General features: G+C 70.5%; 37 protein-coding genes and 1 tRNA gene (1 of these 38 running past the window's edge). 21 read left to right on the plus strand and 17 right to left on the minus strand.

Features of this window, described 5'->3' with window-relative positions:
* Positions 1-62, plus strand: partial view of a molybdopterin molybdotransferase MoeA gene (locus tag ACX80K_RS14875; RefSeq protein WP_459272667.1) — the end only. It extends 1,204 nt beyond the left edge of the window; 62 of the gene's 1,266 nt are visible here — the last part of the coding sequence; the start codon falls outside the window, past its left edge; its stop codon occupies positions 60-62.
* Positions 63-157: 95 nt separating this feature from the next.
* The gene (gene fdhD, locus ACX80K_RS14880; RefSeq protein ID WP_459272668.1) at positions 158-985 is read left to right on the plus strand and encodes a formate dehydrogenase accessory sulfurtransferase FdhD; all 828 of its coding nucleotides are present in this window, start codon (positions 158-160) and stop codon (positions 983-985) included.
* A gap of 130 nt (positions 986-1,115) precedes the next feature.
* Here the strand turns inward: fdhD and ACX80K_RS14885 are convergent, their stop codons facing one another.
* Genes ACX80K_RS14885 through ACX80K_RS14895 form a run of 3 tightly spaced genes read right to left on the minus strand, consistent with a single transcriptional unit; the run spans position 1,116 to position 3,376 of the window.
* The gene (locus tag ACX80K_RS14885; protein ID WP_459272669.1) at positions 1,116-1,880 is read right to left on the minus strand and encodes an amino acid ABC transporter ATP-binding protein; all 765 of its coding nucleotides are present in this window, start codon (positions 1,878-1,880) and stop codon (positions 1,116-1,118) included.
* Positions 1,867-2,526, minus strand: coding sequence for an amino acid ABC transporter permease (locus ACX80K_RS14890; RefSeq protein WP_459272670.1), 660 nt, complete (start codon positions 2,524-2,526; stop codon positions 1,867-1,869). The genes ACX80K_RS14885 and ACX80K_RS14890 overlap by 14 nt, the downstream gene beginning before the upstream one ends.
* Before the next feature lie 31 nt (positions 2,527-2,557).
* Positions 2,558-3,376, minus strand: a complete 819-nt coding sequence (locus ACX80K_RS14895; RefSeq protein ID WP_459272671.1) for an amino acid ABC transporter substrate-binding protein — start codon at positions 3,374-3,376, stop codon at positions 2,558-2,560.
* Between the two features lie 222 nt (positions 3,377-3,598).
* On the opposite strand from ACX80K_RS14895, the gene ACX80K_RS14900 reads away from it, so the two are divergent.
* Positions 3,599-5,506: an ABC transporter ATP-binding protein gene (locus tag ACX80K_RS14900; RefSeq protein ID WP_459272672.1), complete on the plus strand. Its 1,908-nt coding sequence runs from the start codon at positions 3,599-3,601 to the stop codon at positions 5,504-5,506.
* Here ACX80K_RS14900 and ACX80K_RS14905 read toward each other — a convergent pair.
* The 3 genes from ACX80K_RS14905 to ACX80K_RS14915 form a co-directional block, all read right to left on the minus strand.
* Positions 5,503-5,925, minus strand: coding sequence for an NUDIX hydrolase (locus tag ACX80K_RS14905; RefSeq protein ID WP_459272673.1), 423 nt, complete (start codon positions 5,923-5,925; stop codon positions 5,503-5,505). The genes ACX80K_RS14900 and ACX80K_RS14905 overlap by 4 nt on opposite strands.
* A gap of 123 nt (positions 5,926-6,048) precedes the next feature.
* Positions 6,049-6,122: transfer RNA gene (locus ACX80K_RS14910), tRNA-Arg, on the minus strand.
* Positions 6,123-6,158: 36 nt separating this feature from the next.
* Complete coding sequence (locus ACX80K_RS14915; protein ID WP_459272674.1) at positions 6,159-6,773, minus strand: hypothetical protein; 615 nt, start codon at positions 6,771-6,773, stop codon at positions 6,159-6,161.
* 90 nt (positions 6,774-6,863) lie between these two features.
* Here ACX80K_RS14915 and pcrA point away from each other — a divergent pair, with 90 nt between their 5' ends.
* The 5 genes from pcrA (at position 6,864) to ACX80K_RS14940 (ending at position 13,475) form a co-directional block, all read left to right on the plus strand.
* Complete coding sequence (pcrA, locus tag ACX80K_RS14920) at positions 6,864-9,332, plus strand: DNA helicase PcrA (protein WP_459272704.1); 2,469 nt, start codon at positions 6,864-6,866, stop codon at positions 9,330-9,332.
* A gap of 177 nt (positions 9,333-9,509) precedes the next feature.
* A complete protein-coding gene (sucC, locus tag ACX80K_RS14925) occupies positions 9,510-10,676 on the plus strand; it encodes an ADP-forming succinate--CoA ligase subunit beta (RefSeq protein ID WP_459272675.1) in 1,167 nt (388 codons plus the stop codon).
* A gap of 9 nt (positions 10,677-10,685) precedes the next feature.
* Positions 10,686-11,588, plus strand: a complete 903-nt coding sequence (gene sucD / locus ACX80K_RS14930) for a succinate--CoA ligase subunit alpha (RefSeq protein WP_459272676.1) — start codon at positions 10,686-10,688, stop codon at positions 11,586-11,588.
* Between the two features lie 253 nt (positions 11,589-11,841).
* Positions 11,842-12,897: a zinc-dependent alcohol dehydrogenase family protein gene (locus tag ACX80K_RS14935; protein WP_459272677.1), complete on the plus strand. Its 1,056-nt coding sequence runs from the start codon at positions 11,842-11,844 to the stop codon at positions 12,895-12,897.
* Between the two features lie 116 nt (positions 12,898-13,013).
* Positions 13,014-13,475, plus strand: coding sequence for an SRPBCC family protein (locus tag ACX80K_RS14940; protein WP_459272678.1), 462 nt, complete (start codon positions 13,014-13,016; stop codon positions 13,473-13,475).
* A gap of 48 nt (positions 13,476-13,523) precedes the next feature.
* Here ACX80K_RS14940 and ACX80K_RS14945 read toward each other — a convergent pair whose 3' ends face one another.
* Both ACX80K_RS14945 and ACX80K_RS14950 read right to left on the minus strand, forming a co-directional pair.
* Positions 13,524-14,447, minus strand: a complete 924-nt coding sequence (locus ACX80K_RS14945) for a S1C family serine protease (protein WP_459272679.1) — start codon at positions 14,445-14,447, stop codon at positions 13,524-13,526.
* A 94-nt stretch (positions 14,448-14,541) separates the two neighbouring features.
* Entirely contained in the window at positions 14,542-15,672 is a 1,131-nt protein-coding gene (locus ACX80K_RS14950; protein ID WP_459272680.1) for a VIT1/CCC1 transporter family protein, read from the minus strand.
* A gap of 275 nt (positions 15,673-15,947) precedes the next feature.
* On the opposite strand from ACX80K_RS14950, the gene ACX80K_RS14955 reads away from it, so the two are divergent.
* On the plus strand, positions 15,948-17,678 hold the full coding sequence (locus ACX80K_RS14955; protein ID WP_459272681.1) for a long-chain-fatty-acid--CoA ligase: 1,731 nt from the start codon (positions 15,948-15,950) through the stop codon (positions 17,676-17,678).
* The gene (locus ACX80K_RS14960; protein ID WP_459272682.1) at positions 17,675-19,036 is read left to right on the plus strand and encodes an AI-2E family transporter; all 1,362 of its coding nucleotides are present in this window, start codon (positions 17,675-17,677) and stop codon (positions 19,034-19,036) included. The genes ACX80K_RS14955 and ACX80K_RS14960 overlap by 4 nt, the downstream gene beginning before the upstream one ends.
* Positions 19,037-19,182: 146 nt before the next feature.
* Here the strand turns inward: ACX80K_RS14960 and ACX80K_RS14965 are convergent, their stop codons facing one another.
* Complete coding sequence (locus tag ACX80K_RS14965; RefSeq protein WP_459272683.1) at positions 19,183-20,688, minus strand: sodium:solute symporter family protein; 1,506 nt, start codon at positions 20,686-20,688, stop codon at positions 19,183-19,185.
* Between the two features lie 165 nt (positions 20,689-20,853).
* On the opposite strand from ACX80K_RS14965, the gene ACX80K_RS14970 reads away from it, so the two are divergent.
* Positions 20,854-21,432, plus strand: a complete 579-nt coding sequence (locus tag ACX80K_RS14970) for a cupin domain-containing protein (RefSeq protein WP_459272684.1) — start codon at positions 20,854-20,856, stop codon at positions 21,430-21,432.
* A gap of 9 nt (positions 21,433-21,441) precedes the next feature.
* Here ACX80K_RS14970 and ACX80K_RS14975 read toward each other — a convergent pair whose 3' ends face one another.
* A complete protein-coding gene (locus tag ACX80K_RS14975; protein WP_459272685.1) occupies positions 21,442-23,388 on the minus strand; it encodes an APC family permease in 1,947 nt (648 codons plus the stop codon).
* A gap of 319 nt (positions 23,389-23,707) precedes the next feature.
* Here ACX80K_RS14975 and ACX80K_RS14980 point away from each other — a divergent pair, with 319 nt between their 5' ends.
* From ACX80K_RS14980 to ACX80K_RS14995, 4 genes are all read left to right on the plus strand, one after another.
* The gene (locus ACX80K_RS14980; RefSeq protein ID WP_459272686.1) at positions 23,708-24,604 is read left to right on the plus strand and encodes a hypothetical protein; all 897 of its coding nucleotides are present in this window, start codon (positions 23,708-23,710) and stop codon (positions 24,602-24,604) included.
* An 84-nt stretch (positions 24,605-24,688) separates the two neighbouring features.
* Positions 24,689-25,711, plus strand: coding sequence for an agmatinase (gene speB / locus ACX80K_RS14985; RefSeq protein ID WP_459272687.1), 1,023 nt, complete (start codon positions 24,689-24,691; stop codon positions 25,709-25,711).
* Entirely contained in the window at positions 25,712-27,403 is a 1,692-nt protein-coding gene (locus ACX80K_RS14990) for a thiamine pyrophosphate-binding protein (protein ID WP_459272688.1), read from the plus strand. It abuts the gene before it with no gap.
* A gap of 72 nt (positions 27,404-27,475) precedes the next feature.
* Positions 27,476-27,679, plus strand: coding sequence for a hypervirulence associated TUDOR domain-containing protein (locus tag ACX80K_RS14995; protein WP_459272689.1), 204 nt, complete (start codon positions 27,476-27,478; stop codon positions 27,677-27,679).
* A 64-nt stretch (positions 27,680-27,743) separates the two neighbouring features.
* Here the strand turns inward: ACX80K_RS14995 and ACX80K_RS15000 are convergent, their stop codons facing one another.
* Positions 27,744-28,088, minus strand: a complete 345-nt coding sequence (locus tag ACX80K_RS15000; protein WP_459272690.1) for a DUF3140 domain-containing protein — start codon at positions 28,086-28,088, stop codon at positions 27,744-27,746.
* A 134-nt stretch (positions 28,089-28,222) separates the two neighbouring features.
* Here ACX80K_RS15000 and ACX80K_RS15005 point away from each other — a divergent pair, with 134 nt between their 5' ends.
* A complete protein-coding gene (locus tag ACX80K_RS15005; RefSeq protein WP_459272691.1) occupies positions 28,223-28,762 on the plus strand; it encodes a hypothetical protein in 540 nt (179 codons plus the stop codon).
* Positions 28,763-28,847: 85 nt separating this feature from the next.
* Here the strand turns inward: ACX80K_RS15005 and ACX80K_RS15010 are convergent, their stop codons facing one another.
* The 3 genes from ACX80K_RS15010 to ACX80K_RS15020 are packed head-to-tail and all read right to left on the minus strand — an operon-like array spanning position 28,848 to position 31,973.
* A complete protein-coding gene (locus tag ACX80K_RS15010; RefSeq protein ID WP_459272692.1) occupies positions 28,848-29,984 on the minus strand; it encodes an FAD-dependent oxidoreductase in 1,137 nt (378 codons plus the stop codon).
* Positions 29,977-30,708 carry a class I SAM-dependent methyltransferase gene (locus ACX80K_RS15015; RefSeq protein ID WP_459272693.1) on the minus strand — a complete coding sequence of 244 codons (732 nt, stop codon included), beginning with the start codon at positions 30,706-30,708 and terminating at the stop codon, positions 29,977-29,979. The genes ACX80K_RS15010 and ACX80K_RS15015 overlap by 8 nt, the downstream gene beginning before the upstream one ends.
* Positions 30,705-31,973 carry a type III polyketide synthase gene (locus tag ACX80K_RS15020; RefSeq protein ID WP_459272694.1) on the minus strand — a complete coding sequence of 423 codons (1,269 nt, stop codon included), beginning with the start codon at positions 31,971-31,973 and terminating at the stop codon, positions 30,705-30,707. The genes ACX80K_RS15015 and ACX80K_RS15020 overlap by 4 nt, the downstream gene beginning before the upstream one ends.
* Positions 31,974-32,026: 53 nt before the next feature.
* On the opposite strand from ACX80K_RS15020, the gene ACX80K_RS15025 reads away from it, so the two are divergent.
* Both ACX80K_RS15025 and ACX80K_RS15030 read left to right on the plus strand, forming a co-directional pair.
* Entirely contained in the window at positions 32,027-32,926 is a 900-nt protein-coding gene (locus ACX80K_RS15025; protein ID WP_459272705.1) for an SDR family oxidoreductase, read from the plus strand.
* Between the two features lie 114 nt (positions 32,927-33,040).
* Complete coding sequence (locus ACX80K_RS15030) at positions 33,041-33,724, plus strand: hypothetical protein (RefSeq protein WP_459272695.1); 684 nt, start codon at positions 33,041-33,043, stop codon at positions 33,722-33,724.
* 143 nt (positions 33,725-33,867) lie between these two features.
* Here the strand turns inward: ACX80K_RS15030 and ACX80K_RS15035 are convergent, their stop codons facing one another.
* Positions 33,868-34,584 (minus strand): transglycosylase family protein, encoded by a 717-nt coding sequence (locus ACX80K_RS15035; RefSeq protein ID WP_459272696.1) that lies wholly within the window; start codon positions 34,582-34,584, stop codon positions 33,868-33,870.
* A 389-nt stretch (positions 34,585-34,973) separates the two neighbouring features.
* Positions 34,974-36,197 (minus strand): formaldehyde dehydrogenase, glutathione-independent, encoded by a 1,224-nt coding sequence (gene fdhA, locus ACX80K_RS15040; protein WP_459272697.1) that lies wholly within the window; start codon positions 36,195-36,197, stop codon positions 34,974-34,976.
* Between the two features lie 188 nt (positions 36,198-36,385).
* Between fdhA and ACX80K_RS15045 the strand changes: the two genes are divergently transcribed.
* Complete coding sequence (locus ACX80K_RS15045) at positions 36,386-37,198, plus strand: SDR family NAD(P)-dependent oxidoreductase (RefSeq protein WP_459272698.1); 813 nt, start codon at positions 36,386-36,388, stop codon at positions 37,196-37,198.
* Between the two features lie 59 nt (positions 37,199-37,257).
* Here ACX80K_RS15045 and ACX80K_RS15050 read toward each other — a convergent pair whose 3' ends face one another.
* Complete coding sequence (locus ACX80K_RS15050) at positions 37,258-37,650, minus strand: hypothetical protein (RefSeq protein WP_459272699.1); 393 nt, start codon at positions 37,648-37,650, stop codon at positions 37,258-37,260.
* Positions 37,651-37,863: 213 nt separating this feature from the next.
* On the opposite strand from ACX80K_RS15050, the gene ACX80K_RS15055 reads away from it, so the two are divergent.
* Entirely contained in the window at positions 37,864-38,127 is a 264-nt protein-coding gene (locus ACX80K_RS15055) for a YegP family protein (RefSeq protein WP_459272700.1), read from the plus strand.
* 122 nt (positions 38,128-38,249) lie between these two features.
* Positions 38,250-41,096, plus strand: a complete 2,847-nt coding sequence (gene acnA / locus ACX80K_RS15060) for an aconitate hydratase AcnA (protein WP_459272701.1) — start codon at positions 38,250-38,252, stop codon at positions 41,094-41,096.
* The last annotated feature ends 86 nt before the right edge of the window (positions 41,097-41,182 follow it).

A 41,182-nucleotide genomic window follows, 5' to 3' on the forward strand; every position in this document is an offset into this window, starting at 1 on the left:
GCTGCGAGGCGGGCGACGCCGTACCTGCCCTGACCCTGCCCTGGGTGGTGCCCGCGAGCTGACCGGTGCTGTCCACCCCTCCGTGGTGGTACCGGCGGCCGGAGGACCCCCCCGGGGTCGACTAACCTCGTTCTAGGACCGAGGCAAGGAGCGCAGCATGAACCGGGTCACCCAGCGACGCCGCATCACCAAGTTCCGCGTCGGAGCACAGACGGGACGCCGCGAGGACGTGCTGGCAGGGGAGGAGCCGCTGGAGATCCGCCTCGGCGGCAGCGCCTTCACCGTGACCATGCGGACCCCGGGGGACGACTTCGACCTCGTGGCCGGGTTCCTCGTCTCGGAGGGCATCGTGTGGGAGCCGGGCCAGCTGCCCAGCCTGCGGTACTGCGCAGGCGTCGACGACAACGGCCAGCAGACCTTCAACGTCGTGGAGGCGCAGCTCAGGCCCGGCGTCGAACTCCCCGACACCGCGATGGAACGCCATGTGTACACCTCGAGTTCCTGCGGTATCTGCGGCACGGCATCGATCGACGCGGTGCGGAAGTCCTCGCGGTTCGACCTGCACGACGACCCCGCGCCCGTGGATCTGGGGATCCTGGCCTCGCTGCCCGGCCGCCTCCGGGAGAGCCAGAAGCTGTTCGACCGCACGGGAGGCGTCCACGCGGCCGGTCTCTTCACCGCCGAGGGGGAGCTCCTCTGCCTCCGCGAGGACGTGGGACGCCACAACGCCGTCGACAAGGTGGTGGGCTGGGCACTGCGCGAAGGGATGCTGCCCCTGCGCGGCACCATCCTGCAGGTCTCGGGCCGGGCATCCTTCGAGCTCGTGCAGAAGGCGCAGCTCGCCGGCATCCCCGTGCTCGCCGCCGTCAGCGCGCCGTCATCCCTCGCAGCGGACCTCGCCGACGACGCCGGACTCACGCTCGTCGGCTTCAGCCGCGGAACGACCCTGAACTGCTACTCGCATCCGGACCGCATCGCGGCCTGATGAACGCGGCCTGATGAACGCGGCCTGATGATCGCGGCCGAAGGGCACGCGCCGGCCCCCCGGGCCAGCACTGGGTCACGCCGTACCGTCGTCGTGCCGCACCGCTCGGGGTGGCCCCGGACGGAGACCGCTAGAAGGGGTTGAGCAGGCGCTGGACGAACCGGCGTGTCCGCTCCTCGCGCGGGTTGCGCAGCACCTGGTCGGGATGGCCGTGCTCGACGACGACGCCCCCGTCCATGAAGACCACCTCGTCGGCGACCTCGCGTGCGAAGGCCAGCTCATGGGTCACGATCACCATGGTCCACTTCTCCTCGGCGAGCTCCTTGATGACGGTGAGGACCTCCCCGACGAGTTCGGGGTCGAGGGCCGAGGTCGGCTCGTCGAAGAGCAGCAGGTCGGGCTGCAGGGCCAGCGCACGGACGATCCCGACCCGCTGCTGCTGGCCGCCGGACAGGTTGAACGGGTAGTCGTCCCGCTTCTCGGCGAGCCCCACGCGCCCGAGGAGACGCTCGGCGTCGGCGACGGCGTCCTTCCGCTGCCGCTTCCGCACCCGGACGGGACCCTCGATGATGTTCTCGAGCACCGTCATGTGCGGGAAGAGGTTGTAGTTCTGGAACACCATGGCGCTGCGGTCCCGCAGCGACAGCGCCTCCTTCTTCGTCACCTTCCCGCCGAACTCCACGCTGGGGCCGCCGCTGAAGGCGACGGTCCCGCCGTCGGGCGTCTCGAGGCCGTTCAGGCAGCGGAGCACGGTGGTCTTGCCGGAGCCGGACGGGCCGACGAGCGCGACCACCTGGCCGCTGTCGATCCGCAGGTCGATCGACTTCAGCACCCGGGTGTCACCGAACGACTTCTGCAGGCCGGTAACGGTCAGGAGGGGCTCAGTGGGCGACATAGCGGTCCAACCTCTTCTCGAGCGCGGACTGGCCGCTGGACAGGACGAGGCAGAACACCCAGTAGATGGCGGCGGCCTCGAGGTAGAGCAGCATGAACTGCTGCGAGAACGCGGCGATCTGCTGGGCCTCGCGGAACAGCTCGGTCACGAGGATCAGCGACGCCAGGGACGTGTCCTTGACGAGGCTGATGAACGTGTTGGAGAGCGGCGGCACCGAGACGCGGGCCGCCTGCGGCAGGATGACGCGGCGCAGGGTGAGCGCGCGGGACATGCCGATGGTGTGGCCGGCCTCCCACTGGCCCTTCGGCACGGAGAGGATCGCGGCACGCAGGATCTCCGCCGCGTAGCCCGCGACGTTGAGCGAGAAGGCGATGATCGCGCTCGGCCACGGATCGATGGTCAGCCCGATGGACGGCAGGCCGTAGAAGATGACGAACAGCTGCACCAGCAGGGGGGTGCCGCGGATCACCGACACGTAGAAGCGCGCGATCCCGGAGAGCACCGCCTTGCCGCTGATCCGCATGAGCGCGACGACGAGCGCCAGCGCCAGGCCGATCGCGAAGGAGGCGAGGGAGAGGGGGATGGTGCCCGTGAGGCCCCCGGAGAGCATGGGCCAGAAGGAGGAGCGCAGCAGTTCCCAGTCCATCAGTTCGATCCCCCGGCCCCTCGCGCCGGCATCACTCGCTGACGTCGGAGCCGAAGTACTTCTCGGAGATCTCCGTGAGCGTACCGTCCGCGCGCAGCTCCCCGAGGGCCGTGTTGATGGCGTCCACGAGCTCGGGGCTGCCCTTGCGCACGGCGACGGCGCTCTGGGACGACTCCTCGGTGGTGGCCGCGATCTTGATGCCCTCGTTGTTGTTCGTGTTCTGGTAGTCCAGGTACGTCAGCTCGTCGTTGATGGTCGCGTCCACGCGGCCCTGCTCCAGGAGCGTGACGGACTGGGCCCAGCCCTCGACGGGCTCCACGTTCGCGCCGCTCTCCGTTGCGAGGTCGTACCAGTTGCTGGTCAGCGACTGCGCCGTGGTCTTGCCGGAGAGGTCCTCGAACGAGGTGATGTCGGTGTTGTCCGTCGCGGTGACGATCACGCCGGAGCTGACGGTGTACGGCTCGGAGAAGTCGTAGGTCGCCTTGCGCTCGTCCGTGATCGAGACCTGGTTGGCGATCACGTCGAAGCGGCCCGCCTCGAGGCCCGCGAAGATCGCGTCCCACTGGGTCTCCTCGAACTCGGCCTCGACGCCCATCTTCTCCGCGACGGCGGTGATGACCTCGACGTCGTACCCGGTGAGCTCGCCGCTGCCGTCCTCGTGGTAGCTGAAGGGCTTGTAGGTGCCCTCGGTGCCCACGGTCAGGACGCCCGCATCCTGGATCTCCTGCAGCGACGTCGCCGCCGCGGACTCCGACGAACCACCCTCGCCGGCCGGGGCCGACGACGAGCAGCCGGCGAGCGCGAGTGTGAGGGCTGCAGCGGTTCCGAGGACGGACAGGCGATACTTCATGGGGGGCTTCCTTCGGTTTCGTAGAGGCGGACACGGCCGGTGGCGGAAATAGAAGGCGCCGGGAACGGCTTGAACCCTACGTATCTCCGTCCCGGTCGGGACCGGAGTCGAACACTACTGAGGTGAACACCGGAGCATGCACTTATTGTTCCGAAGTGTTGCGCCGGGGGTCCAGACATCGGCCCTCCCCAGCCGGGACTGGCATCCATGGAAGGAATCGCAATGAGCATGGAAGGCGCGGCCTGGAGCTCGCTGTACAGGATCTCGACGGCGAAGGACACGAAGCACGGGTTCTCCCGGGAGTCGCTGCGCCGGATCCTCACGTTCGCCGTCCCCTACCGGTCGAAGCTCGTGCTGTTCATCCTCCTGTCCGTGGTCGGCGCGTTCCTCGCCGTCGCGACGCCGGTCCTCGCCGGCCAGGTGGTGGACGTGATCGTCGCCGATGGCGAGACGGGCACCGTCGTCCGGCTCGCCGTCGTCATCGCGCTCGTGGCCGTCGCGGACGCCGCGGTGTCCCTCGTGACGCGCTGGTACTCGGCGCGCATCGGCGAGGGCGTGATCCTCGACCTCCGCACGGCCGTCTTCAACCACGTCCAGAAGATGCCGATCGCCTTCTTCACCCGTACCCGCACGGGCGCACTGGTGAGCCGACTGAACAACGACGTCATCGGCGCGCAGCAGGCCTTCAGCGGCACGCTCTCCGGCGTGGTCACCAACCTCGTGGCCCTCATCCTCACGCTCGCGGTCATGCTGAGCACGTCCTGGCTCGTCACGGTGCTCGCCGTCGTCATGCTGCCCGTCTTCCTCGTGCCCGCCCGCCGCATGGGCAGCCGCCTCGCCGCGCTGCGCCGCGAGGCGGCGGACCACAACTCGGCCATGAGCACGCAGATGACCGAGCGCTTCTCCGCTCCCGGCGCCACCCTGGTGAAGCTGTTCGGCAGGCCCGACGAGGAGTCCGAGGAGTTCCGGGTCCGCGCCGCACGCGTGCGGGACATCGGGGTGCGGACGGCGATGCTGCAGTTCGTGTTCTTCACGGCGCTCATGCTCGTCTCCGCACTGGCGCTGGCCCTCGTCTACGGACTCGGCGGCTTCCTCGCGCTCCGGGGACAGCTCGACACCGGCGAGGTCGTCACGCTCGCCCTCCTGCTCACGCGGCTCTACGCACCGCTCACGAGCCTCGCGAACGCGCGCGTGGAGATCATGAGCGCCATCGTCAGCTTCGAGCGCGTCTTCGAGGTGCTCGACCTGCAGCCCCTCATCCAGGAGAAGCCGGACGCCGGACGCGTGCCCGCGGGCCCCGTCTCGGTGGAGTTCGACGACGTCCGGTTCGCGTACCCGTCCGCCGACAAGGTCTCGCTCGCCTCCCTCGAGGAGGTGTCCACGCTGGACACGCGGGGCGGCGAGGAGGTGCTGCACGGTGTGTCCTTCAGGATCGAGGCGGGGCAGACCGTCGCCCTCGTGGGCACCTCGGGTGCCGGGAAGTCGACGATCGCCCAGCTCCTCGCGCGCCTGTACGACGTCGACAGCGGCGCGGTCCGCCTGGGCGGAACCGACGTGCGGGACGTGACCTTCGCGTCGATGCGCGAGACGCTCGGCATGGTCACCCAGGACGGCCACCTGTTCCACGAGACGATCCTCGCCAATCTCCGGCTCGCCCGCCCGGAGGCCACCGAGGACGAGGTGTGGGACGCCGTCCGGCGCGCGCGGCTGGAGCCGCTCGTCCGGTCGCTGCCCGACCAGCTCGACACCATGGTCGGCGAGCGCGGCTACCGGCTCTCCGGCGGTGAACGCCAGCGCATGACCATCGCCCGGCTCCTGCTCGCCCACCCGCGCGTCGTCATCCTCGACGAGGCCACGGCGGCACTCGACTCGACGTCGGAGGCGGCAGTGCAGGCGGCGCTGAGCGAGGCGCTCGCGGGTAGGACGGCGATGGTGATCGCACACCGGCTGTCCACCATCCGCAGCGCCGACATGATCCTCGTGGTCGAGGACGGTGCGATCGTGGAGCGCGGCTCGCACGACCAGCTGCTGGCCCTCGGCGGCCGGTACGAGGAACTGCACCGCACGCAGTTCGCGGTGCAGAAGAACGTGGCGATGGACGAGGAGCCCGAAGCACTCAGCGGCGTCTAAGGGTTCGCCGCCCTCGACCCCAGCAGGACGGGGACCACGTAGTCGGTCAGCAGCGGTGCGAGGTCCCGCCGTCCCGCGGCGTCGCCGAGGTCGAGCCACGCGAGCTCCTCGATCTCCGCGGCCGGCAGCGGTTCAGCCGTCAGGGGGCAGAGGAAGACGGTGGCGACGAGGAGCGTGTCCGCCTCGTTGGCCGCCGGTCCGCGCCAGGTGCCGAGGAGCGTGAGGTCCCCGGGCCGCACGGCCAGGCCCAGCTCCTCGGCCAGCTCCCGGGCCCCGGTCTCCGCGGGCGTCTCGCCCGGTTCCGGCTTGCCGCCGGGCTGCATGAACATGCTCGTCCCGCGCTTCCGCACGAGCAGGAGGCGCCCGCGGCCGTCGACCAGGCACAGGGCGGTGACGGTGATCGTCGGGGCGTCGGCCATGCGGTCCTCCCCCGTCGCGCGACACCCGGATGACCCGTCGGATCGTCGCCCTGGTGTCCGGGCTGCCCCGCAGGCGGAGGGAGGGAGGACGGATGTCCGCCCTCCCTCCCTGATGCTGCCGTGTGCCCCTGGCCGGAATCGAACCGACGACCTTCCCTTTAGGAGAGGGACGCTCTATCCTACTGAGCTACAGAGGCCGGGATCGGGTGGTCCACCGATGCGGCGGTCCCAGCTTACCTGCTCGCCGCCGCGGTTTCCTGCCCGGCCGACGCCCGGAGCCGTGGGGGCAGGAAGACGGCGACCGCACCGGCTCCGAGGCTCAGGGCGAGCAGCACCCAGCGCAGGACGGTCAGCGTCGCGGCGAGGGCCACGGCCCCCGGATCGGCGGTCGCCTGGGCCAGCACGGAGTCGATCGCGACGTTCTCCCAGAGGTCGACGACGACGAACAGGAGGACCGGGGACCACAGGGCCCAGCGCAGCCGGCGCCGTCCTGCGCTGAGCTGTATCAGCAGGAGCCACGCGAACGCGAAGATCAGGGGGAAGAGCGTGCCCGCCGTGCGGTGCAGGTAGCTGAGCTGGCCGCGGGCGTCGTCGTCCATCTCCTCGTGCAGCCGCCGGACGTAGTCGGCGTCGTACCCGCCGACCATCATGTCGGGCATGGTGAGGCCGCCGGAGAGCTGCGTCATCTGGCCGAGCGTGAGCAGGTGGAAGTACCAGAAGAGGAACAGGGACGCGACGGCCGCGGCGATGACCACGAGCGACCCGTTGCCCTGCCTGGCCTGCGGGGAAGGGGACTGCGGTGCGGGCGTCGCGTGCTTGCGTGCGATCTGGGCCCTTGTCTTTGCCACTCCTCCAGTATGGCCGAGGCAGAGGGGCCGGGCCCCGCCCGGGCGGAGGGGAGTGTCGGGGGCACGGCCTAGACTTGATGCACCATGGACATGCTCTTCGATCCCTACGTCTCCCCGCCCACGCCCGCCGAGAAGAAGCGTGCACGCGAGGCGGCGATGGCCGGGACGGCGGGGCAGGCCGAGCCCGCGGACCCCGCCACCGAGCACGTGCCGTCGCGCGTGGGCGTCGACGAGCACCGTGCGCAGGAACTCCTGGAAGGACTGAACCCGCAGCAGGAGGAGGCCGTCAGGCACGGCGGGTCGCCGCTGCTGATCGTCGCGGGGGCAGGCTCCGGCAAGACCCGCGTGCTGAGCCACCGCATCGCGTACCTGCTCGCCACGGGCCGCTCCCACCCGGGCCAGATCCTCGCCATCACCTTCACCAACAAGGCCGCCGCCGAGATGCGCGAGCGCATCGAGGCTCTCATCGGCGACGTCGCGAAGCGCATGTGGATCTCCACGTTCCACTCCTCGTGCGTGCGGATCCTCCGCCGGGAGGCCGCCTCGGTGGGCCTCAACTCGAACTTCTCGATCTACGACTCCGCCGACACGCTGCGCCTCGTGACGCTCGTCGCGAAGGGCCTGGACCTCGACCCGAAGAAGTTCGCCCCCAAGGCCATCCAGCACAGGATCTCGGCGCTCAAGAACGAGCTGATCGACGAGGAGTCCTTCGCCTCCGCCGCCGATCCGTCGGACCCCTTCGAGATGGCCGTCGCCGAGGTCTACACGGGCTACGCCCAGCGCATGCGCCAGGCCAACGCCATGGACTTCGACGACCTGATCGCGCAGACGGTCTTCATGTTCCGGGCCTTCCCCGGGGTGGCCGACTACTACCGGCGACGCTTCCGGCACGTACTCGTCGACGAGTACCAGGACACCAACCACGCGCAGTACGCGCTCGTCCGGGAGATCGTCGGGGTGCCGGGGGAGTCGTCCGAGGACCCGGCGGAACTGACCGTCGTGGGCGACTCGGACCAGTCCATCTATGCCTTCCGCGGTGCGGACGTGCGCAACATCGTCGAGTTCGAGAACGACTACGCGAGCGCCCGCACCATCCTGCTCGAGCAGAACTACCGCTCCACCCAGAACATCCTCAGTGCGGCCAACGCCGTGATCTCGCGGAACCCGAACCGCCCGGAGAAGCGGCTGTGGACCGCCGAGGGCAGCGGCGAGAAGATCGTGGGCTACGTCGGCGAGAACGAGCACGAGGAGGCCCGCTTCATCGCCGAGGAGATCGACCGCCTGCAGGACGAGGACGGCCTCCGTCCCGGCGACGTCGCGATCTTCTACCGCACGAACGCCCAGTCACGGTCCATCGAGGAGATCCTGCTGCGGGTGGGCCTGCCCTACAAGGTGGTCGGCGGCACCCGGTTCTACGAGCGGAAGGAGATCAAGGACGCCCTGGCGTACCTGCGGGTCCTCGTGAACTCCGACGACGTCGTCAACCTGCGCCGGATCCTCAACGAGCCCAAGCGCGGCATCGGCGACCGCGCCGAGTACGCGATCGCCGCGCTGAGCGAGCGCGAGCGGGTCAGCTTCATGGAGGCCCTCCGCCGTGCCGACCAGGCGCCGGGCATGGCGACGCGCTCCGTCAACGCGGTGGCCGGGTTCGTCAAGCTCGTCGACGACCTCGCGGAGGTGGCGAGCGGCTCCGGGGCGTCAGCCGCCCTCGAAGCCGTGCTGGAGCAGACCGGATACCTCGAGCAGCTGCGGACGAGCAACGACCCGCAGGACGAGTCCCGCGTGGAGAACCTCGCGGAGCTCGTCGCCGTCGTGCGTGAGTTCGAGCGGGACAACCCCGAGGGCACGCTGGGCGACTTCCTGGAACAGGTGTCCCTCGTGGCGGACGCCGACCAGATCCCCGACGCACCCGACGGCTCGGCCGCCGACGTCCAGCGGGCGGTCGAGGAGGCACGCCGCCAGGGCGTCGTGACGCTCATGACCCTGCACACCGCGAAGGGCCTCGAGTTCCCCGTGGTGTTCCTGACCGGCATGGAACAGGGCATCTTCCCGCACCAGCGCTCCGCCACCGACCCCAAGGAACTCGCCGAGGAACGGCGGCTGGCGTACGTCGGCCTGACGCGTGCCCGGCAGCGCCTCTACGTCACCCGCTCCGAGGTGCGCAGCATGTGGGGCCAGAGCCAGTACAACCCGGCGAGCCAGTTCGTCAGCGAGATCCCCGAGGACCTCATCCTCTGGAAACGCGAGGGCGCGGCGAAACCCGCGTGGACCACGGGCGGCAGCATCAGCGGTCCGAAGTTCAGCGGGTCCTACTGGGGTGCGAGCGGCGGCGGCTTCAACGGCAGCGGCACGGCGCCGTCGAAGGCCGTGGGACGCGTGCAGCCGCAGAAGGAAGTGGTCTCGGTCGCGGCCGGGGACAAGGTCAACCATGCGAGTTTCGGCAACGGCACCGTCCTGTCCGTCGAGGGCGCCGGCGACAAGACCGTCGCCAAGGTCCGCTTCGACATCGGGGAGAAGCGGCTGCTGCTGCGTTACGCGCCGCTCACCAAGGTGGCCTAAATCCGCGGGAGGGCCGTGGAATCCGGGTGAAAACCCCCAACGAACAGGGCCCGTTTTTCTACGCAGGATAGAACTGTGGCCTTACTCACTAAACCGGTAGTCTGGGGAAGGCCTCAGGCCCGAGGGGCTAAAGTTCCCTCTTGTAAACCTACTTCGACGTAGAAGGACTTTAGCTAAGTGGACCTGTTTGAATATCAGGCGCGCGATCTTTTCGAGGCGCACGGGGTTCCCGTGCTTGCCGGCATCGTGGCGCACACACCAGAAGAAGCTAAGGCAGCAGCCGAGAAGATCGGCGGCGTCGTCGTGGTCAAGGCGCAGGTCAAGGTCGGAGGCCGCGGCAAAGCCGGCGGCGTCAAGGTCGCCAAGACCCCCGACGAGGCCTATTCCTACGCGTCGGACATCCTCGGCATGGACATCAAGGGACACACGGTCCACAAGGTGATGATCGCGCAGGGCGCCGACATCGCCGAGGAGTACTACTTCTCCGTCCTGCTCGACAGGTCCAACCGCAACTACCTGGCCATGTGCTCGGTCGAGGGCGGCATGGAGATCGAGCAGCTCGCCGTCGAGCGCCCCGAGGCCCTGGCACGCATTGCCGTGGACCCGGGAACCGGGATCGACCAGGCCAAGGCCGAGGAGATCGTCGACGCCGCGGGCTTCGCCCCCGAACTCCGCGACGGCGTCGTCGCCACCATCCTCAAGCTCTGGGACGTCTTCGTGAAGGAGGACGCCACGCTCGTCGAGGTCAACCCGCTCGTCAAGACCGGCAGCGGCGACATCGTCGCCCTGGACGGCAAGGTCACCATCGACGAGAACGCCGAGTTCCGCCACACCGAGCACGCCGCGCTCGAGGACAAGGATTCCGCCGATCCCCTCGAGGCCAAGGCCAAGGAGCACGATCTCAACTACGTCAAGCTCGACGGCGAGGTCGGCATCATCGGCAACGGTGCCGGGCTGGTCATGTCCACCCTCGACGTCGTCGCCTACGCCGGCGAGGCCCACGGCAACGTGAAGCCCGCCAACTTCCTGGACATCGGCGGCGGAGCGTCCGCCGAGGTCATGGCAGCCGGTCTCGACGTCATCCTCGGCGACAGCCAGGTCAAGAGCGTCTTCGTGAACGTCTTCGGTGGCATCACCGCCTGCGACGCCGTCGCCAACGGCATCGTCAAGGCCCTCGAGATCCTCGGCGACGAGGCCAACAAGCCCCTCGTGGTGCGCCTCGACGGCAACAACGTCGAGGAGGGCCGCCGCATCCTCGCCGAGGCGAACCACCCGCTGGTCACCCTCGCCGACACCATGGACGAAGGCGCCGACAAGGCCGCCGCGCTGGCCTACGGAAAGTAAGGGTTCCCCATGTCTATCTACCTCACCAAGGACTCCAGGGTCATCGTCCAGGGCATCACGGGCGGTGAGGGCACCAAGCACACCGCCCTCATGCTGAAGGCCGGCACGCAGGTCGTCGGCGGCGTCAACGCCCGCAAGGCCGGTACCACGGTCACCCACGGCGACGTCACACTGCCCGTGTACGGCACCGTCGAGGAAGCCATCCAGGAGACCGGCGCCGACGTGTCGATCGTCTTCGTCCCGCCGGCCTTCACCAAGGACGCCGTCGTGGAGGCCATCGAGGCCGGCATCGGCCTCGTCGTCGTGATCACCGAGGGCGTCCCCGTGCAGGACTCCGCCGCGTTCTGGGCCCTCGCCCAGTCCAAGGTCGACGCCGACGGCCGGCAGGTCACCCGCATCATCGGCCCGAACTGCCCCGGCATCATCACGCCGGGCGAATCCCTCGTCGGCATCACCCCGGCGAACATCACGGGCAAGGGCGGTGTGGGCCTCGTCTCGAAGTCCGGCACCCTGACCTACCAGATGATGTTCGAACTCCGCGACCTCGGGTTCTCCACCGCCATCGGCATCGGCGGCGACCCGGTCATCGGGACCACGCACATCGACGCCCTCGCGGCCTTCGAGGCGGACCCCGAGACCAAGGCCATCGTCATGATCGGTGAGATCGGCGGGGACGCCGAAGAGCGCGCCGCCGAGTTCATCAAGGCGAACGTCACCAAGCCGGTCGTCGGCTACGTGGCAGGCTTCACGGCCCCCGAGGGCAAGACCATGGGCCACGCAGGCGCCATCGTCTCCGGCTCCGCGGGCACCGCGCAGGCCAAGAAGGAGGCCCTCGAGGCCGCGGGCGTCAAGGTCGGGAAGACGCCGTCCGAGACCGCCACGCTGCTCCGCGAGGTCTACGCCACGCTCTGACCGGCACTGCATCGGCAGCCTCCTCCGCGTCCGCGCGGGGGAGGCTGTTCTGTCCCCAGGACAGGACAGGGCTGCCGCGGCGGCTGCCGGCGGACGCCGCGGTGTCACATCCCGGAGGCGCACCGTCGAGGACCTGGAGCACGGATTCAAGCGCGCCACCGGGACCACGCGGCGGTAGGGCCGCAGCCGTGCTGCTTGTAAGGTGGCGACAGGGGACCACCAAGTGCGTCAGGCAACCTTTCTAGGAGATCACATGCGCGCCACCATCATCCACGGACCGGGCGACATCCGCGTCGAGGACCGCGACTACCCGACCGTCCTCCGCTCCACGGACGCGGTCGTGAGGGTCACGGCCTCCTGCGTCTGCGGCTCGGACCTCTGGCCCTACCGGGGCGTCCGGCCCACCAAGGAGCCCAAGGCGATCGGCCACGAGTTCGTCGGTGTCGTGGAATCGGTGGGCGACGACGTGGCGGACATCGCGGTCGGCGACTTCGTGATCGCGCCCTTCGTGGGCAGCTGCGGCGCATGCCCTCAATGCCTCAACGGCGTCACCGTCGCATGCGACCACCTCGTGGGCTGGGGCAGCACCGACGAGCACGGCGACTTCGTGCAGGGTGCGCAGGGCGAGGCCGTGCGCGTGCCGCAGGCGGACGGCACGCTGCGCAAGGTCGAGGGTGTGTCCGAGCCCGACGCCGCCCTCACGGCGAGCCTGCTGACCCTCTCCGACGTCATGTCCACGGGCCACCACGCCGCCGTGTCGGCGCGCGTCGGCCCGGGCAGCACCGTCGTCGTCGTGGGTGACGGCGCCGTGGGTCTGTGCGGTGTCCTGGCCGCCAGGCGCCTCGGGGCGGAGCGCATCATCGCCATGTCCCGCCACGAGGACCGCCAGGCCCTCGCCCGCGAGTTCGGGGCCACCGACATCGTGGCCGAGCGCGGCGACGAGGGTGTGGCGAAGGTCCGCGAACTGCTCGGGGGAGTGCTCGCCGACTCCGTGCTCGAGTGCGTGGGCACCAAGGAATCCATGGACCAGGCCCTGCGGAGCACGCGTCCCGGCGGCCACCTCGGCTTCGTCGGCGTCCCAGCGGGTGGACCGGAACTGCCCATCGGGGTCCTGTTCGCGAAGAACATCACGGTCGGCGGCGGTATGGCGCCCGCCCACACCTACATCCCGGAGCTGCTGAAGGACGTCCTCGACGGGACGATCGACCCCGGACGGGTGTTCGACGTCGAGATGCCCCTCGAGGACGCCGCCGAGGCGTACAGGGCCATGGACGAGCGCCGCGCCATCAAGGTGCTGCTCAAGCCCTGATCGGCGCCGGACGACGGGCCCGGAGGGGTCCGTCGTCGGTCCGGTGTCGGTTCGGCGGGGCCGGGCAGGGTTCGGCGGGCCGGGCAGGGTTCGACGGGACCGGGCAGAATGGGGGCATGACGACGACGCCCGGCCCCTATCTCATCGCCCGCGAGCGGCTCGTCCACGCGCCGGCCGCACGCATCTTCGAGGTCCTCGCCACACCCGCCCTCCACAGCGTGATCGACGGGTCGGGCACGGTGCGCGGGGAGCAGCCCAACGGGCCGTCGCGCCTGTCACCGGGCGCGCGGTTCGGGATGGACATGAAGCTGGGTGCGCCCTACAGGATCCTCAACCGCGTGGTGGAGTTCGAGGAGGGACGCCGCATCGCCTGGCGCCATTTCTCGGCCCACGTCTGGCGCTACACCCTCGAGCCCCGCGGCGACGCGACCCTGGTCCGGGAGGAATGGGACGGCCGCGCCGTGCCGTGGAGGGTCGTGTTCCGGCTGACAGGCTTCACCCGCAAGCACCCCGGGAGCATCGAGGCGACGCTCGGCAAGCTCGAGGACTACGTCCTGCAGCAGCGGGACGCCGCCTAGGCCACCCGGGCGGGGGCGGCAACGCGCCGTCGGCCGCCGGGCCGGCCGTCAGGGGACGCGCAGTTCCTCGGGCTCCACGACGATGTCCACGAGGGCGCCGTTGCGCCAGACCGTCATCTCCATCCGGCGCCCGATCGCCGCCTCGACCATCAGCCGCTGGATCCCCGTCGCACTGCGGACGGGTGAGTGGTCGAGGGAGAGGACGACGTCGCCGGCACGTGTCCCGGCGCCGGCGGCGGGACTGCCCGCGACGACGGCCGCCACCTGCATCCCGGTACGCGATCCCACGCGGGCCGCGAGCTCGGGGACGAGGGTGATCTCGGCCCCGACCACGCCCAGCCACGCGCGCCGGACACGGCCCCTGGTCAGGAGGGCGTCGATGATCTCGCGGGTGGTCGGGTTGATCGGCACGGCCAGGCCGAGCCCGATGCCGGCGACGGCGGTGTTGACGCCCACCATGCGTCCCGCGCTGTCGGCGAGCACGCCGCCGCTGTTGCCCGGGTTCAGGAGCGCGTCGGTCTGGATGACCTCGTCGACGACGCGCCCGGACAACGTGGGCAGTGAGCGGCCGAGCGCCGATACGATCCCCGCGGTGACGCTGCCGGCCATCCCGAGCGGATTGCCGAGCGCGACCACGAGCTGTCCCACCCGGAGCCTGGACGCATCACCCCACGGCACCGGCGGCGGCGTCCTGCCGTCCGCCTGGAGGACGGCGAGGTCCGACAGTGGATCGCTGCCGACGACGCGCGCGGGCAGGACCGTCCCGTCGCCGAACGCGACCTCCGTGCGCTGCGTGCCGGCGACCACGTGCGCGCTCGTCAGCAGGTGTCCCTCCGTCGAGATGACGGACGCGCTGCCCGCACCCGCGCCGCGGGCTGTCCGCACCGAGACCGCCGCCACCGACGGCAGTGTGGATTCGGCGATGTGCACGACCGCCGCCGAATACGCGTCGAGAGCCTCCTGCTCGTCCATACGGAATATTGCAGCACCGTCGCAGCGGCAGCGGGGAGGCGTTCGCGCAGGGCGCACGCGGCCGGCCGTCCGCAGGTCCGGAGGAGACTCCCGGTCAGGCCACCGACGTGCCGAAGAGCAGGCCGAGCAGGTAGGTCACGCCGGCCGCGCCCAGTCCGATGGCGAGCTGCCGCAGCGCCAGGCGCAGCGGTGACGCGCCGGAGAGCAGGGCGACGACGGCGCCGGTCGCCAGCAGTGCCAGCCCCACGAGCACGCAGGCGAGGACGACGGCGGTCGCGCCGCTGAGGCCCAGCAGGTACGGCAGGACGGGGATGACGGCGCCGGATGCGAAGAAGCAGAAGCTGGAGGCGGCGGCGCCGAGGCCGGTCCCGACCGCCTCGTGCTCGTCGACGTCCTCGTCCTGCTCGGGCCGCAGGGAGAAACTCGGGTCGCAGTCGCAGCTGTACAGGCCCAGGCGCTCCGCCGCCCGGTGCTCGGCCGCCGCGGGCGTCATGCCGCGCGCCCGGTACACGAGCACGAGCTCGTTGGAATCGATGTCGAGTTCCTTCGCCGCCGTGAGGGTGATCTGCGTGGGGCGCGTCGCCGACAGCAGCTCGCGCTGGGAGCGGACCGAGACGTACTCGCCGGCACCCATCGACAGGGCACCCGCGAGCAGCCCGGCCAGGCCGCTGAACAGGATGAACGAGGTGGAGACGCCCGTGGCGCCGATGCCCATGACGAGCGCCAGGTTGCTGACGAGGCCGTCGTTCGCCCCGAAGACGGCCGCCCGGAAGTTGCCGGAGAGGCGGTTGCGGCCGCGCGTGGCCAGGCCCCGCACCACCTCCTCGTGGATCTGCTCGTCGGCCACCATGGCGCTCGTGGCGGACGGATCCGTCCCGTAGGGCGAGCGGCCCTCCGCGCGCTGGGCGAGGGCCAGGATGAAGACGGACCCGAAGCGGCGGGCGAGCAGGCCCAGGAGCCGGTTGCGGAAGGAGGGCCGCTGCGGGCGACCGACGTCGTCGCCGAGGAGGGCGAGCCAGTGGGCCTCGTGGCGGCCCTCGGCCTCGGCGAGGCCGAGGAGGATCTCCCGCTCCTCCCCGGTGCGCCGGCGGGCGAGGTCGCGGTAGGTGGCGGCTTCCACGCGCTCGTCGGCCAGGTACTGGCGCCAGCGCCTGATGTCGTCGCGGGAGGGGGACTGTTCGGGGGGTGTCACGAGTGCTCCGGGAGGTCGGGTACGCCTGCGCATCCCGGACCGAAGCGGGGCTCCGGCCGGTGGACGCAGGAACGTCGGTTCGGCCGAAGGTCTCGCTCGCCGGCCGGACCGGTGGATTGCCGGGCACCATCGGTGCCAGTATGTCGACAGGCCGCACGTCCTCGGGACGCGGAGCTACTCCCCTTCGACCCACCATCCTACCGGACCGTGTGCTCCGGACCGGACCGGCCCGGGGGAGGATGGACGGGTGCGGGTACCGTGACCCGACGACCCGCGATATCCTCGAACGGATAACAGGAAGCAGGCTTATGGATTTGGCAGCCCGACCGTGGGTCGCGAACTACGCTCCGGGCGTGCCCCGTTCCTTCGACGTGCCCGACGGCACCCTCTCCGACGTGCTCGACGCGTCGGTCCGGGAGTACGGGACGGCGACGGCCCTCGAGTTCTTCGGAGCCCGCACGACCTACCGGGACCTCGGCGACGCCGTCGCGCGCGCCGCGGCGGGCCTCGCGTCCCTCGGGGTCGGTGCCGGCGACCGCGTGGCCCTCGTGCTGCCGAACTGTCCGCAGCACATCGTCGCCTTCTACGCGGTCCTGCGGCTCGGGGCCATCGTCGTCGAGCACAACCCGCTCTACACGGACCGCGAGCTGCGGCACCAGTTCGAGGACCACGGAGCCACGGTGGCGATCGTCTGGGACCGCGTGGTCCCCCGCGTCCAGCGGCTGCCCGCCGACATCGCGGTCCGGACGGTGGTCGCGGTCGACCTCGTCGGCGCCATGCCGGCGTCGCGGCGCATCGCCCTCGCGCTCCCCGTGCGCCGCGCCCGCGAGGCGAGGGACGCGCTCACGACGACGGAGAAGCTCACCGGCCTGCGGAAGCTCGTGACGTGGCGTGACCTCCTCCGCCACCGCCCGCTACCCACCGGACACGCGCGCCCGACGGCGGACGACACCGCCGTGCTCCAGTACACGAGCGGCACCACCGGCGTGCCGAAGGGTGCCGTCCTCACGCACCGGAACCTCCTCTCGAACGCAGCCCAGGGGCGTGCCTGGGTGCCGGGCCTCGAGGCGGGGCGCGAGACGGTCTACGCCGTCCTGCCCATGTTCCACGCGTACGGCCTGACGCTCTGCGTGACCTTCGCCATGAGCATCGGCGCGAAGCTCGTGCTCTTCCCCCGCTTCGACGTCGGCCTCGTGCTCGACGCCGCGAAGAAGAGCCCGCCCACGTTCCTGCCCGCCGTCCCGCCCATCTACGAGCGGCTCGCGGCGGGAGCCGCCGAGCGCGGCGCGGACCTGCACAGCATCCGCTTCGCCATCTCCGGCGCGATGAACCTCCCGCAGTCCACGGTCCAGACGTGGGAGGCGGCCACGGGCGGCTACCTCATCGAGGGCTACGGGCTGACGGAGACGTCACCGATCTCGGCCGGCAACCCGATCGGGCCCACCCGGCGGCCCGGCACCGTCGGGGTGCCGTTCCCCGGTACCGACGTCCGGATCGTCGACCCCGAGGACCCCGCCCGCGACCGGGCGCCCGGGGAGGCGGGGGAGCTGCTGATCCGCGGACCCCAGGTGTTCCAGGGCTACTGGCGGCGCCCCGACGAGACCCGGGCGGCCCTGCTCGACGGCGGCTGGTTCCGTACCGGCGACATCGTCAGCATGGATGGCGACGGCTTCCTGACGATCGTGGACCGCATCAAGGAACTCATCATCACGGGTGGTTTCAACGTGGCTCCCTCCGAGGTCGAGGACGCCCTGAAGACCCACGCGGCCGTCGCCGACGCCGCCGTCGTCGGGCTCCCGCGGGCCGCCGGCGGCGAGGACGTCGCTGCCGTCGTCGTCCTGGCGCCCGGCGCGGACCTCGACGAGGAGTCCCTGCGCTCGCACTGCCGCGACCTGCTGGCGGCCTACAAGGTTCCGCGCACCATCGCGCAGGCGGAGGACCTCCCCCGATCGCTGATCGGCAAGGTCCTCCGCCGCGAGGTGCGCACGCACATGCTCAACGATGGCCCTCCGGCCGAAGGAAAAGGTGACAGTCGATGACTCAACCCGTAGACGTGCGGGCGGGTACATCCGCCCCGAAGGGGCCCTGGCACGACAGCCTGGGCCACGCGAGTATCCGCGCCGCCCAGGTGCTCCTGCTCCTGGTGCTGGCCGTGGTGGGGGTGTACGCGCTGATCCAGGTGCGGCTCGTGGTGATCCCGATCCTGCTGGCACTGATCCTCGCGGCCGCGATCGGGCCGTTCGTGCTCTGGCTGCGGCGGAAGGGATGGGGCCCGTCCCTGGCCACCACCGTGTCCTTCCTGCTGCTCCTGCTGCTGTTCGGGGGGCTCATCACGGGCATCGTGTTCGCCGTCGTGGGGCAGGCCGGCGAACTGGCGTCCAGTGCGTCGGAGGGCTTCGACCAGCTCTACGCCTTCGCGCAGAACGGTCCCATCCCCATCGACGACGCCCAGATCCAGCAGGCGCGTGACGCGGCGGTCGACTTCGCGACCAGCAGTACGGCGAGCGCCGGCGCCCTCTCGGGCCTGAGCCTGGCGGGCAACTTCATCGCCGGGGCGCTGCTCATGGTGGTCATCCTGTTCTTCTTCCTCAAGGACGGCGAGAAGATCTGGGCGTTCATGCTCCGCGCGTTCAAGGGCAAGCGCCTCGTGAAGGCCCGCCGGGTCGGCTACAGCAGCATGGCGGTCCTCGGCGGCTACGTGCGCGGAACGGCCATCGTGGCCCTCGTCGACTCCCTCTTCATCGGACTCGCCCTGCTGTTCCTCGGCGTCCCCCTGGCGCTTCCCCTGGCTGCCATCGTCTTCATCGGCGCCTTCATCCCGCTGGTCGGTGCGACGCTGGCCGGCGTGCTGGCAGCCCTGATCGCCCTCGTCGCGAACGGCCCGTTCGTGGCGCTCATGGTCATCATCGTGGTCATCGTGGTGAACCAGCTCGAGGGCAACTTCCTGCAGCCCGTGGTCATGGGCCGCACGCTGCAGGTGCATGCCCTCGTCATCCTGCTGGCCCTGACCGCCGGCACCATCCTGGCCGGCATCATCGGCGCGATCCTCTCCGTCCCCGTGGCCGCCGTGGGCTGGGCCGCCATCAAGGCCTGGAACCAGGAGAAGGACGACGAGATCACGGAGGCCGAGATCGACAAGGCCGAGAAACTGACGGCGCTGGACGAGACCGGGCACGGCCTGAGCTCGACGCCCAAGGAGGAGCAGGCCGCCAAGGTGGCGCAGGCCGGCATCGCGGTGGACGACGCCGACGAGCGCCCCGGCACCCGGGAGCGCAGGATCGAGGGGCACGACGGCGACGACGACGACGGAGCCGGCAAGTTCGACGGCTCCCGCGCCCTCGACGACTCCCGCACCACCGGTACGGGCCGCCACGGAGCATCCCCCGCGGGAGGCTGAACGCAGCGGCAGGCCGACCGCCGGGCTTCGCGCCCCGCCCGTCGGCGGCCTCGATCGGATGGAGAACGCGGAAGGGCTCCCGGCATCGGCCGGGAGCCCTTCCGCGTTCCAGGGGGAACCGGTGAACGGTGGGAATCGGTGACGGGTCAGCGGGGAGCGTCGACCGGGACGTCGTCGGGCACCTCGCCGGCGACCCGCCGGTCCCAGGCCACCATCACGCCGGGATCGGTGGGGCGGGTGGCGAGGGAGACGCCGACGTACACGAGCAGGGCCGCCCCGAGTCCGAAGTAGATCGGGTAGTTCGAGTAGATGCCGTCGTACTGGACCTCGGCGGTGATCTCCAGGTACGCCATGACACCGAGCGTGACCAGGGTGCCCGCCGCCATGGAGGCTCCCGCGCCGACGCCGTTGCCGCGGCGCCAGACGAGGCCGCCGAGGATCGCCACGAGGAGCCCGCCCACCAGGATGTCGTAGGCGATGGTCAGGGCCGCCACGACGTCCTGCACGATGACGGCGAGGGCGATGGTCACGAGGCCGAGGCCGAGGACCCACCAGCGGCTCGAGGCGACGTCGTGCTCCGACGTCGCGCGTTCAGTGCCGCCCGTGCCGCCCTTGCCGAACCAGCCGGCCACGAACGGCACGACGTCGGTCCTCGCCACCGTGGCGGCCGCGATCAGCGCACCGGACGCGGTGGACATCATGGCCGCGACGGCCGCTGCGAGGACGAGCCCGCCGACGCCGATGGGCAGGACGTTCAGGGCGATGTCCGCGTAGACGTCGTCCTTCGACTCGATGGCCGGCAGGATGACGCTGGCGCTCATGCCGATGACGGCACCCGCGACCCCGTAGAGGATGCAGTAGATGCCGGCGGCGGACCCGCCCCAGCGGGCGATCTCCGGGGTCCGGGACGTGAAGACGCGCTGCCAGATGTCCTGGCCGATGAGGAGCCCCAGCGTGTAGACCACGAAGTAGGTGATGATGCTCTGCGCGCCGATCCCGGTGATGCTGAAGAACTCGTCCCCGGCCCGTTCGGCGATGCCGGCGAACCCGCCCGCCGCAGCGAGCGAGAAGGGCAGCATGAGCGCGAACACACCGATGGTCTTGATGACGAACTGGGCCATGTCCGCGAGGGTGATGGACCACATGCCGCCGATCGTCGAGTAGACGAGGACGATCGCCCCGCCGACGGCGATGGACAGCGCGCGGTCCCAGCCGAAGAGCACCACGAAGATGGTGGCGTAGGCGCCCGTCGAGGTGGCGCAGAGCATGAGCGTGTACGCGAGCATCACGATGCCCGAGACGCGCGTGGCGCGGTGCCCGTAGCGCAGGGTGAGCATCTGCGAGACGGTGTAGATCTTCAGCCTCTGGATGGTGGGGGCGAACAGCAGGCTGAGCAGCAGCACACCGGTGCCGATGGCCACCACGAGCCACATGCCGGAGATGCCGTACTGGTAGCCGAGGCCCACGCCGCCCACCGTGGAGGCTCCACCGAGGACGACGGCGGCCATGGTGCCCGTGTAGAGGAGGGGCCCGAGGCGCCGGCCCGCCACGAGGTAGTCGCTGGCGTTGCGCGTGCGGGACTTGCCCCACCAGCCGAAGCCCAGCATGGCGACGAGATAGGCCACCACGATGGCTATATTGAGTGCTTGCATGGACGAGCCCTTCGGTCGGGATTGCGGCGGCGATGCCCTGTGAGCAACTAATGTTGCCTAGTAAGCTACTCGTGACGCCGGTCACGCGTCAACCATGGCAAGCTCGTCGAAGGCCTCCGTTCCCCGACGGGCGAGCCTCCGCGAACGCCGTAGGAGAGGACACGCATGAAGGCCCTGCCGATCGAGCCCACCAACGCCCCGGTAGCCATCGGCTCCCGGATCCGTGCCGCACGGCAGGCGCAGCGCATGACCATCGAGCAGGTCGCGGACTCCACCGGCCTGACGAAGGGATTCCTCAGCAGGGTGGAACGCGATCTCACGTCGCCGTCCGTCGCCTCGCTCGTGACGCTGTGCCAGGTGCTGTCCATCTCGATCGGCGACCTGTTCCAGGTGCCGGAGACGCACCTGACGCGGGCGGCGGACGCGCCGCGGATCAGCCTGGGCGGGCAGGGCATCAACGAGCGGCTCATGACCGCCCGCTCCGAACGCCGCCTGCAGATGATCCGCGCCGTCGTCGAGCCCCACGGCAGGGGCGAGGACGAGCTCTACTCGGTGGACTGCGAGGTGGAGACCCTGCACGTCGTGGAGGGCCGCTTCGTGCTGATCTTCTCCAACGACAGGTACAAGCTCGAGGCCGGGGACACCGTCACGTTCCCGGGCCGGGAACCGCACACCTGGGTCAACCCGGACGACCGCGAGGCCGTCGTGCTGTGGACGCTCGTCCCGGCGGCGTCGCGGACGTAGCCGCCCGCCTCAGCCCACGTGCACCCAGGGGCGCTTCGTCACGTCGGGCTCCGCCGCGCGTAGGACCTCGCGCGTCACGGGCGCGATCTCGCCCTCTCCCGTGAAGAGGAACTTGAACAGGTTCGCCACCGGGTCGCCCTCCGTCCAGCGGAAGTAGACGTGCGGCATGAGCCCGGTGATGTCGCGGATGTGCAGCATCACGGCGGCGATGGTGTTGGGCACGTTGGAGCTGTGGACCTCGAGGATGCGGTAGCCGTGCCGCACCACGCCACGCACGCGCAGCTCCGTCTCGAACTCCGACGAGTCGTCCACCGTCACCTCGATGAACAGCGGGCGGGCGGTGCTCGGGAAGTGCGAGACGGCGCAGGCATGCTGGAGCTTGTGCCGGTAGGCCGAACCACTCAGGCGCTTCGGCTCGTGGGCGATCAGCAGGATGTCACCGTCGTCCTGCGAACTCACGAAGGACAGCGCGGCCTCGTCCATCCTGATGCTCGTGGCCCGCAGCTCGAACGCGCGCCGGGACCGGGAGACGAACGAGATCACGATGATGCCGAGGATGAAGCAGGTGGCGATCTTCAGGCCGTCGGGGCGCTCGATCATGTTGACCGCCGTCGTCAGGACGAACACCACCGTCGCGATGCCGAAGCCGATCGTCAGGCCGCGCTGGTGCTTGCGGTGGGCCGACAGCGTGACCGCGACCGAGGCGGACGTGATGAGGGCGAGGACGCCGGTGGCGTACGCGCCGCCCTGGGCCTCGACGTCGGCCTTGAAGAAGAAGGTGACCAGGATGGCGATGAGCGTGATGACCAGGACGAGCGGGCGCACGGCCTTGGCCCATGCCGGGGCCATGCCGTAGCGGGGGAGGTAGCGCGGCACGAGGTTCAGCAGGCCGGTCATGGCCGACGCGCCCGCGAACCAGAGGATGCCGATGGTCGAGATGTCGTACGCCGTGCCGAACCCGTCGCCGAGGTACAGGTGCGCGAGGTAGGCCAGGGCGCGACCGTTGGCCGGCCCGCCCTCCTCGAAGGCCTCGGCGGGGATCAGCAGCGTCGTGACGAAGCTGGAGGCGATGAGGAACCCGCTCATGATGAGTGCGGCCGACGTGAGCAGCTTGTGCGCGCCGGCGATCCGGCCCGCCGGGTTCTCCTCGGTGTCGCCGGGCTTGCCGTCGATCTGCGGCATGACGACGACCCCGGTCTCGAAGCCCGAGAGGCCGAGGGCGAGGCGTGGGAAGATCAGGACGGCCAGGCCCAGCATGACGAGCGGGTTGCCGTGCTGCGTGGTCAGCGCCGACCACCAGTTCCCCACGAGGCCGCCCTGCTCCAGGATCTGCACCACCGAGACGACCACGACGCACAGGTTTAGGACGAGGAACAGCGCGACGAGCGCGACGGCGATGCCGATGGCCTCGCGGAAGCCGCGCAGGAAGACGCCGGAGAGCAGGCCGAGGAACACCACGGTGATGAGGATCTCCTGGCCCTGCAGCCACGACGGTGCGAAGGGGTTCTCGATGAGGTGCGCGCTAGCGTCCGCCGCGGAGAGGGTCATGGTGATGAGGAAGCTCGTGGCGGCGAAGCCGAGGAGCACCAGCACGAACATCTTGCCCCGCCACTTGGGCAGCAGCTTCTCGAGCATCGCGATCGAGCCCTCGCCGCGCGGGCTCTCCGAGGCGACCCGCTTGTACACGGGGAGTGCGCCGAACAGCGTCACGGCGACGAGGATGAGCGTCGCGAGGGGGGACAGCACGCCCGCTGCTGCTGCGGCGATCGCGGGCTGGTAGCCGAGGGTCGAGAAGTAGTCGACGCCCGTGAGGCACATGACCTTCCACCAGGGCTGCGTCCGCTCCGGCTCGGGCTGGTGGGTGGTGGGCTGGGCAGGCTCGTTGAGCAGCCAGCGCCCGAGGCGCTTCCTGCCCTGGGCCGAGGGCCGCAGCGGGGTGCGTACAGATGAACTCACCGGATCACAGTAGATCCCGTCCGAGCGGCATCCGGGTGTCTTAACACTTCCTTAACGGGTCCGCTGCGGTGGGCAGCCCCCGGGGGTGCGCCGCCGCGCCGGGCGGCCGGAGCCGGGGCGGCCCCGCAACGCATCCGGGCCTGCGGCGCGGGTCTGCGCGACGGACCGGGCGCGCGGGCCACCGGGACCGGTTCGGGGGGCCGTTCCGCAAATGTTGTGGAAGTGAGACCCCCGGTCGCGGCCGAGGACCGACCCCGCACCTAGGGTGAGGTGGAGGACGCCGCGCGGCTGTCCTGCTCGCCACGTACCGGGGGAACCAATGAGGACCATCAGCCTGCTCTCGATCGCTCTTGCCGCCGCTGTCGGCCTGTCCGGCTGCGTCGGACCGTCCGCGGAACCGGACGCGGGGGCGACCGACGCGACATCGGCCGCCGCGTCCCCGGGTCCTTCCGCCTCCGCGTCCCCGTCCGCCTCCGCGTCGGCCGCCGCGTCCCCGGCCGCCTCCGCCTCCGCGTCGGCCGCCGCGTCCCCGGCCGCCTCCGCGTCGGCGACCCCGGCCCCGGCGACCCCAGCGCCGACGTCGGCGGCCCCGTCGGCTGCCCCGTCGCCGACCGCGGCCCCGAGCGCGACGCCGGCGGCCGGACCCGACATCGGGCCCTCCCTGCCCCATCCCTCCCTGCAGTTGCTCACCACCGCCGACGGGCTCTACTCCTTCATGATGCCGGCGGACTGGACGGCGACGCCCGTCGAGCCCACCACCGCCCCCGACTACGGGGCCGGGCTCAGCCGTACGGCCTACTCCATCCGCACCGCGGAGGGCGTCGAGATGGCCGCGTTCGCGGGCGGCGTGCCAGGTGACGGGGCCGCCCTCCCGAGCCCCGGCCATGTGCTCCTCGACTCGGAGGAGCTGCCCGGGTTGTCCCAGCAGCTCGAGAAGGTCGACCTGCCCGTGAACTACGTCTTCGATCACTACCCGGATCCGGTCACCGGCGCGACGGTCTACTCCGCACGGCTGCACGTCGGACCGCTTCCTGCAGACGGCACCTACGGCTTGCCCCTCGGTCTCGTCCCGCTCGGGTCCAACGGGCTCGTGTCCTTCACCTCGACCTTCGACGGCACGCGGTTCGCCGATCCCGAGGCGGCGCGCGCCTGGCTGGCCTCCGAGGAGTATGCCGCCGTACAGGGGATGTACTCGTCCCTCACCTTCAACGGTTGACCCCTTCCATCCCGCGGAATAGCCTTGTGCAAAACCTTTGATGCATATTGGGCAACTTCGCGGGGCCCGGACGGGATGGAAGCTGTGGAAGAACTACGCGTCACGGGAGGCGGGCACGTGGGGCCCATCGATTCCTCCCGCATCCCCCGCTACGCGGGTGCTGCGACCTTCGCCCGCCTGCCGCGCCTCGACCAGGTGGACCGCGCCGACGTCGCCGTGGTCGGGGTGCCCTTCGACTCCGGCGTCTCCTACCGGCCCGGGGCACGGTTCGGCGGCAACCACATCCGCGAGGCCTCCCGCCTCCTCCGGCCGTACAACCCGGCCCTCGACGTCTCGCCGTTCGAGCGCGTGCAGGTGGCCGACGCCGGCGACATGGCCGTGAACCCGTTCAACATCCACGAGGCCATCGAGACCGTGCAGCAGAACGCACTGGACCTGACCGCCGACGGCGCGCGCCTGGTCACGCTCGGCGGCGACCACACGATCGCGCTGCCCCTCCTGCGGGCCGCGGCGGAGCGGGCCGGATCACCCGTCGCGATGCTGCACTTCGACGCCCACCTCGACACCTGGGACACGTACTTCGGCGCCGAGTACACCCACGGCACCCCCTTCCGCCGCGCGGTGGAGGAGGGGATCCTCGATACCGAGGCCATCTCCCACGTCGGCACACGCGGTCCGCTCTACGGGGTGCGGGACCTCGAGGACGACCGCCGCTTCGGCTTCGGCATCGTGACCTCCTCCGACGTCTACCGGCAGGGCGTCGACGAGGTGGTCGACAAGCTGAGGGCGCGCATCGGGAACCGCCCGCTCTACGTGTCGGTCGACATCGACGTCCTCGATCCCGCGCACGCCCCCGGCACCGGCACGCCCGAGGCCGGCGGCATCACGAGCCGCGAACTGCTCGAGATCCTCCGCGGACTGCGTGGGCTGAACCTCGTCGGGGCCGACGTCGTCGAGGTGGCACCCGCCTACGACCACGCCGAGATGACCGGCGTCGCGGCATCCCACGTCGCGTACGACCTCGTGACCCTGATGGCCGACACGCTCACCCCCGCATCCGCGACGACCCCGACGACCCCGACGACCCCGACGACCGAGGACCAGTAGATGGAGATCACCGACGGGGCAGCCTCAGCGCCCCCCGCACCCCTCACCGGCCAGCGCAACGGCGGCGACCTCGTGGTGGAGACCCTCACCGCCCTCGGCGCGACGACCGTCTTTGGCATCCCCGGGCAGCACGCCCTCGGCCTCTTCGACGCGCTGTCCCGCTCCGACCTGCGTTTCGTCTCCTCGCGCGTCGAGAACAACTCCGCCTTCGCCGCCGACGGGTTCTCCCGGGCGACGGGCGACGTCGGCGTCCTGTTCCTCTCCACCGGCCCCGGCGCGCTGACCTCCCTCGCCGGGCTCCAGGAGGCCTACGCGACAGGCGTCCCCATGGTCGTCGTCGCGAGCCAGATCCCGCTCGAGGGCCTCGGCGCGCGGCGCAAGGGCATGCTGCACCAGCTCGACGACCAGAAGGCCTCGGCCGCGAACGTCACCAAGAGCCAGCGCCTGATCCAGCACGCCTCGGGCATCCCGTCCGCCATCCAGGACGCCTGGACCGAGGCCGTGTCCTCGCCCCAGGGGCCCGTGTGGATCGAGGTGCCGCAGAACGTGCTGCTGGATCCCGTGATGGTGCCCGAGGTCGAGGACGCGCTCGCCGAGCCCTTCGACAACCCGCCCCGGATCGAGCTCGTCCGCGAGGCCGTGGCCTGGCTGAAGGACTCGAAGCGCCCCGCGATCGTCGCCGGCGGTGGTACGCGGCGGGGCAGGGCCGAGACGTGGCTGCTGTCCCTCGCCGAGAAGCTCGGCGCCCCGGTGGTGTGCTCGCCCGGCGGGAACGGCGCCTTCCCCTGGACGCACGAGCTGTCCCTGCAGTCGTGGGTGGAGGACCGCCACGTCACCGAGGTGCTCGAGGACGCCGACGTGCTGCTCGTGGTGGGCTCGTCGCTGGGTGAGGTCACGTCCAACTACTTCACCCTGGAGCCGCGCGGGCGCATCATCCAGATCGACGCCGAGCCCCGCGTCCTCGAGTCCAACCGGCCTGCCCTCGGCATCCGCGCCGACGCGGGCCAGGCCCTCGCCGCCCTCGACGAGGCCCTCGAACCGCTCGCCCGGGACCGTGAGCCCGGCTACGACGCGGCGGCGCTGGTCGCGGAGACCCTCCGACGCGTGGGCGCGCGACTCGACGGTCAGGACCTCGCCAAGGAGCGTGCCTTCCTGCAGGACATCCGCGACGCCGTCCCGGCGGGGATGCAGACGTTCTGGGACATGACCATCTCCGCCTACTGGGCCTGGAGCTGCTGGGACGCCCGGGAGGGCCAGTTCCACTCGGCCCAGGGCGCCGGCGGCCTCGGCTTCGGCTTCCCCGGCGCCATCGGCGGGTCGATCGGACTCGAGTCGCGGGAGCTGCCCGCACGGGTCCTCGCCGTCTCCGGGGACGGGTCCGCGATGTACTCCATCGCGGAACTCGCGACGGCGCGCCAGCACGACATCCCGGTCACCTGGCTGATCGTCGACGACGGCGGCTACGGCATCCTCCGCGAGTACATGGAAGGCGCGTTCGGCAAGGCGACGGCGACCGAACTCGCGCGGCCGGACTTCGTGGCGCTCGCGGAATCCTTCGGCGTCCCGGCCCGCCGGGTCGCGCCCGAGGACATCGGGCAGGCCCTGCGGGAGAGCCTCGCGGCGGAGGGTCCCAACGTCGTCGTGGTGGAGACGCTCGTCCGCCTGTTCGCGCCGACGCACCTCGATTCCTAGGGTTCCCTTTTACCCCGCGGGGTGACAGGGTCGGAGGAACTGCTCGACCACGTTCAGCGGAGAGGGAACGCAATGTCATTCAGCAAGGGCGACAAGGTCACCTGGAACACGTCGCAGGGCACCACCGAGGGCAAGGTCGTGGAGAAGCACGACAAGGAGTTCACCTTCGACGACCAGAAGTTCAAGGCGTCGAAGGACGAGCCCTACTACACGGTGGAGAGCGCGAAGTCGGGCAAGCAGGCGGCGCACAAGGAGAGCGCGCTGTCGAAGAAGTAGGTTCCGGCCCACGAAGGGCGCCCCGCTCGCGCGGGGCGCCCTTCGTCGTCCGGGGGAGGGCCGGCTACTTCAGCGGGTCGTGCCCCCAGTTCATCAGCGAGTAGCGCCACTTCGAGGACTCGATGTCCTCCTTCGCCGGCCGCTGTGCGAGGTGGCGGTGTACGTAGCCCACCACCTTGTGCATGTGGCTGACGTCGTCGTCCTTCAGGTCCTCGCGCTTCGTGCCGAGGATCTCGATGATGCGCCTCCCGGACTCGTGTCCGACGGATTCGCCGGACCCCGACTCCTTCTGGCCCACCGCCTGTGATTCCTCGGTGTCAAGCCATTTCCCCAGCTGGGAGGGCGTCATGTTGACCGCTTCCTTCCACCGGGGCCATACCTCGTCGAGATCGTTCGTATCGTTCGCCATGTGCCGTCGACCTTTCGTAGCAGTTCCGCGCCCAGGATCCCATCGGATCACCGGCCGAAGCCGGCGATAGCTTAATCCTAAGCATGCTGATAAATGTAGAGGGTAGGTGGAACAACGTCTAAGGAGCTCACATCATGGCAGGAAACCTTTTGGCACGATCAGCCCACGATCTCGGCGCTGCAGCGTGGTTCGGCGGTACCCTGATGGGCGCTGTCGGACTCAACGGTGCAACAGGGAAGGCGAAGGACCCCAAGGAGCGCACGCGCCTCTCGTCGCTCGGCTGGGCCAAGTGGACCCCGGTGCAGATCGCGGCCTTCGGCGTGCACGCCCTCGGCGGCATCGGCCTGATCCTCGGCAACAAGGGTCGCGTCGCGGCCCAGGACTCCGTCGGATCGAACACCGTCTGGAAGTCCGTCGTCACGGTCCTGGGCATGGCGCTCTCGCTGTACTCCGGCATCCTCGGCAAGAAGGTCGGGGAGCTCGCCGAGCAGGGTGGAGCCGGCGCCACCGAGCCCCGTCCCGGCGCCAGCGACGAACTGGCGAAGGCGCAGTCGCAGCTCAAGGCCACCCAGTGGCTCCTGCCCCTCATCAGCGGCATCGTCGTGGTGATGGGTGCGAAGCAGGGCGAGATGCAGCGTCCCGAGAACGTCAAGAAGGGCCTGCTCCGGAAGTAGACCTTCCGGTCCAGGTTCCAGGCGACCCCCGCAGTGTCCGTACCGACGGTCCGCGGGGGTTCTCCCGTTAAGCGGCCGGGACGCCCTACTGCATGGTGAATGCGCGGGCCACGCCGCCGTGGACGGTGCCGTTCCTGATCAGCGCCGCCAGGACCGCATTGCGCGGTCGCAGGAGGGGCGCCGGCAGCGGGCGTCCGAGCGCCATGTTGATGTGTGCCTTGCGGCGGGCGAGCGAGGCCTGCGCGCGGCGTTCCCGCTCGTACGATGCCAGCCGGGCTGCGACGTCGTCCCCGTTCCGCAGCGACGCCGCGATGATGGGGACGAGCCGCACGGCGTCGAGCCAGCCGAGGTTCATGCCCTGCCCGCCGATGGGGGACACCTCGTGGGCGGCGTCGCCCACGAGGACGATGCGGCCGGCGACGAAGCGTTCGGCGAGCCGCGACTGCACCTCGAAGGCGCTCAGCATCGAGTTGGTGCCGGGGTCGACGGCGACGCCCGTCCGGTCGCCGATGAGCCGCGTGAGATCGTCCGCCGTCGGGCGTTCCAGCAGGCAGTCGACGCGGACCACCCACCGGCGGATGCCGCCGGGCAGGGGGAACGACTCGACGATGCCGCCGGTCTCGAGGTAGAGGACGGCGTCGTCGCCGTCGTCCGTCGAGTCCTCGAAATCGCCCATGACGTAGCAGTCCGGGTAGCGCCGCAGCGGTGCGCGGATGCCGGCGTCGTCGCGGACGGAGCTGCGGGCACCGTCGGCGGCGACGAGGAGCCTCGCCTCGAGCGTGGCATCCCCTCCGGGGGTCCGGACCGTGGCCAGCGCACGGTCGCCGGCGTCGCGCGTCGTCAGCACCGCGACACCCCGCCGGACGGTGCCGGGGAACTCCTCGGCGAGGCGGCGCTCGAGGATCTCCTCGGTGACGGCCTGCGGCACGGCGAGGACGTACTTCTCGCCGCCGGGAAGCGCGGAGAAGGACACGGTGCCCACATGGCGTCCGCGGCTGCGTGCGACACCGTCCCGGATGAGGACCCCGCGGGCACGCAGCTCGTCGGCGATGCCGCCGGCCTCGAGGGCACGCAGCGCGGGCGGGTGGATGCCGATGGCGCGCGAGTGGCTGCTGCGCTCGGTGCGGCGTTCGACGACGACGGCGTCGAGTCCGGCCTGGCGCAGGAGCAGTGCCGTGTAGAGCCCGACGGGCCCGCCGCCGACGACGATCACGTCATGCATGCCCGGCGTCCCCGTGTCCGTCCGGGCCCTCGAGCACCAGCTGGTTGATGAACGGGACCGCCGTGCGCACCCGCCAGTTCCGCCGGCCGGCGATCGCGGCCCGCAGCTCGTCGGGGGTGTAGCTGCGGCGGATCGAGGTGAGGCCGTCGCGGCGGATGTAGGACCCGGGCAGTGGAAGGGTGCCCGCCGAGAAGAGGGCGTAGCCGAGGGGGTGCCGTGCGATGTCGCTGTGGACGGCCACCCGCCGGGCCAGCTGCTCGGAGTCGTCCAGCAGGCCTGCGAACCCGGAGCCGTCCAGGTGGTGCAGGACGTGGTTGGAGACGACGGCGTCGAACGCCGCCCCCTGCGCCACGAGCTCCGAGCTCAGGGCGCGGCGGAAGGTCAGCCCAGGGAGGGCCGGGCGGGATGTCGCATAGGCGTGGGCCCGCTCGTCGGGATCGATCGCCGTCACCTCGAGCACCAGGCCGTCGAGCCGTGCCCACCGCGCCAGGGCCCGGGGCACGTCTCCACCGCCCGAACCGATGTCGAGCAGGGTGTTGGTCCGGTCCGGCGAGAACGCGGGCCTCAGGAGCGTGGTGTACGTGCGGCGCCAACCGGACACCACGGCGTTGACGAGGCCGAACTGGGCGTACGTGCGGTCGAGCGTCCGGGGATCGCAGTCCGGCCGGTCCATCTCCTCGACGGCGTCCGGATCCCGGACGGCGAGGAACCCCCGTCGGCTCATGCGCCCGCTTCGGTGAGGATGGGCTCGAGATCCGAGGGCACGGCGACCTCCTCGACGACCTGCGGGGCGGTGGCGGCGACGCCGGTGCCTCCGGTGCCGGCGTCGATCGCCCCGATCCGGGTGAACAGGGCGGTCTCGACCGTCAGGCCGGGGCCGAAGGCCATGGAGCAGATGCGGTCGTTCCCCCCGGACGCCGGCTGGTCGAGGATGTTCTTCAGCACGAACATGACCGTCGCGCTGCTCATGTTCCCGTAGTCGCGGAGGGTCTCGCGGGCCGGGACGAGCTGCTGTGCGGTCAGCCCGAGCTTCGCCTCGACCTTGTCGAGGATGCTGCGGCCGCCCGGGTGGATGGCCCAGTGCTCGATCTCGGAGTAGTCGAGGCCCTGCAGTGAGGGGTCACGGGCGAGCAGCGGTTCCAGCGCGCCGACGATGTGCTCGTCGATGATGTGGGGGACATACGTGCCGAGGACCATCTCGAAGCCCTCGTCTCCGATGTTCCAGGCCATGGCCTCCTCGCCCACCGGGGTCAGCACGGTCTCGAAGTGGTCGAGGCTGAGTCCGGGTCCGTCCAGGGGGATGTCCCGCGCGGAGACGATCGCTGCGGCGGCGCCGTCGGCGAACAGCGAGGACCCGACGATGGTGTCGGGGTTGTTCGAGGAGCGCACGTGGAGCGAGCACAGTTCGGCGGCGATCACGAGGACGACGGCGTCCGGATCGGCGTCGCAGAACGCCTTCGCCGACCGGAGCGCCGGGAAGGCCGCGTAGCAGCCCATGAAGCCCAGATGATAGCGCTGGACCGAGGGAGCGAGGTCGAGGGCGCGGACCACCTTGTAGTCCGGGCCGGGCGCGAAGAACCCGGTGCAGGACGCCGTGACGACGTGCGTGACGTCGGCGGCCTCGATGCCCGGCGCCGCGGCCAGCGCCTTCCGGGCGGCCTCGACGAAGAGCCTGGTGCCCTCCTCGGCGTACACCTCGTTGCGGGTCTTGGTGCTCGGCGACAGGATCCGCAGGGCCTCCCGGTCGAAGAAGACGGGTTCGTCGAAGGACCGCTCGAGCGTGAGTTCGTCGAGTACCGTGTAGCGGGTCTCGATCCCGGAGGAGTCGAAGGCCGCCCCGACGAGCCGCTGACCGAGCCGGGTGAGGCCGGGCTGTGCAGCGAAGACATCGCGCACCTCGGACTGCACCATGATCGTCTCGGGCACGGCTGTCTCGAGGGACCTCAGGATGACTGTCATAAGTCCATTACTAGATGACTGACGCGACAAACACAATGACAGTAGGCTTAGTGTTCACCCTCCCCACCACCGGCAGGAGCACCATGGGCACCGATCCGTCAGGCACCCTCGACCAGGAGGATCCGCGCGGTCCCGCCGTCGATGTGTCCACAGAACTGCAGGAGTACCCGGGTTTCACCGAGCGCATGGATCCGCGTCCGGACCACGGCGAGGACAGCTACACGGGGCACGGACGGCTGGCGGGCCGCAGGGCCTTCATCACCGGCGGTGACTCCGGTATCGGCCGGGCAGTGGCGCTCGCCTTCGCCCGCGAGGGAGCGGACGTCGCCATCGGCTACCTGCCCGAGGAGGAGGAGGACGGGGCGAGCTGCCTCGAACTCATCCGCGCCGAGGGTCGCACCGCACTCGCCGTGCCGGGAGACCTGCGGGAGGAGGCGTATGCGCCCGAGGCCGTCCGGCAGGTGGTGGAGGGCCTCGGCGGCCTGGACATCCTCGTGAACAACGCGGGTTTCCACATCGCGCAGCCCGCGGGCCTGCCCGACATCGACGCCGGGCAGCTGCGCCGCACGTTCGAGACGAACGTGTACGGCACCATCTGGCTCACGCAGGCGGCACTGCCCCATCTGAGCGAGGGAGCCTCGATCATCAACACGACCTCGATCCAGGGCTACCACCCGTCCACGAGCCTCATGGACTACGCCGCCACGAAGGCCGCGCTCAACAACCTGACCTTCAGCCTCGCCGAGCTGCTGGGGGAGCGCGGTATCCGGGTGAACGCCGTGGCGCCGGGGCCGATCTGGACGCCGCTGCAGCCCGCCACCACCACCAGCGAGAAGCTGGAGTCCTTCGGCGAGGGGACGCCCCTCGGCCGGATGGGCCAGCCGGCCGAACTGGCGGGCGCCTACGTCTTCCTCGCCTCGAACGACGCGCGCTACGTCTCCGGTGAGGTCCTGGGCGTCACCGGTGGCAAGCCCCTCGCCTGACCGGGCACCCCGCCGGCGGGCCCGGACCAAGCCGGGCGGCGCTGCGCGACGAATCCCAGTCACCAGCGCCGGAGGTTCGCCGTCCGGCGGCCGGCTGATACGGACAGGCTGATCGTGAACCCTCTGACTGCACCGCCCTCGAGGCGCCGCACCACCCTGTTCGCCGTCGCGTTCGCGGCGTCGCTCGCCCTCGGTGGATGTGGCGCCGTCGAGGACAACCCCCTCGGCGTGAACACCGCGGAGGGGCAGGCGCCTGCCGCACCGGACACGCCCGGGAGCGGCAACCAGGCGGCCGCGGTGACGGACGGTCTCGGCGATCTCGGCGACGATCCCCTGAACGTCGGCATCGACGGTGCCGAACTCTGCGGGGTGCAGCCCGACGACAGCCGCCTGCGCTACACCGTGATGCTCCACAACCCGACGCTGGAGACCTTCACCTTCGGCGAGATGGCGCTGGGCGATCCGCAGGGCCTGGTCATCCTCTCGTCGATGGTCCAGACGGCCAACCGCGAGGGGCACCACCACCCCGGCGCCGAGACGGGCGCCCACGGGGAGCACACGGCGACGCCCACACCGACGCCGACCGCGTCACCCGAGCCCATCGGCCCGCCCGTGCCGGCGGACGGCTACGAGTTCCTGCCCGACGCCCACGTGAACATCATCGTGACGGTCGAACTCGCGGAGGGCGCCACCCACGGGAGCGCCGACAACATCCTCGTCGCGTTCTCCACGCCGGAGCGCGACTACTCGGTGGCCCACGACCTGAAGATCGACGTCGACGCCACCTCCTGCGCCTGACCGGCGACCGCGCGACAGGCGAACAAAGCACAGGACCCCCGCCTCGGAGAGGCGGGGGTCCTGTGCTTTGACCGGGTGTTCAGCTCTGCGGTCCGGCTCGATGACGGACCGGGGACCGGCCCCGGACCCGCCCTACGGAAGGACTAGGCCGGGAGCTGCAGGACGTGACCCGTGAAGATCAGGTCTGCGTGGATGACGGTATCGGCGTTGGCGGCGAAGAGTGCCTGCCAGCCACCGGTGACGCCGAGCTTCGTGGCGATGGAGCTGAGGGTGTCACCCGACTGGATGGTGTAGGTCTCGCCGCTCAGGGCGACGGGAGCGACGGCGACAGGTGCGGCGACGGGCGCCTGGGCGACCGGTGCGACGGCGACGGGAGCCTGGACCGGAGCCTCGGCGACCGGGGCGACGTACTGCACGGGTGCCTGGACCGGCGCCTGGACCGTCGTCTGGTACTGGTACACCGGCGCCGCGGCGACGGGAGCGGGAGCCTGCGCCGGCACGACACCGGGGTTGGCTGCGCCGTTCAGGCCGAGCTTGGCGGAGCAGGCGGGCCATGCGCCCCAGCCCTGGCCGGCGAGGACGTTCTCGGCGACGGCGATCTGCTGCTCACGGCTGGCGCTCGCTGCGTCACCCTGGCCGCCGAAGGCTGCCCAGGTCGAAGGCTGGAACTGCAGGCCGCCGGAGAAGCCGTTACCGGTGCTGATGCCCCAGTTCCCGCCGCTCTCGCACTGCGCGAGTGCATCCCAGTCGCTGGCGGGGGCTGCGTTGGCCGCACCGGCCGCTGCGCCGAGGCCGAGGCCGGTGAGTGCTACCGCGGCAAGTCCGCGACGGGCGCTGGTGCTGAAGGTGTGTGTATTCATGGGGTTACGATGCTCCGAGAGGCCACCCGCACTAGGTCCGTCCCCGGACTTCTTCGCGCCGCTGCTCACCTTGACGGTTTAGAGGTCATGGTTCGGCAGCCGCCTGTTGAGCAACGAGCGGTGGAGGGCGGTGCCGGGCATTCATCGCTGCTCGAAGAACGGCAGCTTTTCGCTTCCCCGGACGGGGAACTGCCTCCACCGTAGGGCATATTTCATTCGTTGCCAAACTGGTACAGCGGCGTGCTTGACATTGAGGAAAAACAGGGAATTACAAGTGGCCGATTTGAGGATCGTCTGCCACACTAGGCGCCGGACACTCCGGGACCCCCACGAAAAGGGCCCGGACGGCGTCGTCCGGGCCCCCTCCGGGCAGAGCCCGCGTGCTGATGTCAGGCGGCCTTGGCGAGATACCCGTTGGGATCCAGCACGTACTTCGTGGCCGCGCCGGCGTCGAACTCCTCGTACCCGCGTGGTGCGTCGTCGAGCGCGATCGGCTTCGCATTCACGGCCTTCGCGATGTGGACACGATCATGCAGGATCGCCATCATCAGCCCGCGGTTGTACTTCATCACCGGACACTGGCCGGTGGTGAAGGACAGCGACTTCGCCCAGCCGGTCCCGAGGCTGAGCGACAGGGAGCCGACCTTCGCGGCCTCGTCGATGCCTCCGGGATCGCCCGTGACGTAGAGGCCGGGGATGCCCAGGGCACCGCCGGCCGCCGTCACCTGCATCAGCGAGTTGAGCACCGTGGCCGGCGCCTCCGTCGCCGAGCCGCTCCCGTGGCCGCGGGCCTCGAAGCCGACGGCGTCGACGCCGCAGTCGACCTCCGGCACGCCCAGCAGCTGCTCGAGCTGGTCGCGCGGATCACCCTTGGACACGTCGACGGTCTCGCAGCCGAAGCTCCGCGCCTGCGCCAGCCGGTCCTCGTTGAGGTCGCCGACGATGACGACGGCCGCACCGAGCAGCTGCGCAGACACGGCGGCGGCCAGGCCCACAGGGCCGGCCCCCGCGATGTAGACGGTGGAGCCGACGCCCACCCCGGCCGTCACTGCCCCGTGGAAGCCGGTGGGGAAGATGTCGGACAGCATCGTCAGGTCGAGGATCTTCTCCAGGGCCTGGTCCCGGTCGGGGAACTTCAGCAGGTTCCAGTCCGCGTACGGCACGAGGACGTACTCGGCCTGGCCTCCCACCCAGCCGCCCATGTCCACGTAGCCGTAGGCGCTACCCGGACGGTCGGGGTTCACGTTGAGGCAGATGCCGGTCTTGCGCTCCTTGCAGTTGCGGCACCGGCCGCACGCGATGTTGAAGGGCACCGAGCAGATGTCGCCCTTCTTGATGAACTCGACGTCACGCCCCACCTCCACCACCTCACCGGTGATCTCATGGCCCAGGACGAGGTCCGACGGCGCGGTGGTACGGCCACGGACCATGTGCTGGTCCGATCCGCAGATGTTCGTGGCGACAGTCTTCAGGATCACCCCGTGGTGCACGGCCCGACCCACGTTGGCCGGGTTCACCCCCGGTCCGTCCTTCAGTTCGAAGGTGGGGTAGTCGATGTCGATGATCTCGACCTTGCCCGGTCCCTTGTACGCAACAGCTCTGTTTCCGCTCATGGAACTTCCTTTTCGTCGATCCGTTCGTGGTGCGCCCGATCGCCCGGGCGCTGGAACCGGTGACCGCAGGACGAATGGGCCCGCAGCCAGCCGGTAGCGCCGAACCTACCGCGCAGGGGGTCGCATGGACGTTGCATCACCGACCGCGCCGGATTGCGGAACCGGCCGGGCCGGGGGAGGGTAGCCCCATGACCGACACGGTTCTCGTCACAGGGGCTACCTCCGGCATCGGAGCCGAGTTCGCCCGTCAGTTCGCCGGACGGGGGTGCGCCCTGGTCCTCGTGGCGCGGGCGGTGGCCCCGCTCGAGGAGACGGCCGCAGCCCTGCGCGCCCGCTGGGGTGTCGACGTCGAGACGATCGCCGCGGACCTGCTCGACGACGACGGCCTGGCGCGTGTGCTCGCGCGCCTGCGTGCCGCGGGCCCCCCGGAGGCGGGGCCCGACGAGGGGGAGCCCCGCGACGGGGAGCGCGGACGGGCCCCGGTGACGGTCCTGGTGAACAACGCGGGCTACGGGCTGGTCCGCCCCTTCGCGGACAACCCGCTCGACGACGAGGTCCGCCACCTCCGCATCCACGTCGAGGTACCGCTGTCCCTCGCCCACGCCGCCCTGCAGTCGATGCGACTGCGCCGGGCGGGAACGATCATCAACGTGGCGAGCGTCGCGGGCTTCACGCCGCGGGGGACCTACGGGGCGGCCAAGGCGGCGATGATCAGCTTCAGCCGGTGGGCGAACCTCGTCTACGGCCCCGAGGGGATCCGCGTGACGGCGGTGTGCCCGGGCTTCGTGCACACCGACTTCCACCAGCGCATGGGGGCCGACAAGGGGAGTGTCCCTGCCCTCCTGTGGCTCGATGCGGGGCTCGTGGTCCGGGAAGCGCTCCGGGACTCCGCGGCGGGGAAGGCCGTCTCGGTCCCGAGCATCCGGTACAAGGCGCTCACCGCGCTGGCGCGGGTCATGCCGCCGTCGCTCGTGGCACGGTTGGCGTCCCGCGGCCGCTGACCACGGGTGATGGGTCGCGGGTGGCTCCGACCCGGTTCACCGTCGACCGCGGGGCGAGGCTACCGGCCCGCTCCACCGCTGTCCCAGGTGTCGGGTTCGGCCGCCGCGTCCTCCGGGTGTCGATCCCCGGGCCCCGCCGGTGCCCCGTCGCCGTCGAAGGCCGCGGGTACGGCGCCTGCTTCGTGGGTGCCCTGTTCGTCGCGGATGCTGTCGGCGCGATGACCCGTCGAACCCGCCGAGGGGTCGAGGACGTCCTCACGCCGATCCGCGTCCGGGTGGCCGTCGTCGCCGTGCCCTTCCTGCGGGGTGCCGGGCCCGCTGTCGGGCCGGGCGTCCTGCCCTGCGCGGCCGGCTTCCTTCTCCCGGGGCGGGACGGGCGCCGCCGGGCCGAGCGGATGATCCGCGGGGAGGGCCGCGCCGTCGGGATTGCCTGCGCTGCTCTGCTCGGTCATTCTGCTCCTCCAGTTCGGGCGGCGTGGTCGGCCCCTCGGACGGGGTGGCACCGCTCCCGATCCCTGTCCGTCCATGCCTCGCCCCCACTGTGCCATGCGTGCCCGCCCAGCACCGGAACAGGTAGGCGCCCAGGGGTTAAACCGGTCGGTAAGGATGCTTATGATAGGGGGCCGCAGGTTTGTGGAAGTTGCGCCTTACAAGGAGGTAGGACGATGGCAGGTTACTTCAAACTGGTGGACGCTCACGACGACGGTTTCCGCGTGAAACTGACCGCTCCCGATGGAACGCTCGTGGCAGTGTCCACTTTCTACGCGTCGAAGGAAGAAGCGATCGCAGGGATCGAACTGATCCGCGAGATCGCCGGCACGGGGCCCGTGGTGGATCACAGCCGCGTCGAGTCCCCCGAACAGGAAGAGCTCCTCTACGGCCTGCAGGCCACGCCCGGACGGAACGGCGCAGCGCGTCGCGAGGCCTGAGCGGACCCGGCGTCGGGCCGGGACAGGGAGGATCCCGACACGGTGTACCACTGTATACAGTGATGCGGGTCGTGGAATAGGATGGGACCATTCCACGAATCTCTCTGAAGGGAGCCAACGTCATGACGACTGCGGACTCATTCGGCGCGAAGGGCGTACTCGATGTCGCCGGCGCTGAATACGAAATTTTCAGGCTCAGTGCGGTCGAAGGCTCCGAGAACCTTCCGTTCAGTCTCAAGGTCCTCCTGGAGAACCTGCTCCGCACCGAGGACGGTGCGAACATCACGGCGGACCACGTCCGTGCCCTGGCAGGGTGGGACGCGGCAGCGGAGCCGGACACCGAGATCCAGTTCACGCCCGCCCGCGTGATCATGCAGGACTTCACCGGCGTGCCCTGCGTCGTCGACCTCGCCACGATGCGCGAGGCCGTCGTCGACCTCGGTGGCGATCCCAAGCGCGTCAACCCGCTCGCGCCCGCCGAGATGGTCATCGACCACTCCGTGCAGATCGATGCCTTCGGCAACGCCGGAGCGCTCGAGCGCAACATGGAGATCGAGTACCAGCGCAACGGCGAGCGCTACCAGTTCCTGCGCTGGGGCCAGACCGCGTTCGACGACTTCAAGGTCGTCCCGCCGGGCATGGGCATCGTGCACCAGGTCAACCTCGAGTACCTCGCCCGCACGGTCATGACCCGCGAGGTGGGCGGCGTCCTCCGCGCCTACCCCGACACGTGCGTCGGCACCGACTCGCACACCACCATGGTCAACGGACTCGGCGTCCTCGGCTGGGGCGTCGGCGGCATCGAGGCCGAGGCGGCCATGCTGGGCCAGCCCGTCTCGATGCTCATCCCGCGCGTCGTCGGCTTCAAGCTCACCGGCGAGATCCCCGCCGGCGCCACCGCCACGGACGTCGTCCTCACGATCACGCAGCTGCTGCGCCAGCACGGCGTCGTCGGCAAGTTCGTGGAGTTCTACGGCGAGGGCGTGGCCTCCGTGCCGCTCGCCAACCGCGCCACCATCGGCAACATGAGCCCCGAGTTCGGTTCCACCGCCGCGATGTTCCCGATCGACGACGTCACGCTCGACTACCTGCGCCTCACGGGCCGCCCGGCCGAGAACGTGGCGCTCGTCGAGGCGTACGCCAAGGAGCAGGGCCTCTGGCACGACCCCTCCCGCGAGATCAGCTTCTCCGAGTACCTGGAACTGGACCTGTCCACCGTGGTGTCCTCGATCGCAGGACCGAAGCGCCCCCAGGACCGCGTGGAGCTCAGCAAGTCCAAGAGCCAGTTCCGCGAGGACCTGCGCAACTACTCGAACGACCCCGACCTGGACTTCGCGCCCGGCGGCACCGTCGACGAGTCGTCGCAGGAGAGCTTCCCGGCCTCCGACTCCCCGTCCTTCACCCCCGGCACGACGTCGTCCGTCACCGAGGAGAACACGAAGCCGCGCGAGACCGTCGACGCGAGCGCCGGAGCGTCGGACTCGCGTCCGTCGAAGAAGGTCAGCGTCAGCATGAAGGACGGCCGCGAGTTCGAACTCGACCACGGCGCCGTCAGCATCGCGTCGATCACGTCCTGCACCAACACGTCCAACCCGTCCGTGATGCTCGCCGCCGCCGTGCTGGCGCGCAACGCCGTCGAGAAGGGCCTCGTGTCCAAGCCGTGGGTCAAGACCTCCGTGGCTCCGGGCTCGAAGGTCGTCACCGACTACTACGAGAAGTCCGGCCTCATCCCGTACCTGGAGAAGCTCGGCTTCTTCACCGTCGGCTACGGCTGCGCCACCTGCATCGGCAACTCCGGTCCGCTGGAGGACGAGATCTCGCAGGCCATCCAGGACAACGACCTCGCGGTCACCGCCGTCCTGTCCGGTAACCGCAACTTCGAGGGCCGCATCAACCCGGACGTGAAGATGAACTACCTGGCCTCGCCGCCGCTGGTGGTCGCCTACGCCCTGGCCGGCACGATGGACTTCGACTTCGACAGCGAGCCGCTCGGCCAGGACGAGGCGGGCACCGACGTGTTCCTGAAGGACATCTGGCCGAACCCGGTCGAGGTCCAGCAGGTCATCGACTCCTCGATCGACGAGGGCATGTTCACCTCGAGCTACGCCACGATCTTCGAGGGCGACGAGCGCTGGAAGTCCCTGCCCACGCCCGCGGGGGACACGTTCGCCTGGGATCCGGAGTCCACGTACGTGCGGAAGCCCCCGTACTTCGAGGGCATGCAGCGCGAGGCCAGCCCGGTCGAGGACATCGACGGCGCGCGCGTCCTGCTGAAGCTCGGCGACTCGGTCACCACCGACCACATCTCGCCCGCGGGATCGTTCAAGTCGGACACGCCGGCCGGGCGCTACCTCACCGAGAAGGGCGTCCAGCGGAAGGACTTCAACTCCTACGGCTCACGCCGTGGGAACCACGAGGTCATGATCCGCGGCACCTTCGCGAACATCCGCATCAAGAACCAGCTGCTCGACGGCGTCGAGGGCGGGTTCACGAGGGACTTCTCCCAGCCGGACGCACCGCAGGCCGCCGTGTACGACGCGGCCGAGAACTACCGTGCCGCGGGTACCCCGCTGGTGGTCCTCGCCGGCAAGGAGTACGGCTCCGGCTCGTCGCGTGACTGGGCCGCGAAGGGCACGGCGCTGCTGGGCGTCAAGGCCGTCGTCGCCGAGAGCTACGAGCGCATCCACCGCTCGAACCTCATCGGCATGGGCGTGCTGCCGCTGCAGTACCCGTCGGGCCAGAACGCGGAATCCCTCGGGCTCACGGGCACGGAGACGTTCGCGGTCAGCGGCGTCACCGAGCTCAACGAGGGCCGCACGCCCCGCACGGTCAGGGTCACGGCGACACCGGCGGACGGCGGCTCGCCCGTCGAGTTCGACGCCGTCCTGCGCATCGACACCCCGGGCGAGGCGGACTACTACCGCAACGGCGGCATCCTGCAGTACGTGCTGCGCCAGCTCGCCGGCTAGCGCCACCAGGTCCCGGGGGGGGGGGGGGGGGGGGGGGGGAGGGGGGGGAGGAAGGGGGGCGCGGGGGAGCGCACAGAAAACAAAAA

The organism is Arthrobacter sorbitolis, from assembly GCF_054510995.1.

Bases quoted from the DNA above. Each gene is read 5' to 3' on its own strand.
- ACX80K_RS15025 (WP_459272705.1), top strand. From the start codon at position 32,027: ATGGGCACCGATCCGTCAGGCACCCTCGACCAGGAGGATCCGCGCGGT.
- ACX80K_RS15010 (WP_459272692.1), bottom strand. From the start codon at position 29,984: ATGCATGACGTGATCGTCGTCGGCGGCGGGCCCGTCGGGCTCTACACG.
- ACX80K_RS15035 (WP_459272696.1), bottom strand. From the start codon at position 34,584: ATGAATACACACACCTTCAGCACCAGCGCCCGTCGCGGACTTGCCGCG.
- ACX80K_RS15015 (WP_459272693.1), bottom strand. From the start codon at position 30,708: ATGAGCCGACGGGGGTTCCTCGCCGTCCGGGATCCGGACGCCGTCGAG.
- ACX80K_RS14940 (WP_459272678.1), top strand. From the start codon at position 13,014: ATGACGACGACGCCCGGCCCCTATCTCATCGCCCGCGAGCGGCTCGTC.
- ACX80K_RS14960 (WP_459272682.1), top strand. From the start codon at position 17,675: ATGACTCAACCCGTAGACGTGCGGGCGGGTACATCCGCCCCGAAGGGG.
- ACX80K_RS15055 (WP_459272700.1), top strand. From the start codon at position 37,864: ATGGCAGGTTACTTCAAACTGGTGGACGCTCACGACGACGGTTTCCGC.
- ACX80K_RS14905 (WP_459272673.1), bottom strand. From the start codon at position 5,925: ATGGCCGACGCCCCGACGATCACCGTCACCGCCCTGTGCCTGGTCGAC.
- acnA (WP_459272701.1), top strand. From the start codon at position 38,250: ATGACGACTGCGGACTCATTCGGCGCGAAGGGCGTACTCGATGTCGCC.
- ACX80K_RS14895 (WP_459272671.1), bottom strand. From the start codon at position 3,376: ATGAAGTATCGCCTGTCCGTCCTCGGAACCGCTGCAGCCCTCACACTC.
- pcrA (WP_459272704.1), top strand. From the start codon at position 6,864: ATGCTCTTCGATCCCTACGTCTCCCCGCCCACGCCCGCCGAGAAGAAG.
- ACX80K_RS14990 (WP_459272688.1), top strand. From the start codon at position 25,712: ATGGAGATCACCGACGGGGCAGCCTCAGCGCCCCCCGCACCCCTCACC.
- ACX80K_RS14935 (WP_459272677.1), top strand. From the start codon at position 11,842: ATGCGCGCCACCATCATCCACGGACCGGGCGACATCCGCGTCGAGGAC.
- fdhA (WP_459272697.1), bottom strand. From the start codon at position 36,197: ATGAGCGGAAACAGAGCTGTTGCGTACAAGGGACCGGGCAAGGTCGAG.
- ACX80K_RS14980 (WP_459272686.1), top strand. From the start codon at position 23,708: ATGAGGACCATCAGCCTGCTCTCGATCGCTCTTGCCGCCGCTGTCGGC.
- ACX80K_RS15050 (WP_459272699.1), bottom strand. From the start codon at position 37,650: ATGACCGAGCAGAGCAGCGCAGGCAATCCCGACGGCGCGGCCCTCCCC.
- ACX80K_RS14885 (WP_459272669.1), bottom strand. From the start codon at position 1,880: ATGTCGCCCACTGAGCCCCTCCTGACCGTTACCGGCCTGCAGAAGTCG.
- ACX80K_RS14970 (WP_459272684.1), top strand. From the start codon at position 20,854: ATGAAGGCCCTGCCGATCGAGCCCACCAACGCCCCGGTAGCCATCGGC.
- ACX80K_RS15000 (WP_459272690.1), bottom strand. From the start codon at position 28,088: ATGGCGAACGATACGAACGATCTCGACGAGGTATGGCCCCGGTGGAAG.
- ACX80K_RS14955 (WP_459272681.1), top strand. From the start codon at position 15,948: ATGGATTTGGCAGCCCGACCGTGGGTCGCGAACTACGCTCCGGGCGTG.
- ACX80K_RS14950 (WP_459272680.1), bottom strand. From the start codon at position 15,672: ATGCGCAGGCGTACCCGACCTCCCGGAGCACTCGTGACACCCCCCGAA.
- ACX80K_RS14890 (WP_459272670.1), bottom strand. From the start codon at position 2,526: ATGGACTGGGAACTGCTGCGCTCCTCCTTCTGGCCCATGCTCTCCGGG.
- ACX80K_RS14995 (WP_459272689.1), top strand. From the start codon at position 27,476: ATGTCATTCAGCAAGGGCGACAAGGTCACCTGGAACACGTCGCAGGGC.
- ACX80K_RS14900 (WP_459272672.1), top strand. From the start codon at position 3,599: ATGAGCATGGAAGGCGCGGCCTGGAGCTCGCTGTACAGGATCTCGACG.
- ACX80K_RS14945 (WP_459272679.1), bottom strand. From the start codon at position 14,447: ATGGACGAGCAGGAGGCTCTCGACGCGTATTCGGCGGCGGTCGTGCAC.
- ACX80K_RS14965 (WP_459272683.1), bottom strand. From the start codon at position 20,688: ATGCAAGCACTCAATATAGCCATCGTGGTGGCCTATCTCGTCGCCATG.
- ACX80K_RS15005 (WP_459272691.1), top strand. From the start codon at position 28,223: ATGGCAGGAAACCTTTTGGCACGATCAGCCCACGATCTCGGCGCTGCA.
- sucD (WP_459272676.1), top strand. From the start codon at position 10,686: ATGTCTATCTACCTCACCAAGGACTCCAGGGTCATCGTCCAGGGCATC.
- ACX80K_RS15045 (WP_459272698.1), top strand. From the start codon at position 36,386: ATGACCGACACGGTTCTCGTCACAGGGGCTACCTCCGGCATCGGAGCC.
- fdhD (WP_459272668.1), top strand. From the start codon at position 158: ATGAACCGGGTCACCCAGCGACGCCGCATCACCAAGTTCCGCGTCGGA.